This is a genomic window from Streptomyces sp. NPDC048255 (assembly GCF_040652415.1).
Taxonomy (GTDB): domain Bacteria; phylum Actinomycetota; class Actinomycetes; order Streptomycetales; family Streptomycetaceae; genus Streptomyces.
In genome coordinates this window covers 1-55,169 of record NZ_JBEZMA010000024.1, presented here as the reverse complement: position 1 = coordinate 55,169, position 55,169 = coordinate 1, and the positions used below count along the sequence as shown (strand labels likewise).

Here is a 55,169-nt window from a genome sequence, read left to right as displayed (position 1 = left end):
CAGTACGGCCATGACCAGCCCCAGCGAGCGGGAGTAGAGCCGCTGCCGCCAGTCCTTCGTGCCGGCCCACGTCGGGGAGTCCTCCCCCGCGTGATCGCCCATGCGCTGCTCGCGGTCGGACTCGGTGCCGACCTTGTGGAGTTGCTTGGACTCCGGCGAACCGCGCTGGACCAGCCACACCGTGCCGAAGACGAACAGGAAGAACTGCAGGAACTCCGACTGCCAGTTCTCGGTGACGTCCACGGCGAAGTCCGATGACATCGCGTACTCGCCGAAGCCGAGCTGCTGGAGACCCTCCGAGGCGAGCTCCTCGTTGAACGCGGCGTGCCCGGCCAGAGCCTGACCGAGAAGGGCCAACAGGAACGCCGTCCCGAAGACGAGGGTCAGGCTGTTGTCCCTCCAGAAGTTCGCGCGCCGCCGGTCCTGGCGCTCCCGGTTCACCGGTACATCGCCCCGATCGCAAGGAAGTACGCCAGCCCGCCCAGGATCACGACCAGGCAGACGACGAAGAGAACGCGCACCTTCAGCCGCCCTTCACGACACAGCGGTGGGGCCCGTCCGACCGCGGTGTGCAGCCGGCCGCGACGACGAGCCAACCTCCGGCGAACTGCGACAGGAACAAGGTCTGCCCCTCGGCGCGGACCAGGGCCTGCCGCCCGTACACCTCGACCGTGCGGACCTTCCCCGGCGGCGTCAGCTCCTGGGCCTCCAGGGCGGGCCGGCAGGCCCGCTTCTCGTCCGCTTCGACCTGGGCGCGGGTGTCGGGGGCCAGCAGCGCGCAGGCTGCCGCGTAGTCCCGTAGAGCGAGAGCCCGGCCGAATGCCCGGCCGGCGTCCCGCGCGCCGTCCACGCGGGCGGCGCCGGCCCCGCATCCCGACAGCAGCAGCCCGAGCAGGGCGGCCCCACCTGCCGCCGTGGCGGCCCTCGCATCCACGTACTTCCTCCAACCGGCGCTGACGGGCGCGAACAGACCTCTGGGCATTCTTTGACCGCCCGGAGGGCACTCAGGCACGGACACCGGTGATGCCGCCCGTCTGGAGCACGTGCCGTGCCCCCCCCCCGCACCGTCGTCCCGGCATGATGCGAGGTGATCCGGGTACGCGCCCCATGACCCTGACGTCCGCCTCGCAGCGCGGTCCCGTGCCGTCGGCCCTGGCCCCGGCCCCGTGCTCCCGGCCCCGTGCTCCCGGCCCCGGGAGGCGGCCTCGCCGTGAACCGTCAGCCCAGGCAGGAGGCATCCCCCATGGCCGTCCGTCATCAGCTGGTCAGACGCCCCCCGCACGCGGTCTGGACCGTACTCGCGGATCCGACCCGGTACGGGAGTGGGTGGTGGGGCCCTCCAGCTCCACGCCCCTCGACGGGGACTGGCCCGGGCTCGGCTCCCGGCTGCGCTACACCGTGAAGCTGGGCCCCTGGTCGGTCGAGGGGGTGACGACCGTGCGCCACCGGGAGCCCGGCAGGGAGCTGGAGCTGGAGGCGTCGTTCAAGGCCCTCGGCACCGCGAGGATCTTCCTCCAGCTCCGGCCGTGGGGCGAGGAGACCCTCGTCGTCTGCGACGAGCACCCCCTGCGCGGCCCCGCCGGAACCTTCCACAACCCCGTGAGCGAAGCGGCCCTCCAGCTCCGGCACCGGGGCATGCCGGCCCGTCTGGCCGGCCTCGTGGAGGAAGAGCATCGGGAGGTCCGCCATGCCTGACGCGGTGGTGATCGGCGCGGGCCCGAACGGACTGGTGGCCGCGAACCTGCTGGTGGACGCGGGGTGGAGCGTGGAGGTCCTGGAGGCGCAGACGGAGCCCGGAGGGGCGGTGCGCAGCGACCGCGGCGTCCACCCCGACTACGTGTCCGACCTGTTCAGCGCCTTCTACCCGCTGGCCGCTGCCTCCCCGGTCCTCGCCCGCCTCGACCTCGCCGCGGAAGGGCTGCGGTGGAGCCACGCCCCGCGCGTGCTGGCCCACCCTCTGGGTGACGGCCGCTGCGCGGTGCTGGAGCGCCGCGCGGAGGACACCGCGGCCGGGCTGGCCGAGTTGGCGGAGGCCGACGGGGACGCCTGGCGGGAGATGTACGCCACGTGGAGCCGCGTCGGCCCCGATCTGGTCCGGTCCCTGTTCACGCCCTTCCCGCCGGTCCGGGCCGGACTCCGCCTGGCGGCGAAGCTGCGGGGCGCCGGAGGGCTGCGGCTGGCCCGCAGCCTGGTCCTGCCGGTGCGCCGCCTGGGCGAGGAGGAGTTCCGCGGCGAGGGCGGACGGCTCCTGCTGGCCGGCAACGCCCTCCATGCCGACCTGGCCCCCGAGACGACCGGCGGCGGGGGCTTCGGCTGGCTGATGTCGATGCTCGGACAGAGTCACGGTTTTCCGGCTCCCGTCGGCGGCTCCGGCGCCCTGACCGCGGCGCTCGTGAGCCGCCTCCGGCGCCGCGGGGGCGGCCTGCGCTGCGGGGAGCGGGTCGTGTCCGTAGTCGTACGGGGCGGCAGGGCGGTGGGGGTCAGAACGGCCGGCGGGGAGACGGTCAGCGCCCGGCGGGCCGTGCTCGCCGACACGTCGGCGCCGATCCTGTACCGGGACCTCGTAGGCGAGGAACACCTTCCGGCCCGCCTCCTGCGGGACCTGGCGCGCTTCCAGTGGGACTTCTCGACCTTCAAGGTCGACCGGGCGCTGACGAGCCCCGTGCCCTGGACGGCGCCGCAAGCCGCCGGGGCGGGGACGGTCCACGTGGCCGACGGAATGGACGTCCTGACCCGGTTCGCCGCGCAGATCGCCAGGGGACAGGTCCCCGACGAACCGTTCGCCCTCTTCGGCCAGATGACCACCGCGGATCCCGGCCGCTCACCCGCGGGCACGGAATCGGCGTGGGCCTACACCCACCTCCCGCAGCAGATCACCTCCGACGCCGGCCCCGACGCCATCACCGGCCGCTGGGACACCCGGGAACAGGAGGCCATGGCCGACCGCGTCGAAGCGCAAGTGGAACGGTTCGCGCCCGGCTTCCGTTCACGCATCCTCGCCCGCCGCATCCTGGCCCCCACCACCCTCCAGGCCATGGACGAGAACCTCCACAACGGCGCCATCAACAACGGCACCGCCGCCCTGCACCAACAGGCCGTCTTCCGCCCCACCCCCGGCACCGGCCGGCCCGAGACCCCCGTGAAGGGCCTCTACCTCGCCTCCGCGGCCGCCCACCCCGGCGGAGGCGTCCACGGCGCACCCGGCGCGAACGCCGCCCGAGCCGCCCTGCGGCCCCACGGACTCCACACCGTCCTCCACCGCGCCCAACGCCTCTGAACCGCCGGCCGGGAGACGCGTGTGCGCTGCCCCGTTCGGTTCCGTACTCGCATGTCGGAAAACACCAACACGGAAACCCTGGGTTGGGTCATCGACCACACATGCGTCCCGGATGGAATCAACCACGCCGTGATCAGGAGAGAATCCCGGCCACCGGGCAACGGCGGGGCACCAGGGCACCCCCCGGCCCGGAGTGACATGGGCAGTAACCGGAACCGAAAGAGAACCAGGGGTATTCACCCGTGCGACGAAGGATGTTCGGTACGGCCGCCACCGCGGCCGTGCTCGGTCTGCTGACACCGCTGTCCGGATGCGGAGCTTTCGAAGACGGCGCGAGCGGCAGCGGTACGCTGCGCCTGGTGGCCGCCGAATACGGTGACAACCCGGCCAATAGTTCCAAGGTCTTCTGGGAAAAGGTGACCCGCGATTTCACCGCCGCCCACCCAGGAGTCGAGGTCGAGGTCCAGCTGCTCCCGTGGGCCGACATCGACCGCGAGGTGACCCGTATGGTCAAGGCCGGCAAGGCCCCGGACATGGCCCTCATGGGCTCCTACTCGGACTTCGCGGCCCAGGGCAAGCTCTATCCCGCGGAAGATCTCCTCCCCGTCACCGCGGAGGCGAACTTCCTCCAGCCGCTCGCCGAGGCAGGTACGGTCGGCACCACCCTGTACGGCCTGCCCTTCGTGGCGAGCAGCCGGCGACTCTTCTACAACGAGACCCTGATGAACCAGGCCGGCGTCAAAGCGCCGAAGACCTGGACGGAGTTGAGGAACGCCGCCAAGGCGCTCAAGGACAAGGGCGTGAAGTACCCCTACGCGCTGCCCCTGGGCCCGGAGGAGGCGCACGCCGAGGCGATGATCTGGGAGCTCAGCAACGGCGGTGGCTACGCGGACAGCGCCGGCAACTACAACCTGGCCTCCGACCAGAACATCCAGACGTTCCAGTGGCTCAAGGACAACCTGGTCACCCCCGGCCTGACCGGTCCGGTCCCGCCCGCGGAGCTCAACCGCGCCGACGCCTTCGCCGCCTTCACGCGCGGCGAGGTCGGCATGCTCAACGGCTACCCGTCGCTCGTCCACGAGGCGCGGGCCAAGGGCATCCGCGTCGGCACCGTGTCCATGCCCGTGTCGGACGACCTCGGCCCGGGGGAGAACCCGCCCACCGTGGGCGTGGCCGACTGGATGATGGCGTTCAGGCAGAACGGCAACGCCGAACAGATCGGCATGTTCCTGGACTTCGTCTACCAGGACAAGAACCTGTCGGACTTCGCGAACCGCTACCACCTGCTGCCCTCGACGGTCAGTGCCGCCCGTTCCCCGGCGGGCGGCGGCCTCGACGCGGTCGACGCGGACTTCCTGACCGCCCTGCGCACCGCCAGGCTCTACCCGGTGAACGAACCGTCCTGGATGGCGGTCAGCGACACCATCAAGCGCAACATCGGCCGCGCGGTGGAACCGACAGGCGACCCGAAGACCGTCCTGGACGACATCGCCGCCAAGGCCGCCGACGCCGGCGAGAAGGACTGAAGCCGACGCGGCGGGGGTGCGGCCCCCGTCGCAGCCATGGTGGCCAGGGCCGCACCCCTAGTGCGGAACCTACCCGCATTTTGCGGCGCCATGTGCGTTTCACGTGCGTTTGCCCAGCTCAACCTGTTCGCCGACTGCTCATGCGCGGCGGCGGGCGGGTGCGAGTAGTGTCGAAAGTGGCGGGCTGTGCGGCGCCCGGGCGTCACGTGTGCCGGCCGCCGCTGCCCTCGTTCTCCCGGCTGGCGCGCCTCATGTGCGCGGGCCGCCTCTCGGCGGGTTCACGGCTCATCCAGTCGTGCGGGGAGGTGTCGGCGGACTGCGGGACGGGTCCTTCGGCGAGGAGGGCGAGCAGCCCGGCGATGTCGTGCCCCGCCTCGGCGGGGTGGCGGAACTTCGCGCCGAGGGCGATCTCGTAGTGGTTGCGGCGACCGTCTCGGACACGCCTCAGGTACCCGGCGTCCTCCAGATCGGTCACGATCGACTGGACCGTGCGCTCGGTGAGGGTGCAGATGTCTGCGACCTCGCGCAGGCGCACGCCGGGATCCCTGGAGATCGCCAGGAGAACCCGTGCATGGCTGGTCAGGAAGGTCCAAGGTGATCGGTTACCGGCGATATCTCCCATGTATCCACTATGCCCAGATTTGGGATTGTTCCACAAAGTACGTTGTATTTTTCATGTAATTCTTGACGTACGTCCGCACGGTGCCGACCATGCTGCTAGAGGGAGACAGGACCGCAGGGAGGGTGAGATGACCCAGACCTTGGACCCAGGCCGCAGCGGCGCTCCCGCCTCGCCCGACGCGGCCCGCCTGCAGGTGAGCGTCACCCCCGGGACGCAGGGGAGCGCCCATGTCGTCGTCTGCGGAGAGATCGACTTCCACAACGCCTCCAGCCTCCGCGGAGCGCTCCTGGTCGCCCTCACCACCTATCGCGGCACCATCACCGTCGACCTGCAATCCGTCACGTTCTGTGACTGTGCGGGCCTCAACGCCCTCCTCCACGCACACGACGATGCCCAGCACGCCCGCCGCCACCTACGGATCACCGGCGCCAGCCGCCAGGTGAGACGGCTGCTCCGCCTCACCGGCACGGATGCGTTCCTGAGCGGCGACGCCGTCCAGGACGCCCCCGGCGACACCGCGTAGGGCCGCGCCCTACGGGCCGGGTCGCGCCTCCGGGCGCGGGGAGCCACCGCCCCCGGCCTCGCCGTCCGACGGCGCGACCCCGGGCGTCGCCTCCGACGGCCGCGACATCCCGACCGGCACCGGCTCACTGACCTCGCGCACCGGCAAGGCGGGGGCCGCTGAGTGCAGCGCTCAGGCGGCGGGCTTCCGCGACCAGCCGGGAGGACCCGGGACGGGCCGCGACCGTCGCCACCCCGGCCGGGAGCGGTCCCACCGCCCCGCAGCGCTCGGCGCACTCGGCGGCGACGGCCAGTACTTCGCCCGCACCCCGCACCGAGGGCAGGAGGACCGGCAGCACCTCGGCGAGGACGGCCCACAAGGTGGCGTACGCGCCCGCCGCCGCGGCCGAACGGGCCGCGTCCGCCAGCCGGTTGGGCTTGACCGTGCCCAGGGCCGCCATCGCGGCCAGCTCGCGGCCCAGCAGCGGGGCATCGAGCTCGCCCCGGGCCGCCAGCACCAGCAGGGCCTCCACCGCCGGGCGCCGGCTCCGCGGGTCCCGCCCACCCAGCCCTGCCGCCACGGCCGCGTGCAGCGCGGGTCCCGCGGGCCCGCCCAGCCGGGCGAGCTGCGGCAGCATCCAGGCGCCGCCGTGGTCGCCGGCCGTCGCGGCCAGCGTCACCTCCGGCAGCAGCCAAGCGGCCTGGGTGTCCCGGTCCTCGGGCAGCACCGCGGCCCGTACGGCATGCCCGCCGTGCCAGTGGTAGCACTGGGTGAATCCATCGTGCGGGCGGCCCAGCCAGTGGAAGGCATCCGGGAACTCCCCTCGCAGGACCGGTCGTTCACCGCTGAGGAAGGTGACCTGCGGTACGGCGGCGCCGGTCCGCGACCAGGCCCGGTGCGCCTGCGGATCGGGCTCGACGACCCGGCGCAGCGCCGTGCCCGGCTCACCGTCCGGGCGTAGGCCGTGTCCCAGCCAGGCAGCGAGCCGGTCGCCCTCGGCGGTGCCGAGCCGGGCGGCCGCCTCAGCGGCCCGATCGTCACGGCGTACGCGCAGCAACGCCTGGCCGAAATCGGCCGGCTGGGGCCGGACGCCCAACCGCCCGTACTCCGCGAGCCGTTCGACCAAATCGGCCGCCTCCAGCGCGCCCGTGTCCCAGGTCGGCGTGGCCAGCGGGAAGGGCAGGGGGTGGCCGGACAGCAGCGCGTAGCCGATCTCGCGCACCCGCGCGGTGACCACCAGCTCCAGCCCACCCTGCGCGCACTCCTCGTGCCCGCGGTGCCGGCGCACGTACGCGGGCTTGAGGCTGTACCCCGGCACCCGCCCCAGCAGCGTGGCCACCACGACGTCCACCCCGCCGAGCCGCTGCGCCTCGGTCTCCTCCTCGGTGTAGCGGTGCCCCAGCGCCGTGGACAGGGCCGTGACGAGTGCGCGGCGGTCGCGGTGCGCCTGCCGCACGAGCCCGTCGAGGGCGCGCTCGAACTCGGCCACGGTGTGCGTGCCGGAGTCGAGATGAGCCGCCGTCAGCTCGACCGTCTCGGCGATCCCGGCGGGCGCGGCGGCGAGCCGCCGTACGGGAGGCACGGGCGTTAGGGTGTCCTGAGCGGCGGCGGTCCAGATCATGCCGCAAGGCTAGAGCGCGCCACTGACAGCCCGAGCCGCCCGCCCCGTACCCCCTCGCCCGCGGTCCGAGGCACGTCGTCTCATCGAAGGAGAGCCTGGAGCTCTTTGATCATCTCGGTGACCGCCGCCTCCGCGGCCGGAGAGACGGCGAACATGTTGAGGAAGCCGTGGACCAGCCCGTCGTAGTCGCGGACGAAGACTTCGACTCCGGCGTCCTTCAGCGCGTCGGCGTAGGCCAGGCCCTTGTCGCGGAGCGGGTCGTACGCCGCGGTCCCGATGAGGGCGGGGGCGACGCCCGCGTGGCCGGCCGCGCGCAGCGGGCAGGCCCGGAAGTCCTCGCCGGCCGTCCGGTCGCCGCCGAGGAGCATCTCCGTGAGGTCGCGAAGGTCTTCGCGGGTGAGCAGGTAGCCTTCCGCGTTCTCGGCGTGGGAGGGGTAGCCGGCGCCGGTGCGGTCCGTCGCCGGGTAGGCGAGCAGCTGGGCGGCGAGCGGTTGCCCGGCGTCGCGGAAGGCGAGGGCGACGGAGGCGGCCAGGGCCGCGCCGGCGCTGTCGCCCGCGACGGCCAGCCGGTCGCGCCGGCCCCCGTACGCATCGATGCGGTCGGCCACCCGGCGGGCAGCGGCAAGGCAGTCGTCGAACGCCGCCGGGAACGGGTTCTCCGGGAGCCGCCGGTAGTGCACGGCGACCACGACGGCACGGAGACCGCCGCAGAGACGGCGGGCGACATGGTCGTGGGTGTCGAGGTCCCCGACGACCCAGCCGCCGCCGTGGAAGAAGACGACGGTCGGGGCGGGCCCCTCACCGGCAGGCCGGTAGACCCGCACCGGAACGGGACCGGCGGGCCCCGGGACCGTGCCGTCCTCCACGCCTCCGACTTCGAGCGGCGTCTTCGGCGCCACCAGGGCATTCGAGTGGCGTTCCCCCTCTCGGAGTACGGCGGGGTCGGCGTCGGCAATGCGCGTCCTCGGGGCCGCGTTGACGCCTTCGAGGAGCGCGGCGATGGACGGGTCCAGGGGCATGACGGAAGGCCTTCCGGGTGACTTCGGCACGTGCGGTGTCAAGGACACACCCGCCGACCGGGCTGTAGGAGGAGGCGCGCCCTCAGATGACGCCGTCGCGGCTCAGGAGCGGTGGATCCGGTCGATGCCGTACCACCTCGACACGCAGGCGGCGACCCAGTCCCGCTCGTAGTCCCCCGTGAAGAAGGGCTCGGCGAGCCCGCCGATGTACAGCGGCCGGTAGCCCACGTCCGTGGCCCCCCGCGCGGCCTCGGCCCGGATGCGGGAGTTCTGGGCGTCCCATGCCACGGAACGGGCGACCGTGGTGGTCGTGAGCTGCTGGACGCCGGGGACGAGGGCGGCCACCGAAGCCAGCGCCAGGCAGCCCGCCGCCACGGCGCCGGTCACGAGGACCGCGTCGGCGGTGCGGCGGCGCGAGAGCCACCGGCCACCCCACGCTCCCAGCAGCGCGCCGTAGCCGCAGAGCGCCAGTTCCATCGGTACGAGGTAGCTCGTCCAGGTCCGGGCGTACGTCCACCCGCTCGGGCCGTACCCGCTGCGCAGGCCCACCACCACCGCGAACGACCCCAGCACCACAACGGGCACCGGGAGCAGCAGCATGGCGACCAGCACCTTGCGGGGGACGGCCCGCCGCGGCTCCAGCTTCCCGGGCCCGGGCCCGGGCCCGCGGACCCCGATCGCCAGGCCCAGGAGGACGCCCACGGCGGCGGCTCCGAGGTAGGCCCACTGGCCGGTGACGGAGTCCCACATGTGCAGCCAGTCCGCGAAGGTGCCCCGGAGTTCGCCCGGGGACAGCATGGACTCCTCGTCCGGCTGCTGGGCCCGGCGCCACCGGGCGCCGGGGGAGGTGTAGAGCGCGACCAGACCGCAGACGAGGCCGGTGCACCAGAGCAGGCACCAGGTGAACGGACGCCAGTTCCGCGCCAGCCCGAGGCGGGGCAGGCACAGCAGCCCCACCCCGGCGGCGAGCAGTCCGCTGACGAGCGCGAACGGTTCGCTCAGCGTGCCCAGCGCGAAGCCGATGAGGAATGCCGAGGCGAAGCCCGCCCTGCGGACTCCGGCACGCGGATGGCGTACGGTCCGCACGGCCAGCAGGAGCGCCCAGACGCCGATGACGCTCGGAAGGGTGTGGGAGATCGTCGCCGGGGCCCACAGGAGCACCTGATAGCTGCGGGTGCCCCCGAAGTAGAGCAGCGCCTGGACGACCAGGGCGCAGGCGGTCAGGACCAGCAACCGGGGTCTGCCGCCGAGGAACCGGACGAACTCCCGCCCCAGCAGGACCAGTCCTGCGGTGAAGGAGACGGCGATGACCGTCGGCAGGATCTTGGTCCCGGCCAGCCCGTCGCCGTAGACGACACCGCTCAGGAAGGCGTTGGCGATCCTGCCGTTCTGGGTCAGGTAGAAGTCGGACGTGATGCCGAGGACGCCCAGATCGCGGGCCTTCCACGCGGCGCACCAGTCGTCGGACGTGGGCCGTACGTAGAGACCGAGGAAGCAGCCGACGGAGATCAGGGCTCCGGCCGCCGCGACGAGCGTCGCCCCGGCCGCCGGGAGGAGCCCGCGCAGGAGGGGACGGCGGCCGGTTGCGCGGCCCACCGCGGAGGAAGGGGTCCGGACGTCCTCGCCCTCGATCGCAGCCGTGCTCATCCACCACCCCTTCGCAGCGGGGCCCGGCCGGCGGGGCGGCCGATGCGCCGCCGACCGCGGTGACCGCACGGGCCCGCGAGCCCCATGATGTGCACGGCGCACCGCGACCGGCATCCGGGGTGCGCCAGGACGGTTACGCAGCACCGGGGTCGTGTCGTCGCACTCACCCGGGCGGCGGGCGTTCCGTGGCAGCCCTCGCACGGCTCTCCCAGGATGGGGAATGCCGTCCACGCGTACGCGGGTCCGGCGGAGGGAGTGACGATGCCCGGTGTCCTGCTCGGCCGTTGGGCGGTCGTCACGGCTGCCCTGGCGAGCGTCGCCGTCCCCCTGTGCGCCGCCGGCCACCATGCCGGGCGGCACACCGGCACCGCGCGGCCGGCGCTCGTCCGGCCCGTGGGCCACCAGAGCCGCGGTGAGGCGGAGGGCAGCTACGCGCCCCTGTCGATGCTCGCCGCCCCCACCGTCGGCCTCCTGTCCAACACGACCGCCGCCGAAGGCGTGCCGGCGGCCGTCGCCAAGGGCGCGCGGTACGTCGAGGGGAGCAACGTCCTGCGGCTGGCCTCCGGTCGGTGGATGTACCTGCCCGCCGCCGCGAAGGCGTCGGCCGTGGTCGCCCCCGGCCATCCGCCGGCCCGGCGGCAGATCGCGCAGAGCCGCGCCTGGCTGGCCTCCGGCCGGGTCCCGGGCAGGTCGCCCGCGCAGCGCGCGGCGGCCGAGCGGGCCCTGCTGTCCATGCGCGCCCTGCTCCAGCCGAACGGCGCCATGGCAGCGGGGTGGAGTCCCGGCTGGAAGTACTCCTGGCCGCGCGACTCCAGCTTCGCCTCCGCCGCGTTCGCGCACACCGGCCATGACGCCGAGGCCTACCGCATCCTGCGCCACAGCGCCGCGACCCAGCGCAAGGACGGCACCTGGGAGGCGCGGACGAAGCTCGACGGAACCGGCCCGCCCGACGGCAGGCGGTGGCAGCTCGACGCCGACGGCTGGGTCCCCTGGGCCACCTGGCAGTGGTACCGAACGGCCCCGCGGGCCACCCGCCACGCCCGGCTGATCACCCTCTACCCGATGATCCGCAAGGCGGCCGACCACGCCGCGGGCTCCCTGCGGAAGGACGGCCTGCCACCGGCCTCGCCCGACTACTGGGAGCTGATGACGACCACCGCGAACATCGGTACGGCCGCGCCGCTGCTCGCCGGACTCAACGCCTCCGCGGACCTCGCCCGGGAGGTGGACAGACCGGACGACGCGGCGCGCTGGGCACGGGCCGCGCGGCGGCTCTCCTCCGGGATCTCCGCGCGGTTCCTTCCGCTGGGCTACCAGCGCACCGTCGACGGACGGCACGGGCACGACAGCGCGGTGGCGTTCATGGCGCCCCCCTTCAACGAGGCCCCCGCCGGCCTGCCCGAGGCCCTGGACGCCACGTACCGGGCGCTGCTCCTGCCCAACGGCGGGCTGACCCCCGGGAACGACCCCACCGCGCCCTGGGGCGGGAACGCCTGGACGCCCAGTACGGCGTTCTTCGCGCTCGCGTGGGCCGCTACGGGGAGGCCGGCGAAGGCCGGGCAGGTCCTGGACTGGCTCCTGTCCAAGAGGAACGCGCTCGGCGAGCTGCCGGAGAAGGTGGACAGGGAGGGCAGGCCCTCCTCGGTCGCTCCCCTCGCGTGGACGGGCTCCATCACCGTCCTGTCCCTCGTGGCGCTCGACGGCACGGTGCTCCCCACCCCGCCCCTGCGGCGGTAGTGGCCGCGCTGGGGGGCGTACCGGCAGGGGCTCAGACGGGCTGGATGCCGTCACCCGGCGGCGGGGCGGTGCGGACCCTCGTCAGCGCGGCCAGGAGGTGTCGATAGGCGAGCCGCTCGGCGGCCACCGCCCGCCCGAGGGGGAGGTGGTGCGGATCACGGAGTGACCGGGCCTGTGCGGCGGCGGTGAGGCGGAGTTCCCTCGCCCGCCGCACCTCGTTCCTGGCCTCGACGTACGCGTCGTCGAGGAGCTCGTGGTCGAGGACCTCGGCGAAGGCGCGCTCCGCCAGGGCGTCGAGCCGGTCGAGGTCGCCGGCGCAGTCGTCGGGGGCCGTCCCGGTACAGCCTTCCTCCAGGGTTCGCGACAGCGATCCCAGGGTCGCCCCGAGCTCCGGGTAGCCCCAGGCCGGAGCGGCGTCGTTCCTGCACCCGGTGGCTACGGCCATCAGCACGGCGACGGAGGCCACGGCGCGGACCCCCGGTCCCGCGCGCCCGCGCACGGTGGAGCAAGCGGTCATGGGAGCCCCGATCGCCACTGGTCAGGGGGTCAGGCGGTCAGCAGCCGGCCTCGGCCGGGCCGTGACGTGGTCCGTCCGCCATCCTCGCCCGCACCGGTCAGCGCTGCCACCCGGCGCCCGCGCGCCCGGCCTGCGTGATCGTCGAGGGCAGGACCGCCGGGTGCCAGGGGGAGGAGGGCGGGAGACTGTCGAGCGGCTCGGACCCGGCCGGGGGAGCCGTCGTGACGTGCAGGCCGGCGTCCAGGCCGAGGGCTGCGGCGACCGCCGTGCCGTCCGGCTCGGCCACGGCAGCCGGTGCTCCCGTGTAGAGCACCTGGGACCCGTACCAGGACGGCTCACCGGCCGGGCCCGACACACCGACCGTGCCCGCGCCCGTGCGGCCCGCGAGCACGTGGCCCGCGACGCCGACGGCTCCGTAGCCGCCCTCGCCGCCCGCTTCGGTGACGGGAGAGAACGTCGGCGCGGGCCCGCCCGCGGTGGCCAGACTCGTACGGACGGTGCCCGTGCCGGGCCGGCGGAAGTACAGGCGGACGCCGTCTTCCTGCGGGCTCGCCGAGAGCGGACCGGTGGTGGCCGGCAGACCGGTCGGGAAGGGGCCGCTGAAGGGGGCGTCCGGGGCCGGCTGGATCCAGGCGAGCACGCCCTGGGCCGTGGCCGCGTACACGTGGCGCCGCCCCGCCCCGTCGGTCGCGGTGACCGGCTCGCCCTGCAGACCGGCGCCGCCCAGGGCCTGCCACGCGCCGAAGGCGCCGTCCGGCGCCGCCTGGGCGCGGGCGCGCAGGGTGCGCCCGGAGTCGCGTACGTACACGGTCATCCGGCCCGTGCGGTCCACGGCGACGGACGGTGCACTGATCGCCGAGGTGCCCGATATGTCGTCTGTGTCCGGGGTGCCCAGCGACTGCCAGGGGCCGAAGGCACCGCCGGGCGCGGCCTGGACGGCGTACACGAGGCCCCGCCCGTACTCCTGGGGCGTGGCGCCCAGCGTGGTGCGGGTGCCGAAGACCGCGATCCTGCCGTCGGGGAGCCGGGCCGCCGTCGCGCCCGCGTCGATCCCGGAGCCGGGGAGGAACTGGGGCCCCTGCCAGGGGGCCTTGGGGCCGCTGCGCGACCAGTACGCCATCCGGCCGTCCAGGACGGCGAAGGCCCACAGCCGGCCGGAGACGCCCTCGGTCATCCAGGAGGTGCCGTCGCCTCGGCTGTAGCGGATGGTCTGGTTCCAGCCGGCGCCGGTGGGCCGGGTCGCGGTCTTGCGGTCGCCGCAGCCGGCGGGGCTGCCGCACCAGTCCTGGTGGTCCGTCCAGGCATAGGTCTTGAGGTAGCCGAGCTTCTCCTCGGCCGCCTGCGGGTCGAGCGTCGGAGGCAGGGCGCTGTTGGGGTAGCTCACGTAGTTCTGGACCGAGAAGTGCGGCCGGTCCGGGGACTTCGCATAGCGGTCGGCCGCGGCCTGCACGAAGCGGGCGCCGTACATGTGGTCCTGGTGGTCGTGGAAGGCGCCGCCGCCCTGCGACCGGCCGGGCGTCGGGTCCTGCGTCCGTATCGTGGTCGGCCGGTACATCGCGAAGACGCCCGCTATGGCCTCCACGGCCTGCTCCTTGGTGTAGGAGAACCAGGGCCCGACCGGCGTCCCGGAGGTCAGCTGGGCGCCCAGGGCGGAGACCCGGCCGTCCCACAGGCCGCGCAGGCTGTCCGGATTGTCGCCCGAGATGCTGCGAGCCTCACGCAGCTGCATCCACACCAGGCTGACCTCGGGCCGGGCGACGAGGACGTCCACCTCGGCGCTGCCCCCGCCGGTGGTGGGTACGGACTTGCGCTCCCACGCGCCGGCGCGGTCACCGGTGGCCATCTGCGCGTAGGCGGCCCGGATGCCGTTCTGCCGGGCCTCCGCGTAGGCGGCGTGGTCGGCCGGCTGCTCGGGGTCCTCCAGGTGCGGGCTGTGGGCCTCGTTCCTGCCGTCGGACTCACCGGAGGTCAGGTAGACGGTGGCGACCTTGCCGCCGGCGGCTATGGAGCGGCTCACGTCGGGGTTCATGAAGAAGAGGTCGTCGTCGGGGTGCGCGACGACCTGAACGACCGTGCCCTGGGTCACACTCGGGCGGAAGCCCGCCTCGGGGGCCGTCTGCTCCGGGGCGCTCCCGTATCCGTAGGCCCAGGTCGTGACCCCGGCGGCGCCGACGGTGAACGCGGCGAGCAGGGCCGCGAGGCGGGTGCGGCTGGCCAGGGACATTTACAGCGCCTTGAAGATCGGACCGGGTGCGGAATTCCGCCGAGGGGATGAGTCGGTGCCCCGATGGCTCCACCACTTCCGGAGACGACCGGGCCCGATTATGCAACGCGCCTTTTCGGCTGACACACCATCAAGGGCCTTATGGAGGCAAAGGAAGTGAATGCGCTGTATTGGTGACTTGTCCTATTTCGGATTGTTTGAACAGTGGTTACGGCGGGGTGGAGAGGTGATTTCCATCTCCTCGCGCAGCTGCCCGACCTCATTTCTCGCGAGGGCCGTGCCCTCAAGCGGGAAGGTGTGATGAGTGACACTTGAATGCGAAAGTCGGGGGAGCGGTCGATCTCGGCGCCGCCTGCCACGACGAACTCGTCGACAGCCTGAAAGCCCCACGCAGGGGAACGGACCGAGCTCGCGCCGGGCGCGGCGGGGCACGTCCGCCTCGGGACCGGCCGTCGGCGTGCGGCGGGAGCCCCGCCGGGGCACGCTGGTCGTGGAGCTGCCTGTCTCCTGACCGGCAGTGCGGCCAGGAAAGGACGGTCGGCGATGTTCGCGAGGCTGAGCACCTACCAGGGATCACCCGTTCCCGCAGGGGGAGAACTGACCGCGAATTCGGAAGCGATCGTCAAGCAGGTCCAGGAGCTTCCGGGCTTCCGGGGCGTCTACTACCTCATCGACCGGGCCTCGGGGACGGCCAAGTCGTTGACCTTGTGGGAGGACGAGCAGACGATGGAGGCGAGCGAGAGCTACGCCACCCGTATCCGCGAGGAATCCGCCCAACGGGAGGGCCAGCGGATCGTCTCGGTCGAACGCTTCGAGGTGGGTTTCAGTCACCTGGAATCATGACGGTGTGCTGTTCGCCCTGAAGCCTGTCCTGCGTGGAGCCGGCCGTGGCCGGTACCGCATCGGTGCGCCGGTCGATCCGTACGCGCCGCCTCATGCCCGCGCCGCCGCCAAGGCGGACGCGGGCCTTCGTCCGTCCGGCGCCGTACGCGAGCGTTGACGCCCTCGACGCCGCGACTCCACGCCTCCACACCACCGATGACGAACTCTTCGCCGTCTACGGCGAGATGCTCGCCGCCCTCCACGACGCCCGCGTCTGCCGCGCGCCGGCGTCCGGTTGCCAACCCGCTTGACCCGTAGGCCCGGTCGGCCGCGCCAGCGGTCGTGACGCCGGTGGAGAACGGGCGCGGTAGTGCTTTCGGCGAAGCGTCACCAGGGGTGTTTTTTCCATATGTTCGCGGATTTTGTTGCAGAACCGATACAGCGCAACCCATGTCGGAAGTGGATTACCGACGGCATCGGAGAAAACTGGTCCGCCGCAACGCGTCAGGAATCACGTCACTGAAAGCAGGACCTTCACAGGTATCCGATCGACCGCTACTGCATTCGAACGCGGAGGTACCACGATGTCCGTCTCCAGGACCGACTCCCGTCAGGACCGACAGGCTCACCGAGTTGTTCGCCGTGCCGCCAGATTCCGGCCCCCTCGCGTCTTGTTGCTTCTCTGCCTCCTGACGGCCGGCACATTGGCCGGCCCCATCGAGCCCGCCGAAGCGGCCACTCCGTACGGCGCCAAAGCGGTGGCCGTGGCCGCTTCCAAGAACGGGGCTCCCTATGCCCGAGGAGCAACTGGACCGAAACGGTTCGACTGCTCGGGCCTGACGCTCTATTCCTTCCGGAGAGCCGGAAGACAGTTGCCCCGTACCGCCGAGCAGCAGTACGAGCACACCTCCCGCATTCCTCGGAACAAACGCGCATTGGGGGATCTGGTGTTCTTTCCCAAGGGCTCGACCATGGAGCACGTGGGCATCTACGCGGGCCACGACAAGATCTGGCACGCCCCCCGCCCGGGCACCCGGGTACGACTGGAACGGATCTGGAGCGCCAACGTCCGTTACGGGCGCGCCGGGTGACCTCTCGCGGGAACGCCGGGTGATCGGCCCTCGGGCACGCCGCGGACCGGCCGTCTACCTCGTCGCGGCGGTGGCGGGCTGCCTCGTCGGGCTGGTCGGCGGCGGGTTCCGCTGGTGTCTAGTGCGGGCCGAGGAGTTGCGCGGCTCACTGCTGGGCGCCTCGGAGCAGCTGGCCGGTCCCGGCTGGCTGCTCCCGGTCCTGTGCACGGCTACAGGCGCCGCCGTCGCCTGCGCCATCGCCCAGCGGGTCCCGCTGGCCGCCGGCAGCGGGATCCAGGACGTCGAAGCCGTGTGGCGCCATGAGCGGGAGCCGCAGCCGCTGCGGCTCCTGCCCGCCAAGTTCGCGGGCGGCCTCATCGCCCTGGGTTCGGGCCTCGTGCTCGGGCGGGAGGGGCCGACCGTGCACATGGGCGCGGCGATCGGGGCGGAGGCGGGGCGCCGCGCACGGATGGACCCGCGCGACATCACCCTGCTGCACACCTCGCTCGCCGGCGCCGGCCTCGCGGTGGCCTTCACCGCCCCCCTCGGCGGAGTGCTGTTCGTCTGCGAGGAAGTGACCGAGGTGGTCAGGGCGCGCCTCGTCCTCCTCACCCTCATCGGCACCGCCACGGCCGTCGGCTGCTCCCAACTCCTGCTGGGCGACGGGCCCGTGTTCCGGATCCCCGCCCTTCCCGATCCGCAGATCGCGCTCCTGCCCGTCTTCCTCCTGTTCGGCGCCGCCACGGGCGTCCTGGGGGCCGCGTACAACCGTCTCGTCGTCGGTGTGCTGGCCTTCTGCGATCGAGTGACCCGGGTCGGCCCGGTCGCCCGGGCGGCCGTCATCGGGGCCGTCGTCGGTCTCCTGCTCGGTATCGACCCGCTCCTGGCCGGCGGCGGGGACCAGGTGAGCGGGCGCCTGCTGAGCGGAGACATTCCTCTGGTCCCCGTACTCGCGGTGTACCTCGTGCTGCGGTTCGTGGCCGGTCCGCTCAGCTACGCCGCCGGCACGCCGGGAGGGCTGTTCGCCCCCCTGCTGGCACTGGGAGCCCTGTGGGGGGCCCTCGTACACGGGCTCGCGCTGCCATTCCTCCCGGGCGGGAGCTCAGGTGCCGTGCCCTTCGCGATCGCCGGCATGGCCGCGATGTTCGCCGCGTCCGTCAGGGCCCCCGTGACGGGGCTCGTGCTCACCGTGGAGATGACGGGGGCCACCTCGCTGCTCGTGCCCCTCCTCGCCGCCTGTTTCGCCGCGACACTGACCGCCGACCGGATGGGGAGTGTGCCGATCTACGACAGCCTGCGCCTGCGCTCGGCGAAGTGGAACAGGCCCCCGGAAACCTCGTAGTAGACCAGCGCGGGATCAGCGCGAGACCAGCGCGCAGACCGTGTTCTCGGCCTGTCGGGCACCTGCCCCGGCGCCGTGCTCTACTCGTATGGAGTATGAGGCGTCGAAGCGACGGGAAGAGGCTGGTCTCGCCGACTGCGGGACGATGTCGTGGAGGCGTCAGGTCGGTCACGGTCCTCGTAGGAAAGGACGATGCTGATGGCTTGGGCGTCATGGACGACGACCGGCGTCTTCTCGGGCGCCGGAGGAATCCTCACGGAGGAGCTGGGCGCCATCTCCGGAGATCTGACGGTGCACACGACCTGGACGGGCCTGCACGCGCAGCTGGCGGTGCAGTACACCGGGTCCTCGGAGTGGTTCACGTTGCGGGGGAGCCCGTTGCACTGCACCTCGGAGCACGAGAGCCGCGCAATGCACCAGCGGCTGGTGGAAGCGGTGCGCAAGGGCGGTGGGCAGGACGCCACCGCCGCCGACGGCGTCCCCGAGGACGGGCGAGCCGCCTGACGGGGCCCGATCGACGGGCCCCGTCAGGCGTGCTGATGAACGCGGACGGTCGTGGACTCGGGTGCTACCACCCAGTCCGGATCGCCTAGGCCACGACCTTGCCGACACCGCCCATGGCCTGGGCGGCACGGTGGTTGATCTGCCACAGCTGGCCTTCACGGTTGCTGACGTAGATCCAGCCGTTGACGGTGTCCAGTGCGAGGCCCTCGCACGTCCCCAGGCCGGTGGCCACCACGCGCTGCGCGCCGTCCGCGAGGGTGATCTCGTACAGGCGCCCGTTCACGTGGTCGATGGTGTACGCCCGGCCGGCGCCGTCGAGGGCCACGCGGATGGTGCTCGCTCCGGGAAGGCTGGTCACGACGCGGTGGGTGCGGTCGGCCAGGTCCACCTCGTACAGCTTGCCGCCGTTGTCCTTCTGGCCGATGTACGCCTTGCCCCGCCCGTCCAGCGCCACTCCGCCGATGCCCTGCCCCAGGCCGGTGGCGATCGTCTGCTTCTGCCCGCCCGGCAGGTCGACGGCGATCAGCTGCCCGTGGAGCCAGCTGGCGACGTAGGCCTTGCCCGCCGGGTCGAGCGCGACGCCGTACGCGCCCGATACGTCGGCGATCTTGCGGGAGGAGCCGCTGGACAGGTCCACCGCGAGCAGGCGCCCGCCGCCGTAGTCGGTCGAGTAGGCGGTGCCCTGGCCGTCCAGCCGCACATCGCCGATGTCGCCCAGGGTGCTCGCGGCCACCCGCTGGGCGCCGGTGTCGACCTTCACCGCGGAGAGCTTCTGGCCGCCCCGGTCGGCGACGTACACCGTGTTGAGCGACGGGTCGACCGCCAGGCCTTCGGATGTGCCCAGACCCGTCGTGAGGAGGGCGTAGCCCCTCCTGTCACCGATGAGCTTCGACAGGTCTTCGAGCCTCGGCATGTCTTCGTCGCTGATACTCACCTTCGGAGGTCCGAAGGCCTTCGTGGTCGACGAGGCCATGCCGGACGCCGAACCGGGGTCTTCCGAGACCTGGCGCTGCGCGGCCGCCGCGCCCTGGGCGTTCTGGAAGAGCGGGCCCAGGAAACCCATGACGTCGAACGCACCGTGCGCGGTCTGGCGCACGAGCCACGGGTCGCGCTCGCTCTCCAGCTTGCGCACGGCCTCCGAGACGTCACCGGCTCCCGGAGTGTCGTCGTTGAGGGCCTGAGCGGACTTGTCGGCGGAACCGGCTTCGTCGCCGCCGTTGTCGAAGATGTTCTTGAAGGACATGGGTTTCCCTCCCGACCCCTAGAGGGGCTGCTTCTGGTTCTGGTAGTCGAGTACTTCCGGCTGGAAAACCCGGTGTTCTCCGGTACGGACAGCGACGATTTCGGCCGTCCCCTTCTGCATGGACCGCTTTCCTTCGTCGGCCAGGTCGAAGCGGCTGGAATCGAAGGAGGCCTCGCCGAGTTTCCACGCGATGACCCGGGAGTACTTCGGTTCGGCGGCCTGCGGGGGAGTCTCCTTGACCGCCACGGGCTCGGGGTAGTACAAGGCGACCCAGCCGCCGAAGGTGACGGGGAATTCGTAGTCGAACTGGCGGATCTGACGCCGCGTCGTGGCCATGACGTCTGCCCGGCTGCTGATTTCGAAGCTGACCGAAGACTGGTGCTTCCATTCGGTGGTCAGTGAACCACTGACGGATCCGGTGATCCCGAGCAGGAGCTCTCCCCACAACTCCCCGGTGCCGGTGACGGAACTCGTGGATGTGGTGTTGCTCGTCGCTTCCGTCTGGGACTCCGTGTTGACGCCTTGATTGTCCTTGCTGTTGAGCAGAGTTGTCTTCTGGTACTGCTTCATCTCCATGCTCTTCTGGAGCTGTTGCTGGAGCGATGCGATGGACTTCGCCCCGAAGGTGAGCTTCACCTCCCCTTGGAGCGACCAGCTGATCGTGTTCGAGATCGCGAATTCGACCGTGTCCGTCACGGTGATTTTGATCGGGTCGGTGCCATTGACGTACGTCTGCTTGGAGATCATGTCGGGAGGGGGCTGCTGGATGTCGCTCCGTTCCTCGACGACCGGTACGCCGACATTCATGTAGGCGCGCCAGCCGCGCTCGTGCGCGGTCTGCTCTTCCGTGGGGAAGGCGCCGTACCGCACCTTGTTCAGGGAGAACCCGATCGGGTCGATCTGCTCACCCCCGCCCTGGGGGGTCCGCTTGAGCACCTTCCGCAGTTGGTTCCGCTGCAGGATGCCGGCGGCCCTGGCGGCGATTTCCAGTTCCTCTTGATTCCGCGTGGTCAGCGGGTGGCGCATGAATACGTCGTTGATGTAGGCCGTTCCCACATCGTTCCTCGCGCTGCTGTTGCCCATGCCCTTCAGCCCTCCCTGTGTAGCTGATCAGTGACGCTACGCATTCGGCGGCGGATGGACACCGAGCAGAACTCGCCATTGGGTGAGAACCGGACAGATGCCGCTGACCAGGCGTTTGTTCGCATGGGGGGCGGGCGATTTCCCGGGCCCGGGCGCTCCTCCCGCGGGCGCAGCGCCTTGATCTTCGGGGCCAAGATCAACAAGGGTGGGGCGCCGTGGCGGTCGGCATGACCGGGCGCGCGAGGTGTCCGGATCTACGGTCCCGTGGCCACGGGCGCTGCCCGGCCCGCCTCTTCCGGCTCGATCTTGCCTCTGCCACATGTCGACTCCGCCGCGTCGACTGCCGATGCCACCTGGCGAGACCCCCGTGCGCCCCCACGTGCCCCTACGGCGGGGCGGGCCGCTCACGTACGGTTCCGGGCCATGAGCGCACACGCGATGGAACCGGCCATGCCGACGGAAATCGGCCCCCGGACGCTGCCGTTCACCGACCAGTGGTCCCCGATGCTCGCGATACCCGCACCGGTCTGCCGCCTGGAGAACTTCCTGGGCGCGGAGCGCGCCGACGCCCTCCTGGAGTACGCCGTCTCGCGGCAGGCCGACTTCAGCGCGGGAACCGTCGTGGACCCGCTCAGCGGGCAGGTCTCCCACAAGGGACGGGACTCCCTGGTCCTCCCCGTCACCAGCGAGGTGTTCAGCCGTCACCTCGCCGACTGCCTGCCCCTGGTCCAGGAGGTCCTCGGTCACCAGGCCCCGCTCACACAATCCCTGACCGTCCTGACGGCCCATGGGGAAGGCGGGCACTACGGCATCCACACCGATGCGACACGGGTTCGGGACGTGAGCACGGCCCTGTCCGCGGTGTACTACCTCCACCGCAGGCCCCGGGGCTTCGGCGGCGGCCAGCTCCGCCTGTACGACACGACGGTCCACAACGGCACGGTGCGACCGGCGGACTCCTACCGCATCGTCGAACCGGAGCACGACACCATCGTCTTCTTCCCGGCCGGCGCCTTCCACGAAGTCATCCCGTCCACCTGCCCGAGCGGGCGGTTCGCCGACTACCGGTTCACCCTCACCACATGGATCTCCGGCCATGAAGCGACGCCGGCGCCGTCGGACCTGTCCCCGGTCTGGCACTGGCTGGCCCGCGCTGCCGACCACACCCGCCCGGTGGAAGGCATTGGACGCGACCACGACGGGGCCACCCCCGCCACCCTTCCGCCGGCCCATCCCGCCACCCGACTCACCGTCTCCCGCACGTGAGTTGACCCGGACGCACGCCCCGAAGCACGGCGAAATGCGGCGGCAGGCGTGCCCGTCAGGTCACGAGCCGGAATCGACCTCTCAGCCGTTGCAGCCCATCCGAGAACCGTCGGAGGCCGCCTCGGCGGACCAAATGGACCAGACCCGGGAGCCTGGCCCGGCGGGCTCCGGGCCCGGCTCCACCACCGGCCGGCCAACGGGCCTGGTGCGCAGCGGGGAGGCTGACCAGCAGGCCGGTGCAGCCACGGCCCGGCCCTGCGGGTGCGCGCGGCAGGGGGCTGCTCTAGCGTCGGAGGAGGGAGGGGAGGTTCTTCCGAGCCAGTCCGGTGCGGGGGCCGGGCCCCGTGGCTGCACGCGGGCCGCGTGCGCTCGGCGCCATTCCCATGCGGATCCGGTACGACCAGGTCCCGGGCCGCGCGGTGATCCCGGAGAGCAGGTACATCCCATGCGCACGTCAACCCGTATCGCAGGCGTCCTCACCGGCCTGACCCTCGCACTCGGTGGCGCGGCCTTCACGGCCCCCGCCGCCCACGCGGACGTCACGGCCTGCATCAACCAGGTCGAGCGGGAGCTACAGGGCGGCGAGGCCCCGGAGTCGGTCCGGGTGGCCTGTTCCGTCGGGTTGGGCGGCGACCACGAGCAGTGTGTGTCCGGTCTGACCGCGGGCGGCGTGACCAACGGAACCGCGGTGAGCGCCTGTCGGGTGGCCCCCGAGTAGGAGAGTTCCGCGCTTCTACTACGAGCGGCGCGGCGAAGACGGCAGGTGGGGACGCGTTCGGCTGCCAGGCTCCGCGTCCCCGCTGAAGATCACCAGCAGCGGCAGCCGGTAGGGTCGCCGGCATGGTCGTCGCTCGTTCCGTTGCCCTGTTCGTCGTCGCCGCGCTCTTCGAGATCGGCGGCGCCTGGCTGGTCTGGCAGGGCATCCGCGAACACAAGGGCTGGATCTGGATCGGCGCCGGCGTCATCGCCCTCGGCCTCTACGGAGTGGTCGCCACCTGGCAGCACGACGACAACTTCGGCCGCATCCTCGCCGCCTACGGCGGGATCTTCGTCGCCGGGTCCATCGCCTGGGGCATGGTCGCCGACGGCTACCGCCCCGACCGCTGGGACGTCATCGGCGCCCTGGTCTGCCTGGCAGGGATGGCCGTGATCATGTACGCCCCCCGAGGCAACTGACTGACTGACTGACTGACTGGCTGGCTACGCATGTCCGGGTGCGCCGTGCGAGGTGGTCATCCGGTGAGGGTGACGCAGGGCAGGCCCACGCTGGAGCCCCCGCGGAAGCCCTCCGCGCAGAGCCGGGTGCCCGCGGGGAAGTGCCGTTGGGGGTACGCCTGGTCCCGGTAGGTCCTGAACTTGGCGACGTCCTCGACCTTGGTGTCGGCGCTCCAGCCGTTGGTGGTCCACACGCGTGCGCGGATGCGGTTCGGCGATGCACCGCACCAGACGACGCGGGCTGATCCACGAAGATCGCCCGGACAGGACCTAGTAGGTTGTTTACCGCCTGCTCCGGGAAGCGCGGGCAACGATGCACCACGGGGGTACACACGATGAGTTCGACCAGCGCATGGAGGACTGTCGGGGACCATGAGCTGACACTCGATCCCTGGGCCGGGCCGAAGCCGGTGCTCCGCTGCCGCACCGCGGCGGGGCGCGAGCTGAAGAAGGTGCCGCCTGCCCTCAAGGACGAGCCGCTGGTGCGGGAGCTGACCGCGCTGGCGGAATGGATCGGGGACCATGCCGCCCAGGCGCTGACGAGTGTCGAGCGGTGGATGACGCAATCCCTGCCGGTGCCCGCCGCGTTGATACGGCAGGTGTGGCCGGACCCGTACTGGCAGCGCGCCCTGCGGTACGCGGTGATCGCGCCGTGCCTCGGGGCCGGGGACGGGGCGCAGGACGGGCTGGGGGACGCGGCGGGCGGGCCGGACGTGCGGCGCGCCGGGATGCTCACGGGCGTCGCGCCGCGCCCGGGCGGTGCGCTGATGGTGACGGGGCTCGACGGGGAACGCGAGCTGGACGACGCCGTCGTCGTGATCCCGCATCCGGTGCTCCTCGATCCGCGCGGCACCGGGCTGCTCGAGCGCTGGCGGAAGCTGCTGGATCCGCTGGGCGGGGAGCAGGGGATCGAGCAGCTGAACCGTGCGGTGTACGTACGGCCGGACTGCTCGCCTGCGCCGGGAGCACGGAGCACACGGGCGGGGATCACGGTCTTCGACGGGGCCGCGTACGAGTCCGGTGCACGCTTCGAGAACCTGGTGACGAGGTTCGGCGGACGGATCGGCGGGGAGCGTGCCGGTTTCACCTTCGGGCACCGGGGACGGGCGTACGGCATGGTGGCCGACCTGCGCTACCAGGGACCCGTGGCGCCGGTGAACCTGCATGACTTCTGGTTCACCGAAGGCCAGGGGCGGCAGGGATCAGGGGCGTACGACGCGGTGCCCCGGACCGTCTGGTCCGAGGGGATCCGAGCGATGGCAACCCTCTACGACGAGCGCGAGGCCCCAGCGGGGCGCTCGTCTGCGGCCGTGCCGGCCGACGCGGCCTCCGGGTACCAGTCCTTTCTCGTCGCGTGCGCGGAGTACGCCGCGGCGGGCGCACCGGAGGCGGGATCCCCGAAGCCGCGGCAGCCTGCGGCCGCAGGTCAGCTCCTCGCCGCGGGCGCGGTGCTGGCGGGCGAACCTGCCGGCCCGGACGAGGAGCTGCTGACCGCGCGCCGCTACCGATCGCCCTTGGCGGCGGACGGCGGGTGTTTCGTACGGCTGGTCGTGACGCGGGCGGTCGGTGCGCAGGACGCGGTGGCGCGGGCGCTGGGCCTGGAGCCGGAGGCGGGCGAGGCCGCGCCGGTGGGCAAGGCGCCGGTGCGGCCCCTGGACTTCCTGTCCCGGGTCTGCCGGGTGCACCCGGAACTGGCACGGCAGGCGATGGGGCTGCTCGCTCCGCTGCGCACCTGCGAGAAGACGGCCGGGACGAAGCCGGGCCGGGCGGCGACCCAGCTCCAGGCGAGTCTGAAGAAGCTGACCGCACCTCACCCCGAGCTCCTGCCGTACGCCCTGGACGAGGGCGCGCGGATCGTGGCCGCGGCGGGCAGTGTCGCGATGGCCAGGCCGCTCTACACCGAGGCCCGGGCCGCCGAGAAGCGGCTGGGCGGCATCGACGAGCGTGCGCTGCGGGAGCTCGTCTCGGAGTCCGGCGCGCTCGGCGTCGTCGACGAGAAGCTGCTCAGGCAGTACCGGGACGACATCGCCGCGCGCTCGTCGGCCGCCGAGGCGTACGAGGGCTACCGCGGGCTCGTCCTCGAGTGGTGCCGCAGGGAGAGCGGTATCCCCACGTCCTTCGACCGGGACGGGGTCACGCACCACCGGCAGCGGGACATCCCCGCGTCCTTCGCCGACGAGCTGGCGGAGGGATGCGACAGCCCGCTGGCTGCCGACGACGCCAACACCGAGATCTTCCACCTGCTGCTGCGCAACGGCGGACTGGAGAGGGCGGCGGCGCCCGTGTGGGAGGCATGGGCGGCTCCTCTGGAGCGGGACCTGGCCGAGCACCCCGACACGGCGGGACACCTGCGGACCCACCTGCCGGAGCCCCGAAGCTCCTCGGCCGCGGCGAAGACCGGGGCCGCGGAGGCATGGCTCGCCCTGATGGCACGCGTCGGCCTGCTGGAGCGGTTCACCGGGGGGACGGGGCCGGTCTCCGCCGAGTCGGCGCAGGACGCGAACGCCTGGCTGACGCTGTTCCTCCGGCGCTACGCCGGACTACGGGAGCCCGTCGCCGGCCTGGAGCCGGTGGTGGCATCGATCGCGGCACGGATGCGAGAGGCGGGCGAGACCCGTGAGCCCCTGCTGGGGCTGCGGAGCGAATCGCTGGGGGGCGATTTCTGGGGCGTCGGGGTCGATCTCGGGCTGCTCGCCCTCATGAAGCGGGTGGGAATGCCGCTCGGTGAGCCGGGGGACGAGCAGCGCGTCTTCGCCCTGCAGTGGATACAGCGGCGGGGGACCGCCGGTGTCGAATCCGTACTCGCCGACCCCTCCTTCCGGGAGCCGATCCGCGCCGAACTGACCGACGCCGTGCGGGGGAGCCTGGGATACACCGTCACACGTCACCGCCTGACGCCGTTCCCGAAGGTCACCAAGCGGGTGGCCGCGCTGGAACCCCTGCGGGAGCTGATGGCCGGGATCCTCGACGCGCGGGCGCGGCGCGTACGGGAGGGCGGCGCGGACGGTCTGTTCGCCCTCCAGGACCTACTGCTCCATGTGGAGCCCTTCGTCGTCGCCGGGGCTGCGAAGCCCTTCGACGAGTACGTACAGGAGGCACTGGCCGCCGAACCGGCCGCCCTGCTGGCGGAGACCCTGCGTGCCCGCTGCCTCGCCCGCGGGCACGACGGCGACCGGACGGCCGCATGCGGACTGCGGGAGGTGACGGTCGACCACGCGCGGGAACTGCTGGAGTCGACGGACGCGGCCGTACGGCACCGCCATGCGCAGATGTTCGCCGTGGAGCCGGCCACCCGCAGGAGCAGGTACCTGGAGTTCCGCCCGGGAGGCGGGTTCGCGCAAGACCTGCTGCCAGGGATCGAGGCGGCGCTGCCGGAGATCGTGGACGACGCCTGCCGATCGCGGGCCCTGGGGGTTGTGCAGGGCGTGCTGTGGTGCGAGATGTGGCAGGCGACGCTCCGGCGGTTCGCGCGCTGACACCGGGTCCGGAAAACCAGGTGCATCCGGCCGCGACCGTCTCCTAGCGTTCCGGGCATGCGCGTCATTTTCACCAAGGGCCCCGGTACGAGCTACGAGATTGCGGTGCACCGCGAAACCGGGGCCGAGCTCGCCCCGCGTAACGGACCCGGCGGGCACCCGTATCTCCCGCACGACCTGGTGCACTTCCTGGTCGAGGCGGAGGCAGGTATCAAGCTCGGGGTCTACGGGCGGCTGGCCGCGGGCGACAACGGGCTGTTCTGGCCCGTCGACCCCGCGGAGCGCGCCAAGGCCATGCGGCGCCGCAAGTCGAAGCCGGTGAAGCCGTCCCCCCAGGCGCAGGCGGACATGGCCCGCTCGGAGGAGCTGGCGGGCATGGCCGTACCGGTGTGGGAGGTGCGGCACGGCCATGCGCGGGAGCTGCCGGCGTACGTGGCGGTGGGCGAGATTCCCGCGGTGGTCGACCGGATCGTGACCCGGTTCGACGACTACGCCGACCGCTGGCACACGCTGCCCGTCGGGGGTTCGCTGACCCTGACGTGGTGAGGCCGCCTCAGTCCGCCCGGTCCGGCGCCCCTTCGGGAGCAGCACCGACCGTGCGCTAGCGAACCACCGTGGAAGTCGTCGGCGGCAGGGCTGGTTCGTCATGCCGGCCCCCGGCCCGGGCGACGCCCGGGGGCCCAGCTGACCGGGCCCCTGGGCGGGTCTCACACCCAGGGGTCGGTGAAGGACCGTCCGGGGACCGGCTTGGTGATGAGGGCGATGGCCGTGAAGAAATTGACCTGCCCGATGGCGATGGTCAAGGTGGCGAGCGCCTTTTCGTCGTAGTGCTCGGACACCTGGGCGTACAGCTCGTCGGACACCCGCTCGCCGTGTGCGGACGGCTGGAGGACCGCTTCCACCAGAGCGAGCGCGGCCCGCTCGGCACCCGTGAAGTACGGTGCGTCCTGCCAGGACGCCACCGCGGTGATGCGCTCCTCGGATTCCCCGGCCTTGCGCAGGAAACCCGTGTGAAGAACGGTCAAGTAGGTGTTGCCGGCGATCTGGCCGGCGCGCAGCTGGACCAGACTGATCGTGGTCCGCGGTATCGAGCGGTTGCCGGTGGCCTTGAACAGCGCCGCCGACACCTCCGCCAGCTCGGGTACGAGCTCCAGAGGATCTTGGGACATCCGCGGACGCATCGGTACTTCCGCGGTGATCGAACGCGCTTCCATCCTGGTCTTCCTTCCGAGCTTCATCTCTGTCACCGCTCTGACGGATCACGGCGAACGAATGTGACCGGCCAGGCGTGTCGGAAGGAGGGCGAAGGGTTCAGCCAGGTAGCGCACACCGCCGGGGCGCTCCGGTCTCTCAAAATGCCGGGCTCAGGCGCTTCCCGCATCATGAGTGCTGTGTCCGACACACGCAGGGTATCGATCGCTCTGTCGATCGTGGTTCCCATCTTCAACGAGGAGGAGGCCCTGCCTGTTCTGGCGGCTCGGCTCCGGCCGATCCTGGACGGATGCGGCGAACCGTACGAGGTCCTTGCCGTCGATGACGGCTCGACCGACCGGACGCCCCAGCTGCTGGAAGACCTGCGCGGTGGCTGGCCCCAGCTGCGCATCGTGAACCTCCGGCGGAACAGCGGTCACCAAGCCGCCCTTACCGCCGGATTGCACCGTGCTCGCGGCGCCTATGTGGTCAGCATCGACGCAGACCTCCAGGACCCGCCGGAATCCATCCCCCAGATGCTCGCCCTGGCCCGGGCAGACGGTCTGGACATCGTCTACGGCGTCCGTGTCGACCGCTCCACCGACACCGGATTCAAACGCCGGACCGCCGCCGCCTACTACTGGCTCATGCGCCGCCTCGCAGGCTCCTTCGTCCCCGCTCACGCCGGAGACTTCCGCCTGCTGTCCCGCCCTGTGGTGGACACCCTCAAAACCCTCCCCGAACAGCAGCGCATCTATCGACTGCTCATCCCTTCACTCGGCTTCCCCGGCGGCCAGGTCACCTACCAGCGCGGCGAGAGAGTGGCCGGCACCACCAAATACCCCTTGCACAAAATGATCCTCCTGGCCTTGGACAGCATCACCAGCTTCTCGGCGGTCCCGCTGCGCCTGGCCACGGCGATCGGTGCCTTCAGTCTTGTCGTCTGCCTCGCGTTTCTCGTCTGGACCCTCACCGTCTACGCCACGGGGAACACCCTGCCCGGTTGGACGTCCTTGATCATCACAGTCCTGTTCTTCGGTGCGGTTCAGCTCTTCTGCCTGGGAATGCTCGGGGAGTACGTGGCCCGCATTTACACCGCGGTCCAAGCCCGGCCCATCTATTGCGTCGCTCGCGACACGGACGAAGAACAGCAGTGACGACCGGTTCCTGAGTCCGAATGACCGGCTACACCAGCACCCCGGCGAAAAACATCGCCCCCAGAAGGGCGTACTGGATCGCGCAAAACACCAACAGTGGTACCTGAACCCACCGGGGCATGTGCCTGACCAGCAGGAGTCCGACAAACATTTGCGCATGATTGCGGTACCAGGACATTTCCGCGCCCGCGAAGAACGGTAGGAAGAAGATCGCCACCGTCAGGATCAGGGCAGCCCACTCCTCGACGTCGAGATGACGGCTCCTGATGAGCAGGGCGGCGGCCGTCGCCAGCACGAGCACCAGGAAGGCGATGTCCAGCCAGAGCTGCGTCCTGTGCGCGGCGAGACTGTGCTCCACCAGCCACGGGAGATTCCCCTCGGGCCTGTACCAGTCGCTGAACGGGAAATCGTAGGCGTTCCTCATCTCGTCGAAGGGCTGACGCAGCTCACCTTGCTGGTAGCTGGATTCCTGGATGATCTCGTACGCGTCCCAGCGGCCCGTCGCCTGCCACATCAGCCACTTGCCCCAGAGCACGCCGCAACCGGCGAGAGCTGCCGACAACCCGGCCTTCGCGCACCGCATCGGCCAGGAGTCCCGTTGCCACGCGAAGAACGCGCTCAACAGCAGCATGCCGACAGCTACGGCGCCGACAGGATGGCAGGAGGCCGCCACGAAGCCACCAGCAGCCGCGATTCCCCAGGATCCGCGCTTCACTCCGACGATGCAGACGAGCAGCGCCAGCGTCCCGGTGGCGATCGGGAACATTGCGTGGAGATAGATACCGCCTGGGAATACCGTACCGATGGCGAGGGTAAGGCCTGTGGCCCAGGTGAGCCGGGCGCCGAGCAGCCACCACAACACCGCGAACATGCCGAACAGGGACACTTCGGTGACGACGACAGCGGATATCTCATAGGAAAGCCCGGTGGCAGAAACCGCCCGGACCGACATGGGGTATCCGGGAAACCAGGCCACGTTTCCGCACATGACGTCGCGAAAGTTTTCGTAGCGATCCCGGCACCAGAACATTTCGTAGCCGGTCCGGGCAATGGAAAGGTAGTGTGCGGAATCCCAGCGATGGCGACCTTCTGTGGACCAATAAGCCACTTTGGTTCCATCGCCGGCCACAGATCCTTTCGCGACCAGCCAGGTGACGAGGTTCGCGATCAGCCATGCGACGACCGGCGGCAGCAGGCGATGACGCCAATCGCGGAGCGCCGGCCGGGGAGGTTCCACCAGCGCAGAGTCAGCCATCAGGCACCATGCCGATCACCAGCAGCGCTCGCCGACCCGGCTGCGCTGTACATATGGGAGCGCACCGGTACGGTGCCGTGCTTCACGATCAGTTTGGCGAACGCCCCGCGGAGCTGCATCTGGAAGTACCCGTCCGGCCGAGCGGGATCCGGCAGCGCACACGCCGCACCCGCCGCACCCGGCTGGTCAGGCGTCCAGGGGGCGCCAAGCCGGGCCGGCTCCGTCCTGCTGGACGTGTCCGAACACCACGTCGGCGAAGTGCACGCCGAAGCCGATCGTGCCGGGCTCCGCCAACTCGGCCACGAGGCGGCTGCGGTGGTCGGCGGTACGGGTGCGGTCGTGGTCGAAGGCCGAGGACCACGCGGGGTGGTCGACCTGGATCGGCGAGTGCATGGCGTCACCGAAGGCGATCAGTCGCCGTCCGCCCCCGGTGATGACGTACTCGGCGTGCCCGACGGTGTGGCCGGGGGCGATCCGCACGCGTACGCCGGGGAAGATCTCCTGCCCGTCCGTGATCGTCCGTACGCGCGGTGCGAGGGCCGCGACCTGCTCGGTCATGCCCTGGGCCTCCAGGAGGTCGCGCCGGTCCCACTCCGGTTCGGAGACCAGGTAGTCGGCGTGGGCGAACAGCGGCCGGTCGCCGCCGGGGGCGGGATGGCAGGCCCAGCCGAGGTGGTCGGAGTGGAGGTGGGTGAAGGCCACCGCTTCGATGTCCTCGGGTCGGCGGCCGAGTTCGGCCAGGCCGTGCGGGAGCGTGCCTCCGCGGATCGCACCGAGGGGGCCGTCCGGAACCTCGAGCGTCTGCGGGCCGAACCCCGCGTCGATCAGCAGCGCGCGGTCGCCGTGCTCCACCAGCAGACCGCCGACGCTCCCCACGAGGTGGCCCGTGGCGTCCAGGTACTCCGGGTGCGCGGCCCAGACCTCGTCGGTGGTGTCCTGGAGCAGCTGCAGCGGCCGGAGCCGCACATCGCCGTCCGGCACGTACGACACCCTCGTGTCGCCCAGCCGTATCGAGCGGATCTCTCCGCTGTCCGGCCTCACCGCGCAGGATCAGCGCGTCCTGCACGGCCTGCTGGAGCAGGCCATCACCTCTCCGTGAGTCGGCATTGCCGGCGGGGGCCTTGTTCCGCCACCTGCCGCAACGCCCGTTGCTCACGGGCAGGAACGCTCGCGGCCGGGCGTCCCTCTCCTCTCCTTCTCCTCGAACACCGCCCAGCGGTCACAGGCTGGTGAGCAGGCCGTCCAGGGGGGCGGGTACGCGGTCGGGAGCGAGGGCCTCGACGAGGGCGCGGCCGTATCGGATCTTGCGCCCCTTCTTCGTGCCGAGGAAGCGCCGCAACTGCTGCTGTGAGGTGCGGCCCTGCTGTGCGGGCTGGCGCAGGAAGGTCTGCAGGGCGCGGTGGTCGCCCTCCGCCCGGACGAGCTCCTCCACCCTGGTCACGCCCAGCGCGCGGATGAGCTCGTCCTCCAGATCCGCGGCGCAGACGAAGAACCCTTGCTGCGCCGCGTCGGCAGGCTCCAAGCCGCGCGCGTAGTAGGCACGCTCCGCCTCGTCGCACAGTCCCGTGAGGCGCAGGCCCAGGCCGGATGGCCCGAGGAGGCGGGCGAAGCGCCCGATGCTCATCGCACCGCCCATCGGCAGGACGCAGACCCCTTCGGCCGCCAGGTTCCGGCCACGTCGCTCGGCCAGCGCACTGACCGCCGCGGCGTCGCTCGGCCCTTCGAGCAGGACGACGGTCCGGACGGGCAGCCGCCCGGCCAGCTCGCGCGCGCGGTCGCCGGGGCCACCGGCCGCCCACGCGGTGACCGCTTCCCGGAACGCCCCCATGTCAGCCATGAGCCGAGTCTCCGCCCCTTCCGCCCGCCACGGTAGGGAATTTCCGCCAGGGCGTAGATCGGCGCCCCGGAGCGGCTGGTGGCGGGCGCGCGGTCACTGCGGTTTCCGCGGTTAGGCTGACCGCATGACTGTGCTCGTGTACGAAGACTTCGGTACCGGACGCCACCGCGAGGCCTCCCTGATCCGCCACGCCCTGGGCAGTGTCCATGACGAGGAGCTCGTCGCCGGCCTGGCCGGCGGGATCGGCTTCATGTACTTCGTCTTCGAGTACGCGGGCCGGCTGCCCATCGCCACGATCGTCGCCCAGGCCCACCCCGAGCCCTGGGTGCAGGTCGCGCTCGGCCGCCTGGGGATCCCGTACGACGCCACGCGCGCGATGAAGCCCCGCTGGGGCCGGGTCCGTGCCGCCCTCGACGAGGGGCAGCCTGCCTTCTGCGTGGTCGACCGCTCCTCCCTGCCGTGGCACAAGGCCGACCCCGACGCCGAGATGACGGGCGCCGACCCGTACACCGTCGTCATCGCCGGCTACGACGGTGACGACCTGCTGATCGAAGACGGTGCCGAGACCCCGTACCGGATCGACCGCGAGGAGTTCGGGGCTGCCTGGACCGCGCACCGCAAGGGCCGCCACCAGCTGATCGTGCCCACCGGGCCGGCCGAGGGGGAACCGGACGTGGCAGGGGCGATCGCCTCCACCGTCACGCACCTCACCGGGCCGGTCCTGGGCAACAAGTTCGACGTGAACTTCGGCTTCAGCGGGATGGAGAAGTTCGCCGCACAGCTGCGCGACAGCACCACGAAGGTGGGCTGGGAGCGCCGGTTCGGCAGTTCGCCCGAGGCCTTCCGCGCCGGCACCGGGCGGCTGTACGCGTGCCTGGAAGAGGAGTGGACCGCCCCGGGCGCGACCCGGCCCCTGTACGCCGATTTCCTCGACCTCGTGGGGCGCCCGGAGGCTGCCGGGCTCTTCAGGGAGTCCGCCCGACACTGGTCGGAGCTGGCCGCGCTCGCCCGCGACGCCGACCCGGATGCGGGTACCGAAGAGCGGCGGGATCTCTTCGACGCGTGCGCGGAACGCGTGGACCGCTGCCTGGACCTGGAGCGACAGGCGGTCCGGGCGCTCCAGGGTTAGTACCCGTCACAGGCGTCTGGTCGGGCCCGGTCGTCAGGATGCGCCCGGGCCCTCGAAGAGGTTTCGATAAAGGTCCTGCCTGCGGCGCTGCTCCAACAGCTCCTCCACGGTGCTGCGCACCCGGCTTTCCCGCCTCGTGCGGTCCTCCTCCCGCCGAGCCTCCTCGCGGCGCATGTTCTCCTTGTCGCGTCGAGCTACGGCCGCAGCTGCCTTGCGCCACTTGCCCACCGACCACCACAGCTTCGGGCAGTCCGCGGCGCCGTCCGCAGGGATTCCCAGGGCCGCCCATCTCTCTGGCGCGTACCCTTTGACCTGCGCGGATTCCTCCAGCTCCCGCAGCAGGCCTATCACCGTCCCTACCGCGGCGCACGGCGCGCGATCAGCCCGGCCGCCGCTCCGATCCTGCGCCCGCGGCAGCGCATCGACCGCCGCGGCGACCGCGTCCAGGGGCGAAGGATGCGCCAACGACTCCACGGCCGCCAGCACTTCCTCCTTGCTCGGAGCGTACGTGCGCCGCTCCTCCCCGCTCGTACCCACCACCCGGATCCCCCCGCTCCCCGGCATCCCCGCGCTCGCACATCCAACGCAACGGTACGAACTGCCCGTGCCTTGAGGAAGGCCGCAAGAGGGCTACCGTCCGCGGCGCCGGGAGATGCGGGAGCGGTGGCCGGACGGGGCCGGCGGGGCCAGGGCGAAGGTCACCGTGATGTGCGCCCCTCCGAGCGGCCCGCGGGCGATGCGCATCGTGCCGCCCGTCGCGCTCGCGGCCCGCTGCGCGATGTCGAGACCCAGCCCCGTGGAACCGGTGCTGCTCCCGCGGGAGAGGGCCCGGTCCGGTTCCGGGATGCCCGGTCCGCCGTCCTCCACGACCAGTTCCACGGCCTGGGCCGTGCGGACGACGCGGACGCCGAACGGGGTCCCGGCGGCGGTGTGGCGGAAGACGTTGCCGATCAGCGCGTCCACCACGGCGGCGACGTCGTCGTCGGAGAGGCCGACGGCCGTCGGCTCCTGTGTGAGGTCGAGGGAGCAGGACCGGTTCTGCTGCCCCGCCAGGACCGTCCAGAAGGCGGTCCGGCGGCGGACGACGTCGGCCGCCTCGCAGCGGGGACCGGACGAACCCGCCCCGCCCGCCGGCCGCCCCGCGGGCGGTTCCGTACCGAGCATGCCCTGGCCCATGGGGCCCACCGCGAGCGGCGTGCGCGCCGCGGCGATGATGGCCTGGAGCTCCGTCTCCAGCTCGCCGACCGCCGCCTCGACCCTGGCCGACTCCGGTGTGCCGGCCATGCGTTCCGACGCCAGGTGCAGGGCGGTCAGCGGCGTGCGCAGCCGGTGGGAGAGGTCGGCGACGAGTTCGCGTTCGACGGCGAGCAGCTCGTTCATCCGGTGGGCCATCGCGTTGAAGGCGACGCCCGCGTCCCGCAGCTCCCTGGGGCCCATGGGGTCCACCCGGGCGTCCAGGTCGCCCTGGCCGAGCGCGTGCGATGCCTGCGCCAGCCTCTTCGAGGAGCGGACGACCTTCGCGCCGAGCCGGTCGGCGACCAGGACGGAGCCGGCGATCAGCCCCACGGCGAGGAAGACCATCACCGCCCACGACTCCTTCACCCCGCGGGTGAGTTCCGCCTGCGGCACGAAGTTCTCGATGACGGCGACCTCGTCGCCCGGCAGCACCACCGGCTGCAGGCAGATCCAGCCGTCCGGGATCTCCTGCGAGATCGACTCGCGCCCCCGCTGCGCCCGTTCGAGCAGGGCCGCGGGGGCCTTGGACGTGCCCAGGGCTCCAGACCCAGGCAGGTGCACGACCAGGTGCTCGGACGCGTCCAGGCTCGCCGCGGACTCCCGCAGGGCGTCCGGGTCCGTGGTCAGGGTGAGGACCGGCGCCAGGGCGGCGGCACGCTGTTCGGCGGCCGTGACGCCCTGCTCCTTGACCAGCGACATCACCAGGGCGGCCAGCGGTATGAGGAAGGAGAGGGCGACCATGGAGGTGACGGCGAGCGCCACTCCGGCCAGTGAGCGTCTCAACGCGGTGCCACCAGCTTGATGCCGACACCGCGGACGGTCAGCAGGTAGCGCGGTGCCGCCGCGCGTTCGCCGAGTTTGCGGCGCAGCGACGACAGGTGCACGTCGACCGTCTGGTCGTCCACGTACGGCTCGCGCCAGACCTCGGTCAGCAGACGCCGTTTGGAAACGACCTGCCCGGTGTGGTGGGCGAGGAAGGCCAGCAGGTCGAACTCCCGGCGGGTGAGGCGCAGTTCGCGTCCGGCCAGATACGCGGTGCGCGCGCCCGGGTCCACCGCAAGCTCGCCCACGGTGGTGGGGCGCAGCGGTTCGGTGGCCGGAGCCACCGCTGCCCCGGCCGCGACGCCGCCCACGGGGGGCACGCTGCTGGTGCGCCGCAGGACGGCGGAGAGACGGGCGAGGAGCTGTCCCCCGGAGAAGGGCTTGACCAAGTAGTCGTCGGCTCCCGCGTTGAGGAGGTTGATGATCTCCGACTCGTCGTCGCGGGCGGTGGCCACCAGCACGGGTACGGAGGAGATCCCGCGGATCATGCGCAGGGCGTCCCCTCCGTCCAGGTCGGGCAGGCCCAGGTCGAGGACCACCGCGTCGACAGGCGACTGCGTGACCTCGCGCAGCGCGCCGAACCCGTCGGCTGCGCTGCGTACGGCATACCCGTGCTCCGTCAGGACCTCGATCAGTGACTGGCGGATGCTGGGGTCGTCTTCCACGACCAGGACGCTCGGCATGCGGACACCTTAGGGGCTGGGCCGGGCGGGGACGCGGACAGGTCACCACCTCAGGGGGCGACGAACGTCGGACCGTCGTCCGTGACGCGCAGGTGTACGGGGCGGTCGGACACCGGGATGGTGCAGCCGTCCTGGGTGCTGCAGCTCGCGTAACCGATCAGGACCGTCGCCTCCCCGCTCCCCGAGGCGCGGACGGCCAGCGTCGTGGTGACCGGGCCGTCCGGGTAGACGGGGACCGGGGCATCGACCCCGGGCACCTCGATCGACCGGACCTCCGCGGCGGCCTGCAAGGTGCCCTGCGCCCCGAGGGCGCCGGTCACGGCCACCGTGGTCGGCCGGCCCACGCCCTCGATGCCGGTGGGCGGCAGATCGGTGCTGTAGAGGTGGAATCCCGCGGCCTCGGGCGTGAAGACCGCGGTGAGGGTCCCCTTCGAGGCGTGCCACTCGGACACCGAGAGCGTGACGGTGACCCCGTTCTCGGAGAAGCGCGTCGTCGGCGCGGGGCCGCCGGACGCCGCGGCGGGTTCCCCGCCGCCGCATGCCACGAGCGCGGCCAAGGGGACGAGGGCGGCCGCCATGCGGGCCCTGCGGCAGCGTCTCACCTGTGTGGAAACATTCATCTGTGTGCCTCTGCGTCGTGAGTTGCGTGTCGGTGAGTGTCGGACCGGTCGTCGGGCCCGGGATGGACGGACGGATGGACGGACGGCGCCCAGGCCCTACAGGGCCGTGGTGAAGTTCGCGCTCCACACCTGCATGCGGTAGACGAGGTCGTTCCACGCGCCGGTGGCCAGCAGCACGCCGACGAGCACGAGCATGCCCCCGCCGATGCGCAGGACCCACGGGTAATGGCGTCTGACCACGCCGAACGCCCCCAGAGCGCGGCGGAAGGCCAGCGCGGCCAGGACGAACGGCAGCCCCAGCCCGAGGCAGTAGGCGGCCATCAGCAGGGCTCCGCGGGCCGCGCTCGCCTCGGTCCAGGCGAGCGCCTGGACGGCGGCCAGCGTCGGGCCGATGCAGGGGGTCCAGCCGACCGCGAACACCGCCCCCAGCACGGGTGCTCCGGCGAGGCCCAGCGCGGGGCGCCGGTGGCTGCGGAACTCCCGCTGCGTGAAGCCCGGCAGGAAGCCCATGAAGGAGAGTCCCATGAGCACGGTGAGGACGCCGAGCACCTGGGTGACCGCCTCCTGGTGGGCGAGCAGGGTGCGGCCGAAGTACCCGAACAGGGCGCCTCCGGAGACGAGTACCGCCGTGAACCCCAGGACGAACAGGAGCGCGCCGGCCGCCATGCGGCTGCGACGCCCGCCGCGCGCGTCCGCCAGATCGGCGACCGACAGGCTGGTCACGTAGCTGAGGTAGCCCGGTACGAGCGGCAGCACGCACGGGGAGAGGAAGGAGACGAGCCCCGCGACGAAGGCCACGGGGCCGCTATCACGAGCGTTCCGTTGACGAGGGAGGAAGCGTCCGAGGCCGCGGCGAGCGGCCAGTGCACGAATGTCGTCATCCTTCCTCCACCACGCGGTCGAGCAGGGGCCGCAGTTGCTCGGCGGTGACGGCGCCGCCGATGGCGACGGCGATGCGTCCGCGGCGGTCGACCACGAGGGTCGAAGGGATCGCCTGCGGGTTGAGCACCGCGGGCGGGAAACGGAGCAGGAGCTCGCCGGCGGGGTCGTGGAGGCTGGGGAAGCCCAGGTCGTGCGCGCGTACGAAGGACTGCGCCGCGGCCCGGTCCCGGTCCCGGGTGTTGATCCCGAGGAACCGGACCCCCTCGCCCCGGGTCTGCCGGCTGAGCCGCCCCAGGTCGTCGGCCTCCGCACGGCAGGGAGCGCACCAGGAACCCCAGACGTTGAGGACGACGACCTGGCCGCGGAACCCGGCGAGGGAGACCGGCTTCCCGTCCAGGTCGTCGCCTTCCAGCGCGGGCGCCTCCTCGCGGGCGCCGGGGTCCGTGACCGTGGCCCCGGCCGCGGCACTGATACCGCCCGGCCGGTCGGCCGGCGCCCCGCCGTTGCCGCCGTCGTCGGAGTCCGTGAGGACGCCGGTCAGGAACAGGCCCGCCGCCACCGCGAGGCCGGCCCCGGCCGGGACGGCGGCCGCCCGTACCCGTCGTCTCACGAGGCCCACTTGCGCAGGAAGGAGTTGATGCCCTCCGAGGTCAGGGACGGGTTGCCCGTGACGTGGGTGTCGGTGCGCGGCGAGCCGGAGGGGGAGACGACCACCAGGACGGGCATCGTGTACGTCCCGCCCGAAGGGCTGTACTTGCGCAGGAGCGCGGAGTTGGCGGAGCTGTTGCCGCCGATGTCGACCTTGACGAGGTGGTACGAGGCCCCGAGGATCGCCGAGGTCTGCGGCTGGGCGAACACCTTGTCGGCAGCCTTGCAGTTGCCGCACCAGTTCGCGCCGAAGTCGAGCAGCACCATCCGCCCGTCGGACTTGGCCGCGCGCAGGGCCTCGTCGATCTGCTTCTGCGCGTCGGCCGAACTGTCGTAGCCGGGGCCGGGTATGCGGGCCGGCGCGGGCGCGGCCGACGTCCGGGGCGGCTTGGAGGGCGTACCGGCCGAGCCACCGGACGCGGACCCGGACCCCGACCCGGTGCCGGTGCCTGTACGGGAGGGGCTCGGTGAGGAGCCGGCCGGGGTGGCGGTGGCGGACGCGGACGGCGAGGCCGACGCGGTCGGAGACGCCTCGGGGGAGACGCTCGCCGACGCCGTCCCGGTGGGGAGCGCCGCCGAGGACTGCCCGGCGCCGGCCGGCGCGGAGGACCCGACGGGCCCGGAGGAGGGCCCGCACGCGGCGGTCAGCCCGGCGGCGACCACGGCCGCGGCGGCCAGCGGCAGGCGCCTCCTGAGGGGTGCGGCGGAGCGGGGAGGCGTCGTACGGCGTTCGGCGCGGACGGATCGGAGCATGCGAGAACTCATGGCGGAGACACCCCAAGGCAAGTAAGGCAAGTGCGGGACTGCGGGATGGGCGAAGCGCACCCCGGCTCGGTGAAACCGGGGGCCCGACGGTTCACCGGGGTCTCGTGCCCCGGTGCCGAAGGCCGCTCGGCTGACGCGAGCATAGGACCGCTCGGGGCCTGCGGAACCGCGTCGTCGCGATCTTGAGGTTGCCCTAAGGAACAGCTCACCTTCCGCTTCGGCGGAACCCGGTCCATGAGCGCATACAGGACCCCGAAACCCTGCAAAAGGGGCGGGAGTTGCCGAGCGGCCCTGATCGGCCGCCGCGGCCGGGCTTCAGAACGAGGTCTCGCGGACGCTGGCCTTGGCCCCCGGGACGATCGTCGCCGTGATCACCGACCGGTGGTCGCCGCTGGTGAACGTGACCGTGAGGGTGTCGTCGGCGGTCTGGGAGGTGGTCGCCTTGAAACCGCGGCTGGGGATCGCCGAGATCAGGCACACGCCCCGGCTCCCGTACCGGACCGTGACCTTGCCGCCCTGCGAGGGGACGGTGTGCAGGCCCGCCCCGCCCTGCTCGCAGTCGACGGTCGGCGGCGCGCTGGTCCGGGGGGCGCCCGAGGAGGCCTTGGCGGGGGAGGGGGCGGCGGGCGAGGAGGAGGGCCGCTGCGTCACGGTGGGCGAGGGACTCGCGGAGGCGGTCGCGGTCGGGGAGGCCTGATCCGGGGCCGGGCTGCCCGCCTGCCAGGCAGGGGGCGTGTCGATGACCACCGGGGCGGAGCGCGCGACCGGGGGCGTATGCCTGGTCGACCCGACCACGAACTGGACCGTGGCGAGCACGGCGGTCACGCTGGCGGCCGTGCACGACAGCCATATGAGCAGGTAGCGCGGAGTTCGGGGCACGGCCCCATAGTGGCCGACGCGGGCGGCGGCCCGTCACCGGCTCCCCTGGAAGGCCCGCAGCCGCCCGGTGGGGGCGCCGGTGGGGCGCCGGCGGGCGTACGTACGGGCGGACGGACGGGCGGGCGGCCCGGGGAACGCCGACGTCCTCCGAACCCCGGTCGGGGTCGGAGGACGTCGCGGAGCCGCTCGGCGGGCCGGTGGGGGGTTGCTTCGGCCGGTCAGCAGGCCGGTGCGGGCCGCGTCGGCCGGTCGGCACGCCGGGGCTCGGCTACTTTCCGGTGCCGAAGTTCTGCGTCCACCACGGGCCGCCGTCGCCCTTGTGCACGCCGATACCGATCTCCCGGAAGTCACAGTTGAGGATGTTGGCCCTGTGCCCGGAGCTGTTCATCCAGGCCTTCATGACCGCATCGGCGTCGGCCTGCCCGCGGGCTATGTTCTCGCCCAGGCGGGACCACTGGTACCCGGCCGCTTCCACCCGGCTGGTCATGGTGGACCCGTCGGGCCCGGTGTGGGACATGACGCCGCTGCGGGCCATGGTGTCGCTGTACGCCCGTGCGGCGGCGCTCAGCTTCGCGTTGGCCGCCAGGGGGCCGCACCCGGCCGCCGACCGCTCCTTGTTGACCAGGGCGAGGACCGCGGACTCGGCGTCGGCGTTGACCGTGCCCGAACCACCGGAGCCACCGGAGCCGCCCGAACCACTGCCCTTCGTCGGGGAGGGCTTGAGCGTCGGCTTGGCCGGCTGGGCCGCCGCCGACTTGGCCGGAGCGCTGCTCGCCGGCGGCGTGGGATCGGCAGGAGGGGTCGATTCCGTGGCGCCGGCGTCGGGCGTCGCGGACGGGCTCGCGCTCGCCGAGGCCGAGGCGTCGGGGGTGCCCGTGGGGGTCGCCTCGGTGGGGGCCGCCGTCGGGGTCGCCGGTCCCGTGGCGGACGCCGTACCGGCCGCGCCGTCGGCCCGCTGGTCCGTGCGGTCGTCACCGTTGGAGTCGGCCACCGCGACCCCGACCGCCACGACCGCGACAGTCGCGGTGACGGACAGCAGGATGCGCGTGCGCGCCGTCTTTTTCCGGCGCGCCTCGACGCGGGACGGGGTTCCGGGAGTTCGACTGCGGCTCATGCAGGTAACACCTCGCTGGAGAGGGGGAGGAGGGGGGTCCCTGGGAGTGTTTGGGGGCCCGCCCGAGCCTAGGTCCGTGACCAGGGAAAAGAGCGCCCTGGAGGGGTTCTTCAGAGTCCCCTAAGGAAGCCCGCAGAATCGGAACAGGGACGATGCGGGGCAATGACCCCAACTCGCCCCGTCCACGCGGGGGGCGACGCGGGGCAACGCGCGGACGCGCAGCGTGCGACGGGCGATCTACGCGTGGGCGCCGGTGTTGATGGTGCCGATGGTGAGGGTGGGGCGGGCCTGGAGGATGCTGCCGATCCTCTCGGCTTGTCGGCCCAGTTGCCGGTTCTGACGTGAGTTCAGGGTGCGGAGCGGTTCGACGGTGATCGCGACCTGGCTGCCCGTCTTCCTCTGCTGCCAAACGCCTGCGACCACGCCGTCGATCAGGAGGACCGGGAAGTTGCCTGCCTGGCTGGTTCTGGAGAGCGCCCGCTGCCATGCGGTGCCCGGGAACAGCAGCTCCCGCGGCTGGGAGCCGACGGTGAAGGCGTCGAAGTGCGGCAGCAGCAGCACGCCTTGTGCGGCGTCGCCGGGTTCGGTGTCACCGTAGGCGGTCCAGGCGCTGGTGCCTTCCACCCTGACCTCGGTGAGGTCGCTCGCTTCGAACAGGCGGCGTGCCCAGCCGGGGGTGGTGGCCAGCCACCGGGCGAAGTGCTGCGGAGTCGCCGGCCCGTAGGAGTGCAGGTAGCGGCCCAGCAGCCAGTCGATCGCCCCGGTGTGCGGGGCGGGGGAGAAACCGGGCAGCCAGCGGCCGGGGTTGGTGTAGGTGGCGTTGCGGCCCTTGTCCGGGCCGAAGCACAGCACACCTCTGTGGGCGGCGGTGCCGACCATCTGGCGCCAGCGCGGCCACATCGTCTGGAACGCGGGCATCACCGGGTCGACGGCCCAGGTTCCGACCCGGTCGGCCAGTGCTTCGCTCAGCTCATCGACGGTCAGCTCCGCGTCGGCCAGGATCACGCCGATCGCGGCGACGAGCTCGTCGGTCTGCTCCGCGGTCAGCCGCGCCTCGGGCGCGAGCCGCCCAGCGGCGGGTACGGCTCCCAGTGCCCCGCACCACAGGGCCAGCTCGGACGCCGGAAGCAGATGGATCGTGCCGCGTGGCCCGAACGTCTTGATCAGGCTGTGGTCCGACCACAGCGCCTCCCGCACACCTACGCGCGTGACGCCGTCCAGCCGTAGGCCGATCGATACCTCGGCGGCCGACAACACCTGGGCATGCGCGCCACACATCGCTGCCGCCGCCTCGGCCGGGCTGCCCAGTGGCGACACCAGGCCATGCCGCCGCAACCGCCGCCCGCAGACATCCACCCATGTGAGATCCACGCCCGCACCTAAGCACGCACGGCATCGGCCGGCAGAGCCGACGCCCCCGGCCCGTGACGGAAACGGGCCGGATCCGCGTACGGCCTCAGCGCGGCCCGCGAACCGCCGGAGGCGTTTCGAGCTCGGCAGTGTGCCCGCCCGGCGGTGTGGCCCGGGCGATGAGCAGGGCCACGTCGTCGTGGTCTCCCGGGTGACGCAGCGTGTGCAGCAGCAGGTCGCAGGTGGTTTCCAGCGATCGGTGGGGGTCGTCGAGGACGTCCAGCAGAGCCTCCAGGCGTTCGTCGATCGCCTGGTCGCGGGTCTCCACCAGGCCGTCGGTGTACAGGACGAGCTGATCGCCCGGCTCGAAGCGGAGGCGCGTCGTGTGGAAGGCGACACCGCAGCCGCCCAGGGGTGCGCCGGACGGTACGTCGAGCAGCTCTCGTGTCCCGTCCCGGTGAAGGAGGGCGGGCGGCAGGTGGCCGGCGAGGGAGAGGCGGCACTGCGCCTCGTGGGGGTCGTATACGACATAGACGCAGGTGGCGATGGTGTCGAGACCATCGGTGACGTGGTCGAGATGATAAAGAACATCGGCGGGGTCGAGGTCGAGGTCGGCCAGCGTGCGGGTGGCGGTGCGCAGCTGGCCCATGGTGGCTGCGGCGACGACCCCGCTGCCCATGACGTCGCCGACGACCAGGGCGGTCTTCTCACCGCTCAGGGGGATGACGTCGAACCAGTCGCCGCCGATCTCGATGGCGGCCTGGGCAGGGCGGTAGCGGGTGGCGACTTCCAGACCCGGCCGCCGCGGTGGTGTGGGGGGCAGCAGGCTGCGCTGGAGGGTCAGGGCGGTGTGGCGTTGCTCCTCCACGGCGCGGTGGCGCTCGGTGACATCCACGCTGGAGGTGGCCACTCCCAGCACTTTCCCGTTGGGGGCTTCGAGCCGGTAGAACGAGATCGACCAGGCGTGGTCGTGGTCCGGGTCGGCCGGAGTCCGGCCGACGGTGTACTGGTCCACGATCGGGATGCCGGTGTCCAGGACCTCCCGCATCGCCGCCTCGAAGGACTCGTCCAGGAAGGGCAGCACCTCATGGACGTGGCGCCCGATGTGCTCGGCGGCGGGAACGCCGTTCATCTGCTCCTCCGCCGGGTTGACCGAGACGTACCGAAGGTCGGTGTCCAGTACACCCAGTCCGGTCGGTGACTGGGCGACCAGCTGGGCGGACAGTGCCAGCTCGCGTTCGACCTGCCGTACGGTCGACTGGTCGGTGGCCAGACCCAGGGCCCAGTAGTCCCGCGCGCCGTCCTGCAGCCGCATGTTGCGGAATTCCACCATCCGTGTGCTGCCGTCCTTGTGCCGGACGGGGAACACGCCCGCCCAGCTGCCGCCACCCCCCATGACCTGGGCAAACATGTCCAGCACGAGGTCCCGGTAGTCCTCGTGGACCAGCAGATGGCCGGCGAACGCACCGAGGGCCTCCTGTGCGCTGTAGCCGAACAGGTCCTCGGCCTGCGGGCTCCACAGATCGATCTTGCCCTCGGCATCGAGGAGCACAGCCGCGACGTTCAGCACATCCAGCAGGCCGCCCGGCCCGGACGGAACGGCCCGCGCCGCGCCGGGACCGCTCCGCAGGGGCTCGGTTGCGTTCATCGTCCGGGCTCTCCTTCCGGCCGGCTCAGACTCCTGCCGCATTGCCGCGCCGAGGCCATGTACCGGCACCGGTGGTCCCGCCCGACTCCATCGTCCCCCTCCGTCGGCCGCTCGTGCACGCCGCGCCGTCCGGTGACGAGCGGACGCACGGGCCCCGCCGCTCCGGGCGGAGCGGTACGGGGACCGGGCGCCGTGCCCGCATCGACGCAGGCCAGGCACCCCGGTCACGCCGCCGACCGGGCGAAATCATCGATCCCAGGCGGTGCCACGGCCTAGTCAGGGGGGCCCTCGTGGGCGAGGGTGGCGGAGAAGCGCATCCGCCGCCTGGCGCCGCTCGATCCTCCGCGACGAGCAGCGCGGTGACCTGGAACGTTCACCGCCGGAGCCGGGCTGTCGAAGGGACCGTGAGTTGATCCATGACGGGTGACGAGGAGCAGATTCGTCTCTTGATCGAACGGTGGGCCGCAGCGGTACACGCAGCCGACCTGGACGGCGTCCTGGCGGACCATGCCGACGACATCGTGATGTTCGACGTGCCGCCGCCGCGGGAGGGCGTTCGCGGGATCGATGCCTATCGCGAGACGTGGCCGCCCTTCTTCGAGTGGCAGGCACAAGGCGCCTCGTTCGAGATCACATCACTGGAGATCACAGCCGGCGAGGACGTGGCCTACGCTCACGCCCTGCTGCGCTGCGGAACGCCGCAGGAGCTTGCCGAGGATCCGTCGAACCGCCTGCGACTCACGGTGGGCCTGCGCAAGGAGCAGGGCCGGTGGGTTGTCGCGCACGAACACCACTCCTTCCCCGACACCTCCAGCGGGGATCAACCGCCGGCCTGACGACCCGCCCACCCGCCGCCGTATCCGGGCAGGGAGGGTTGATCAGGTCGGCGGCCTGGCAGCAGGTGAAGCCGGGGTTGCGGCGGGGGCTGCGGTCGCGGCCGGCGGTCCAGGCGTGGTTGCGGGTCATGACCCGCAGAGGGACCGCCGGGCTCGCGGCGGCAAGCTGCCCTGCGGTGTGCCGGCGCCGCCCCGGCCGTCAGCCGGAGCCGGGAGGCAAGGAGCGGACGCCCGGCGGGGGCGACACCAAGGGTTGCGCCACCGGCTTCAACTCGCGGGCTGCGGACTGTGGCTGACGGGGGCGGGGGTTTGCACTGAAGGGTTGCGAAGATCTAGATTTTCGCCGCATGACCATGTCACGCAGGACGATCATCAAGGGAATTGCCGCCGCGCCGTTCATCACCGCCGCCGGCGCTGCCATCGCCCCCGCCACAGCCCAGGCGGGCACCCTCACGCCCGGACAGTTCACGCTGGCCGAGCGGACCTCGAACGCCTCGGGGCAGTTCGCGGACCACATAGCGGGCCTGGCGCGGGTCCTGCCCACCGCGGGGGTCTCCGAGGTGCTGGCCACAGCCAACCGCCCCGCCGCCAAGCTCTCCTCGGCGCCGGCCGGCGTCGGCGGCTTCTCGCACGGCTTCACCTGGAACCCCGGCGACCAGGACGCGGTCGAATGGATCCCGCAGGGGATCACCACCAGCGCCGATGCGCTCGGCGCCGGCCTGTGGCCCGCGGGCGGCAAGCGGGTGGTCCTGGTTTCCTGGTACTTCGAGACCGACCCGGACCAGGACGAGGTGGACGAGTTCGCGATCGACAAGGGAATCCGCCTCAGCTTCGTCGACTACAGCTCGGCCTCAGCACCCGTGTACCGGCACGTCCTCCTCGTCGAGCCCGTCCGCGCGAGCGACGGCACGTACACCTACCAGCCGGTCCGCAAGCACGCGGGCGGGATCATGTGGTACGGAAACCGGCTGTACGTCGTCGACACGTACAAGGGCCTGCGGGTCTTCGACCTGGACCGAATGTTCGAGGTCAGCACCGGTCTCCCGGACGTCTGCGGGAGGCACACGGACGGCCGCTACCACGCGTACGACTACCGGTTCGTCGTGCCGCAGATCGCAGCCTACGACAACACCGGCACCCTGCTGCGCTTCTCGGCGATCGGCCTCGACCGCGCGTCGAGCCCGGACAGCCTCACCGTCACCGAGTACGCCACCAGCCTGGACACCCCCGTCGTGGACTACTCCGGCAATGGGTGGAACGGCAACGGCACCAAGGTCGACACCCCCAAGATCGTGCGGTGGCCGCTGGACTACACGACGCGCAAGCTCGCCTCCACCACCGCGACCGAGGCCGTCACGGTGAAGCAGGGCAAGATCCAGGGCGTCGTCTCCCGCCAGAGCAAGCACTACCTCTCGCGCAGCGACGGCCCGTCCTCCAACGGCTACCTGCGGACGGTCGCCTCGGGCGCCGACACGCCCTCCACCGTCGTCCGCCTCGGCGTGGGCTCCGAGGACCTGAGCTTCCACAGCGGCACCACCGCCGACTGGGCATACGGCGAGTCCGTGATCTGGAACCTGAGCGAGTACGCGGGCCGGCGCGCCGTGTACGCCGTCTTCGCAGACGGCTCCTGACGAACGGCTGGCTGCCCCTGACGGCAGCCGCTCCCGAACGACCACGCCCCCTGACCCGTGAGCCACACCCGTCACTCCGGTCCGGGCGGCGCGGTCGCCATACGCCTGGGCCGCGCCCGCAGCCGCGGAGTTGCTGGTGGGGTGCCGGGCTGGAGAATCCGCCGGGGACCCCACCAGGGCATCCAAGGTGTCAGGACATCAGCAGGAGCCGCGTGTTCGGTACGAGCTTGCGGTTCACGCTGGTGCTCTGTACGAAGATCGTGAAGTCGTCGTTGTGGTCCGGCTTGACGCGTGCTTCCACATCCGGCAGGCCGAGCAGAGCACGGGCCTCGGGCCCCGTGTACACCCGGTCCGTCTTCTTCTCCAGCACCGCGATCTGCTTCTGCGCCTGGATCTTCTCCGACTTGCTGAGCTGGTAGAACGCGCAACCCGTACGGTAGGTGTGCCCGGATTCGGTCACCCATTCCCGGATCGCCGCGTCACGAGCCACCGGAATCAGCTGGTACTCCGACGGATTCACCGGCGTGAGACCGGCCGCCTTGATGGTGTCCTTGTTGACCACCTCCGCACCCGTGGAGAACACCGCCCGCGATCCCCGGATGCCCTGGGCGCGGCCCACCATGAACTTCTCGGTGGCCTGCTGGATGACCTGCCCTGCTTCTTCCAGACCCTGCGTGCTCGTTGCGTCCCAGATGGCGATGTTTTCCTTCGGGAAACCGCACTGCATGGCCTCGCGCTTGCCCATCTGGTCGGGCACGAGCACGGCCAGCGTCCAGTTGTCCCCCTGCGTCTCGATCATCTCGGCGACGGCCTTCACCAGTTCACGCGAATCCCTGACAGGGGCATCCGGGCAGCGATGACTTGCGTTCTCCTGCCCGTCGGTGAGTACGAACGTCAGGAAGCTGTGGTCGCCGTACAGCTGAGCCGTCTGCGCCAGCTCCCGCTGCGACTTCAGTGCGGCCGCCAGCAGAGCCGTCATTCCGCCGACCTGGTACAGCTGCTTCAGCGAGGGCATCCGCAGCACGTCCTTGTCGTAGATGACGCACTCCACCTTGTCGGCGAAGACGTACACCGTGACGCGGGTCTCCTGGTCCAGTTCCTCCGACCGGCGGGCAAGATAGGCAATCTGCTGGTCGGCGACTTCGACGACCTTGCGGCTCAGGTGCGACATGGACGAACTGGCATCCAACACAAGAGCAACGTGATTGATGTAGTTCTGGCTTCCGGACATGGCAGCTCCCCCTCGTTCCGACTCGATGCTTCCACTGTCGCACCCGCCACTGACAATCGATCTTGGCTCCCGGACGGGACGAAGGGCCGGCCGGGCCGGTGATGCCTGCCGTGCTCACCGTGGACGGTGATGGCGTCCTGAGTCCGGGACCGCCGCGGCACCCGCCGCGCCCCGGGAGTGAGCTCAGTAGACGTGTCCCGCATGCGCGAGCGCCTGCTTCAGCAGCACCCCGTGCCCGCCCGGCATCTCGCTCTGCACGGACGGGGAGACCGCCTCCTGCGGGCTGAACCAGACCAGGTCCAGAGCGTCCTGCCGGGGGCGGCAGTCGCCGGTCACCGGCACGATGTACGCAAGCGACACCGCGTGCTGGCGCGCGTCGTGGTACGACGTGATGCCCGCTGTGGGGAAGTACTCGGCGACGGTGAAGGGCTGGAGGGAAGGGGGAACGTGGGGCAGGGCCACAGGGCCGAGGTCCTTTTCCAAGTGGCGCAGCAGCGCGTCGCGTACCCGCTCGTGATGCAGGACGCGGCCGGACACCAGGGTTCGGCTGACCGTTCCGTCCGGACCGATGCGCAGCAGCAGCCCGATGCTGGTTACTTCGCCGCTGTCGTCCACGCGTACGGGGACGGCCGTCACGTACAGGATCGGCATCCGGGCCCTGGCCATTTCCAGCTCGTCGGAGGACAGCCAGCCGGGCGTGGTTTCAGTCATGTCAGACATTACTTGATCATACTTTCGAGGGTGTGCTGGCGGCAGGATTCATTAGGCAGTCCGTGTAAGGGCGGTTCGTACGGACCAGGCTGCTCCACGCAGTGGCCCAGGCATGTCTTGGCAGGCACACTACGTCCCTCACCGGCGCCCCGCCGGTGACAGGGTGAGATGATGTTGCCGTGTCAGACACGCCCAAGCGCCCCCTCAGCGAGCTTCACCCGGGCGATCCCGTCCGAGCGACCATCACGAGCCACCAGCCATGGGGCATCACGGCCGAGCTCGACGCGTACGAGCCGGTCGGAGCATCACTCGACATCATCCGCCGCGGCAGCGAGCCAGGCGTGACGCCGCAGCTCCACGCTGTGAGCCGCGGGCACTTGGGTGGATGCCGGGCGCCGGGGGCGCTGCACCGGGCTCTCGCCGCCGCGGTGGGTGAGATCCTGAGCGGATGAACGACATATCCGCCGCTCTGGCGGTCGCGCGGTGGCCGCTGGCCGCGGCTGGAGAGACGGATTGGCTGAGGGAGTTGGCCTGCGACGACGGGCTCACCGGGTTCATGCCGCCGGCGCTGCCCGACGCGGCCTGGGTGCTTCACTCCATGTACGAGCACGAACTCGGGCCGACCGACATGTCGTACGCCGCATACGAACGGGCCGTGCTGATGGGCGGCGGGCCCGAGATCATCCCGGGCCTCGACCCCGCGGACGTGTTCACCGGCACGGTGGGCGAGCACCGCGGACCTCGTTGGCGCCGACTGCGCTGGGCGGAGCTCTCGCGGCGGACCGGTGATCCCGTCGTGCCCGAGGAGCGGCTGCCCTGCTGTACCTCCTTCCCTTCGTTCGAGCCGGGCGGCTGGCCGGTCGGCATCCAGGCACCGTCCGAGGGCAGCTTGAACCGGACCGACTGGAACCGCCTGGCCGACATCCTCATCGAGCACAGCCCGGGCGGCGCGGAGACCCATTGCCTGGCCTACTACAGCCCGTTGCTGCTCGGTGCCGAGGACTTCGACAACCTCCACGTCCGGACCGGCGCGCTCGCAGACGCCAAGGCGCTGTACGACCACCCCGAAGAGGACTGCTGGACTCCCTCCAACCTCTGGGCCGAGGACCGGTCCTGGGTCCTCTGCACGGATTACGACCTCTGGGCCACCAAGGTGGTGGGCCCCGCTCCGCTCATCGAGGCACTCCTCGCCGACACGGAAATCGAGGCCCTACGACTGCCCTGGGCCCCCTGATCCCGGCCCGGCCGCCCGGCCGGACCTGATGGCCTGGATCAGCGCAGGCCGGGCCGCCGATCGCGGCGCACACCGACAGGCAGGAGGACCAGGAACCGGCATTCAGGCAAACTGGGGCATATATCCTCATTCTCCGTAGCGAGTGCGACGTACTCCTGGAGGCATCATGAGTGAGCGGCCGGTCCTTCTGCCCTACGCCGACCCGGCCTTCGTCGCGAACCCCTTCCCGCTGTACCAGCGCCTGCGCGAGGACGGCCCCGTGCGCCGCGTCGTCATTGCGGGCGGCCTGGACGCCTGGCTCGTCACCCGCTACGAGGACGGGCTCGCGGCCCTGTCCGACCCCCGGCTCAGCAGCGACGTGCGCGACGCCTCGGACGCCCGTCTCCTGATCCAGCTGCCCGCGACGGAGCGCGAATCGATGCTGAGCAGCATGCTCCGCAGCGACCCGCCCGACCACACCCGCCTGCGCCGCCTGGTCTCCAAGGCGTTCACAGCCCGCAGAGTGGCCGAGATGCGGCCCCGGATCCAGTCCATCACCGACCGGCTGCTGGACGGGGTCCTCCCGGCCGGCCACGCCGACCTCGTCGCGGACTTCGCGCTCCCGCTCCCGGTCACGGTCATCAGCGAACTGCTCGGTGTGCCGGTGGACGACCGTCACGACTTCCAGCGCTGGACCGACCGCATGACCATGCGGGGCACCGAACCGCCGGACCCTGCCGTGATCAACGAGGCATGGCAGCACATGCGCGCCTACGTGACCGGGCTCATCCAGGCCAAACGGGCGGACCCCGGCGACGACCTGCTCAGCGGCCTCATCACCGCCCGGGACGAGGACCAGCAGCTGACCGAGGACGAGCTGATCGCCATGGTGTTCCTGCTGCTGGCCGCCGGCTACATCACCACGGTCAACCTGATCGGCGGCGGCATCGCCATGCTGCTCGCCCACCCCGGCCAGCTCGACCTGCTGCGCTCCGACCCCGAGCTGCTGCCGGGCGCGATCGAGGAGTTCCTCCGCTACGACGGCCCGGTCAGCCCCGGCATCGCCCGGTTCGCGCGTGAAGACGTCGAGATCGCGGGCGTGACCATCCCGCGCGGCGCGACCGTGCTGATCGCCTCCGCCATCGCCGACCGTGACCCTGCGCAGTTCCCCGACCCCGACCGCCTGGACATCACCCGGCCGGACAACGCCCACCTCGCATTCGGGCACGGCGTCCACTACTGCCTCGGTGCGCCGCTGGCCCGGCTGGAGGGGCAGATCGCCATCGGCACAGCCCTGCGCCGGCTCCCCGGCCTCGCTCTTGCCGTAGCGCCGGACGAGATCCCCTGGCGTCCCGGCGGACTGCGCGGCCCCCAGAGCCTGCCGGTGACCTTCACCCCCGGCGGCTGATGCTGCGAGGAGCGGGATCAGCAGCCCGAGCGAGATCACCGCCGACAGCCTCGAGTTCGGACAGATCCGGGCAGGCGGACCTCCGTGCTCTCAGCTGGTGTGCAGGATCCGGAAGCGGTCGGGTTCCGCCGGATCTTGATCAACGACTTGGACTGGCGTCCACGCCCATTGCCACACGCTGATGCCCGGTGTGCGGGAGAACTCGATCTGCCCGCGGGTGCCTTCGACCGAAACGTGCGGCCAGGATGCGGCAGTGCGCGCCCGGTCCGCGCCCTGGGAACGCAGCACATCGGCGAGGACGGCGACCGTGTCGTACCCCTCGAAGGCGACGAAGGAGGGCGCTGCCGCCAGCCGCTCACGGAGGGCCGTCTCGACTCGTGCACCGAGCGGGCTGAAGCGCTCGGGCAGGTAGCGCAAGAACGGAATCGCGGTGCTGTCGTCGCCCAGCGACGTCGCCCATTCGGCGAACTCCGGTTGTCCGGCCGGTGCGCCCATCATGAGACCGGCGAGGCGCTGGTCGCGGCGTACAGACTTGACGATCGACACTGCCGGCTCCGGGTGGCCGACCAGAAGAAGGAGGGCGGTCGCGCGGTTGTCGACGAGTTCGTCGCACACGGCAGCGGGGGATAGCGCGCGCATGTCGAGTTCGATGACGGTGCCGCCGCGCGGAGCGAGGCGGTCCCGCAGAATGCGGGCCCCCGATTCCCAGTAGACACTCGGCTCGGCCGCTACGGCGATTCGACTGTGGCCCGCGCTGAGGAGGAAGTCCGCGTAGATCTGCCAGCCGTGGGACTGCGCCGGGGCGAGGCGCGCGACCCATTCCGTCGGCTGTTCGGTGAGAGCGTCGAGAACCGCTGACGAGCAGAGGAACGGCAGGCCGAGGGCGTCGGCCCTGGCGGCAGCGGCGCGAGCGACGACGCTGTGGTATTCCCCCGCCAAGGCAGCCACGCCCAGGCGCGCCAGTTCATCTACGGCCGCCGCGGCCCGTTGTGGATCGGCCGCGGTGTCTCGGACCACGAGCTCGAGTGGTCTTCCGGCGATCCCGCCGGCGTCATTGACCTCGCGAACGCCCAGCTCGAGTCCAGCGAGCAAGTGTCGGCCCGCCTCGACCCAGCCGGGCCGAGTGAGCGGAACCAGAGCGCCGATCTGGACGGATGATCCGTCAGTCCGCTGCGTTCCAGGTGACGATGGCGGCGTATTCATGCGTTGGCGTCTTCCGTCTGACGATTCGGTTGTCGTTTGCCCGGAGCGCAGAGTGGCAACGTCGGCCGTCGCTCACTTGGTCCGGCTGAGCAGATGTCCTCGAAGGATCCGCAAGCCGCCCCGGCTCAGCGGAACTCGTGGACCACCTCGATCGGCCCGACCATGTGTGCGTTGAAGTCGTCCAACTCCTCAGCCGGAACCCACAACTCGAGGATCGTCCGACCCCCGGCCTGCTGGACGGGGTACCGGCTCAAGAACTCCGACTCGACCTCAAATCGGGTGACGAAGCCTACGCCGCTGTGCTTCACGTTCCAGTCCCTCGCGATCTTGATCGCGTACTCCTCGTTGAGGACCGGGTAGAAGATCGGCTGCTCGGGCAGCCGAGGAGGCCAAGCACGCCAGTTCAGCTCGCGGACCAGGTCCAGCTCGACGGGGCCGGTCGGGCGCCACAGGGTCGTCGTCGGTCGTCGGCTGGTCATGTGAAATCGCTCTCCGAATGCGGGAGGCCGCTGGTACGGCCGGCCTGGAACCGGACGATACCGGCGCCGGGAACTCAACAGCCACGCAGTTTCCGCCGCTCGTGATCCGCCGGTCGGCTACTCGTCCGAGCCCGCAGCCGACGGCGGTACCTCGAGGACGAAGAAGAGGAAGCAGGTCTTGGTCGAAAGGGCATGGAAGGCGTCGGGGAACAGCTCACGGGCGGCTGGGTCGGGCTGCGGCTCGCTGATGGCGGAAAGACGGAAGCCGGCGGTGGTGAAGGCGTCGGTCATCACGTGCAACGGCCTGCGCCAGAACCTCATGGGGACGGACTGCCCGTTGAAGGTCCAGTCGAAGGTGTAGCTGGTGGTCGCGAAGTAGTCAGGCCGAGGATCCTGGATCGTGTAGGCCACGAAAGGGTGGTCCACCGACGCGATCAGCCGGCCGCCGGGCCTGAGCACTCGCCGCAACTCGGCCAGCACCGGCCCCCAGTCCTCCAGGTAGTGCAGCACCAGCGACGCGACCACGTCGTCGAACGCACCGTCGGCGAACGGCAAGGGGTCGCTCAGGTCGACTAGGTGCAGGGTCGCTTCGTCACCGAGCCGCCGTTTTGCCAACGCCAGCATCCCGGCGCTGGCGTCGATGCCGGTGACGACCGCACCGCGGTCGCGCAGTGCAGCGGACAAGGCGCCTGAGCCACAGCCGGCGTCCAGGATCCGACGGCCGGCCACGTCACCGGCGAGGGCCAACATCCCGGGCCGCTCGTAGTACGCGTTCACGAGGTTTTCCTCGTTCTCCGCCGCGTAAGCCTCGGCGAAACGGTCGTAGTCATTCACCCGGGCCTGCTCTGCAGACCGGGCGCGACCCTCGGGCGCATCCGTCACGCGTTCCATTGCCGCAGCCTAGTAGTCACATGATCCGCAGGACAGACCCAGGTCGGCCGCGTCGACACCCGTGGCCGGCCAGTCGCCGGGTCCGGTACGGCCGACCGGCCGGGGGTGGGCTTCGGCGCGTGCCAGTCGGGGGCGGGTCCCCGGCAGGTCCGGCTTTCTATCTCCAACCTGTGTTGTTCCTAGAATGGCTGTGTGGAGGACATCGATGCGATCGCGGTGCTGCAGGATCCCGTGCGACGCCGCCTGTACGAGTACGTGGCGGCACAGGGCCGTGAGGTCGGCCGCAACGAGGCCGCCGAGGCGGCCGGGGTGGCGCGCACGCTCGCTGCGCACCATCTGGACAGGCTCACCGAGGCCGGGCTCCTGGAGAGCGGCAGCCGCCGCCTGACGGGCCGCTCGGGGCCGGGGGCGGGCCGTCCCGCCAAGGTCTACACGCGGGCGCGGGCCGAGTGGTCGGTGTCGCTGCCCGCCCGCGACTACCGCACCGCCGCCGAGCTGCTCGCCGAGGCCGCCGAGCAGGCCGGACTTGACGTCGAGCTCTGCGCGGCAGCTCGCCGCCGGGGTGAGGCCCTGCGCGGCTCGGCGGCGCCCTGCGGCGGCCTCGAAGAGGTCATGGAGGTGCTGGCCGCCCGCGGTTACGAACCGCACCTGGAAGACGTGGAGGGCGCCGAGGGCGTGCAGGACGCCGAGGGCACCGATGGCGCCGAGGGGACGACCGGGGCAGCCGCACGCGTCGTCCGTATGCGCAACTGCCCCTTCCATGCGGTCGCCGAACGCTTCCCGCCGCTCGTCTGCGGCATGAATCTCGCGCTGTTGGAGGGCTTGCTCGGTGCGGACGGCCCCGTCCGCGCTCGCATGGACGCCCGACCGGGGGAGTGTTGCGTAGTGGTCGAGAGTTCTAAAAACAATAATCATTGACATAGAAAAGCGAGGCGTGCTGGGATGAGGCCATGACCGCATCCACACATGCCGTGCACCTCGCCCAACTCAACGTCGCCACGCTCCGGCACCCCCTCGACGACCCGCGCATGGCGCCGTTCGTCGAGATGCTCGATCCGGTCAACGCCGCCGCCGACGCCGCGCCCGGCTTCGTGTGGCGGCTCGTGGAGGAGGGGGCGGCCGACGCCACCAGCCTGCGCCCGGCGGGCGAGGACGTCATCGTCAACCTGTCGGTGTGGGAGACCCAGGAGGCTCTCTGGGACTTCGCCTACCGCAGCGGGCACCTGGAGGGGATGCGGCGGCGCCGCGAATGGTTCGAACGGCACGTCGAGGCACACCTGGTGCTCTGGTGGGTCCCCGCCGGTCACCTGCCGACCGTGGACGAGGCCCTGGAGCGGCTGGCGGACCTACGGGCGCACGGGCCGTCTCCGCGCGCGTTCACCTTCGCCTCCTCCCACACCGCCGCCGAGGCCCCCCAGCACCTTCAGGCCGTGCTGCCGGCGCAGCCCGAGCAGGCTGCCCGTAGCACGCGGCCGACACCGGCCGCGGACTCGGCGGCGGTCTGAAGCAGGGGCGCTCGACCCAGCGGGGCGGCGGCACCTACTAGGTCCTGTCCGGGCGATCTTCGTGGATCAGCCCGCGTCGTCTGGTGCGGTGCATCGCAAGGCGGAGGAGCGCAGCTCGTACTCGGCCGTACT

General features: G+C 71.6%; 53 protein-coding genes and 1 pseudogene (1 of these 54 running past the window's edge). 23 read left to right on the top strand and 31 right to left on the bottom strand.

The window, feature by feature from the left end; all coding sequences use genetic code 11:
• Together AB0D94_RS20275 and AB0D94_RS20270 are read right to left on the bottom strand one after the other, a co-directional pair.
• Positions 1-441: the 5' portion of a DUF6766 family protein gene (locus AB0D94_RS20275; RefSeq protein WP_362053530.1), read on the bottom strand. The gene continues 261 nt to the left of window position 1, outside the view; the window shows 441 of its 702 coding nt (coding positions 1-441); it begins with the start codon at positions 439-441; its stop codon lies beyond the left edge, outside the window.
• An 82-nt stretch (positions 442-523) separates the two neighbouring features.
• Positions 524-934 carry a hypothetical protein gene (locus AB0D94_RS20270; protein ID WP_362053527.1) on the bottom strand — a complete coding sequence of 137 codons (411 nt, stop codon included), beginning with the start codon at positions 932-934 and terminating at the stop codon, positions 524-526.
• 395 nt (positions 935-1,329) lie between these two features.
• Between AB0D94_RS20270 and AB0D94_RS20265 the strand changes: the two genes are divergently transcribed.
• The 3 genes from AB0D94_RS20265 to AB0D94_RS20255 all read left to right on the top strand — a co-directional run bounded on the left by AB0D94_RS20265 (position 1,330) and on the right by AB0D94_RS20255 (position 4,803).
• Positions 1,330-1,695: an SRPBCC family protein gene (locus AB0D94_RS20265; RefSeq protein WP_362053525.1), complete on the top strand. Its 366-nt coding sequence runs from the start codon at positions 1,330-1,332 to the stop codon at positions 1,693-1,695.
• Positions 1,688-3,277 (top strand): NAD(P)/FAD-dependent oxidoreductase, encoded by a 1,590-nt coding sequence (locus tag AB0D94_RS20260; RefSeq protein WP_362053521.1) that lies wholly within the window; start codon positions 1,688-1,690, stop codon positions 3,275-3,277. Before AB0D94_RS20265 ends, AB0D94_RS20260 begins: the two co-directional genes overlap by 8 nt.
• 254 nt (positions 3,278-3,531) lie before the next feature.
• Positions 3,532-4,803 carry an extracellular solute-binding protein gene (locus tag AB0D94_RS20255; RefSeq protein WP_362053647.1) on the top strand — a complete coding sequence of 424 codons (1,272 nt, stop codon included), beginning with the start codon at positions 3,532-3,534 and terminating at the stop codon, positions 4,801-4,803.
• A gap of 202 nt (positions 4,804-5,005) precedes the next feature.
• Here AB0D94_RS20255 and AB0D94_RS20250 read toward each other — a convergent pair whose 3' ends face one another.
• Positions 5,006-5,425: a helix-turn-helix domain-containing protein gene (locus AB0D94_RS20250; RefSeq protein ID WP_362053518.1), complete on the bottom strand. Its 420-nt coding sequence runs from the start codon at positions 5,423-5,425 to the stop codon at positions 5,006-5,008.
• A gap of 127 nt (positions 5,426-5,552) precedes the next feature.
• Between AB0D94_RS20250 and AB0D94_RS20245 the strand changes: the two genes are divergently transcribed.
• Positions 5,553-5,948 (top strand): STAS domain-containing protein, encoded by a 396-nt coding sequence (locus AB0D94_RS20245; RefSeq protein ID WP_362053515.1) that lies wholly within the window; start codon positions 5,553-5,555, stop codon positions 5,946-5,948.
• Positions 5,949-6,072: 124 nt separating this feature from the next.
• Here the strand turns inward: AB0D94_RS20245 and AB0D94_RS20240 are convergent, their stop codons facing one another.
• The 3 genes from AB0D94_RS20240 to AB0D94_RS20230 all read right to left on the bottom strand — a co-directional run bounded on the left by AB0D94_RS20240 (position 6,073) and on the right by AB0D94_RS20230 (position 10,214).
• Positions 6,073-7,548: a DUF6493 family protein gene (locus tag AB0D94_RS20240; protein ID WP_362053512.1), complete on the bottom strand. Its 1,476-nt coding sequence runs from the start codon at positions 7,546-7,548 to the stop codon at positions 6,073-6,075.
• 80 nt (positions 7,549-7,628) lie between these two features.
• A complete protein-coding gene (locus AB0D94_RS20235) occupies positions 7,629-8,567 on the bottom strand; it encodes an alpha/beta hydrolase (RefSeq protein WP_362053509.1) in 939 nt (312 codons plus the stop codon).
• A 102-nt stretch (positions 8,568-8,669) separates the two neighbouring features.
• The gene (locus tag AB0D94_RS20230; protein ID WP_362053506.1) at positions 8,670-10,214 is read right to left on the bottom strand and encodes a DUF6056 family protein; all 1,545 of its coding nucleotides are present in this window, start codon (positions 10,212-10,214) and stop codon (positions 8,670-8,672) included.
• 261 nt (positions 10,215-10,475) lie between these two features.
• Between AB0D94_RS20230 and AB0D94_RS20225 the strand changes: the two genes are divergently transcribed.
• Positions 10,476-11,951 carry a hypothetical protein gene (locus AB0D94_RS20225; protein WP_362053503.1) on the top strand — a complete coding sequence of 492 codons (1,476 nt, stop codon included), beginning with the start codon at positions 10,476-10,478 and terminating at the stop codon, positions 11,949-11,951.
• Positions 11,952-11,982: 31 nt separating this feature from the next.
• Here the strand turns inward: AB0D94_RS20225 and AB0D94_RS20220 are convergent, their stop codons facing one another.
• On the bottom strand, positions 11,983-12,468 hold the full coding sequence (locus AB0D94_RS20220) for a hypothetical protein (RefSeq protein ID WP_362053500.1): 486 nt from the start codon (positions 12,466-12,468) through the stop codon (positions 11,983-11,985).
• A 97-nt stretch (positions 12,469-12,565) separates the two neighbouring features.
• A complete protein-coding gene (locus AB0D94_RS20215; protein ID WP_362053497.1) occupies positions 12,566-14,692 on the bottom strand; it encodes a PIG-L family deacetylase in 2,127 nt (708 codons plus the stop codon).
• A gap of 543 nt (positions 14,693-15,235) precedes the next feature.
• On the opposite strand from AB0D94_RS20215, the gene AB0D94_RS20210 reads away from it, so the two are divergent.
• From AB0D94_RS20210 to AB0D94_RS20190, 5 genes are all read left to right on the top strand, one after another.
• Positions 15,236-15,535, top strand: coding sequence for a hypothetical protein (locus AB0D94_RS20210; RefSeq protein ID WP_362053494.1), 300 nt, complete (start codon positions 15,236-15,238; stop codon positions 15,533-15,535).
• 44 nt (positions 15,536-15,579) lie between these two features.
• Positions 15,580-15,825 (top strand): hypothetical protein, encoded by a 246-nt coding sequence (locus tag AB0D94_RS20205; RefSeq protein ID WP_362053491.1) that lies wholly within the window; start codon positions 15,580-15,582, stop codon positions 15,823-15,825.
• Between the two features lie 273 nt (positions 15,826-16,098).
• Entirely contained in the window at positions 16,099-16,605 is a 507-nt protein-coding gene (locus tag AB0D94_RS20200; RefSeq protein WP_362053488.1) for a C40 family peptidase, read from the top strand.
• Between the two features lie 19 nt (positions 16,606-16,624).
• The gene (locus AB0D94_RS20195; RefSeq protein ID WP_362053485.1) at positions 16,625-17,926 is read left to right on the top strand and encodes a ClC family H(+)/Cl(-) exchange transporter; all 1,302 of its coding nucleotides are present in this window, start codon (positions 16,625-16,627) and stop codon (positions 17,924-17,926) included.
• A gap of 198 nt (positions 17,927-18,124) precedes the next feature.
• Positions 18,125-18,430, top strand: coding sequence for a hypothetical protein (locus tag AB0D94_RS20190; protein WP_362053482.1), 306 nt, complete (start codon positions 18,125-18,127; stop codon positions 18,428-18,430).
• 85 nt (positions 18,431-18,515) lie between these two features.
• Here the strand turns inward: AB0D94_RS20190 and AB0D94_RS20185 are convergent, their stop codons facing one another.
• A complete protein-coding gene (locus tag AB0D94_RS20185; protein WP_362053479.1) occupies positions 18,516-19,673 on the bottom strand; it encodes a hypothetical protein in 1,158 nt (385 codons plus the stop codon).
• A gap of 18 nt (positions 19,674-19,691) precedes the next feature.
• A complete protein-coding gene (locus AB0D94_RS20180) occupies positions 19,692-20,756 on the bottom strand; it encodes a gluconolaconase (protein WP_362053476.1) in 1,065 nt (354 codons plus the stop codon).
• Between the two features lie 423 nt (positions 20,757-21,179).
• On the opposite strand from AB0D94_RS20180, the gene AB0D94_RS20175 reads away from it, so the two are divergent.
• The 3 genes from AB0D94_RS20175 (at position 21,180) to AB0D94_RS20165 (ending at position 23,198) form a co-directional block, all read left to right on the top strand.
• The gene (locus tag AB0D94_RS20175; RefSeq protein ID WP_362053473.1) at positions 21,180-22,022 is read left to right on the top strand and encodes a 2OG-Fe(II) oxygenase; all 843 of its coding nucleotides are present in this window, start codon (positions 21,180-21,182) and stop codon (positions 22,020-22,022) included.
• A 445-nt stretch (positions 22,023-22,467) separates the two neighbouring features.
• Positions 22,468-22,740, top strand: a complete 273-nt coding sequence (locus AB0D94_RS20170; protein WP_362053470.1) for a hypothetical protein — start codon at positions 22,468-22,470, stop codon at positions 22,738-22,740.
• A gap of 122 nt (positions 22,741-22,862) precedes the next feature.
• Positions 22,863-23,198: a YnfA family protein gene (locus AB0D94_RS20165; RefSeq protein ID WP_362053467.1), complete on the top strand. Its 336-nt coding sequence runs from the start codon at positions 22,863-22,865 to the stop codon at positions 23,196-23,198.
• A 56-nt stretch (positions 23,199-23,254) separates the two neighbouring features.
• Here AB0D94_RS20165 and AB0D94_RS20160 read toward each other — a convergent pair whose 3' ends face one another.
• A complete protein-coding gene (locus tag AB0D94_RS20160; protein WP_362053464.1) occupies positions 23,255-23,431 on the bottom strand; it encodes a hypothetical protein in 177 nt (58 codons plus the stop codon).
• Between the two features lie 141 nt (positions 23,432-23,572).
• Between AB0D94_RS20160 and AB0D94_RS20155 the strand changes: the two genes are divergently transcribed.
• A complete protein-coding gene (locus AB0D94_RS20155; RefSeq protein WP_362053461.1) occupies positions 23,573-26,713 on the top strand; it encodes a DUF4132 domain-containing protein in 3,141 nt (1,046 codons plus the stop codon).
• Positions 26,714-26,770: 57 nt separating this feature from the next.
• Positions 26,771-27,259 (top strand): hypothetical protein, encoded by a 489-nt coding sequence (locus AB0D94_RS20150; protein ID WP_362053458.1) that lies wholly within the window; start codon positions 26,771-26,773, stop codon positions 27,257-27,259.
• Between the two features lie 161 nt (positions 27,260-27,420).
• Here the strand turns inward: AB0D94_RS20150 and AB0D94_RS20145 are convergent, their stop codons facing one another.
• On the bottom strand, positions 27,421-27,927 hold the full coding sequence (locus AB0D94_RS20145; protein WP_362053455.1) for a carboxymuconolactone decarboxylase family protein: 507 nt from the start codon (positions 27,925-27,927) through the stop codon (positions 27,421-27,423).
• A gap of 168 nt (positions 27,928-28,095) precedes the next feature.
• Here AB0D94_RS20145 and AB0D94_RS20140 point away from each other — a divergent pair, with 168 nt between their 5' ends.
• On the top strand, positions 28,096-29,061 hold the full coding sequence (locus tag AB0D94_RS20140; protein WP_362053452.1) for a glycosyltransferase family 2 protein: 966 nt from the start codon (positions 28,096-28,098) through the stop codon (positions 29,059-29,061).
• A 28-nt stretch (positions 29,062-29,089) separates the two neighbouring features.
• On the opposite strand, the gene AB0D94_RS20135 is transcribed toward AB0D94_RS20140, so the two are convergent.
• From AB0D94_RS20135 to AB0D94_RS20125, 3 genes are all read right to left on the bottom strand, one after another.
• Entirely contained in the window at positions 29,090-30,316 is a 1,227-nt protein-coding gene (locus AB0D94_RS20135) for a hypothetical protein (RefSeq protein WP_362053449.1), read from the bottom strand.
• A 186-nt stretch (positions 30,317-30,502) separates the two neighbouring features.
• Positions 30,503-31,297, bottom strand: a complete 795-nt coding sequence (locus tag AB0D94_RS20130; RefSeq protein ID WP_362053446.1) for an MBL fold metallo-hydrolase — start codon at positions 31,295-31,297, stop codon at positions 30,503-30,505.
• A 238-nt stretch (positions 31,298-31,535) separates the two neighbouring features.
• Positions 31,536-32,153 (bottom strand): ATP-dependent endonuclease, encoded by a 618-nt coding sequence (locus AB0D94_RS20125; protein ID WP_362053443.1) that lies wholly within the window; start codon positions 32,151-32,153, stop codon positions 31,536-31,538.
• A gap of 124 nt (positions 32,154-32,277) precedes the next feature.
• Between AB0D94_RS20125 and AB0D94_RS20120 the strand changes: the two genes are divergently transcribed.
• Complete coding sequence (locus AB0D94_RS20120) at positions 32,278-33,282, top strand: BtrH N-terminal domain-containing protein (RefSeq protein WP_362053440.1); 1,005 nt, start codon at positions 32,278-32,280, stop codon at positions 33,280-33,282.
• A 33-nt stretch (positions 33,283-33,315) separates the two neighbouring features.
• Here the strand turns inward: AB0D94_RS20120 and AB0D94_RS20115 are convergent, their stop codons facing one another.
• From AB0D94_RS20115 to AB0D94_RS20065, 11 genes and pseudogenes are all read right to left on the bottom strand, one after another.
• Positions 33,316-33,822 carry a hypothetical protein gene (locus AB0D94_RS20115; protein WP_362053437.1) on the bottom strand — a complete coding sequence of 169 codons (507 nt, stop codon included), beginning with the start codon at positions 33,820-33,822 and terminating at the stop codon, positions 33,316-33,318.
• A gap of 90 nt (positions 33,823-33,912) precedes the next feature.
• Entirely contained in the window at positions 33,913-35,301 is a 1,389-nt protein-coding gene (locus AB0D94_RS20110; RefSeq protein ID WP_362053434.1) for a HAMP domain-containing sensor histidine kinase, read from the bottom strand.
• Complete coding sequence (locus AB0D94_RS20105; RefSeq protein WP_362053431.1) at positions 35,298-36,023, bottom strand: response regulator transcription factor; 726 nt, start codon at positions 36,021-36,023, stop codon at positions 35,298-35,300. Before AB0D94_RS20105 ends, AB0D94_RS20110 begins: the two co-directional genes overlap by 4 nt.
• A 50-nt stretch (positions 36,024-36,073) precedes the next feature.
• On the bottom strand, positions 36,074-36,643 hold the full coding sequence (locus AB0D94_RS20100; RefSeq protein ID WP_362053428.1) for a hypothetical protein: 570 nt from the start codon (positions 36,641-36,643) through the stop codon (positions 36,074-36,076).
• A gap of 96 nt (positions 36,644-36,739) precedes the next feature.
• Positions 36,740-37,524: pseudogene (locus AB0D94_RS20095) on the bottom strand (cytochrome c biogenesis protein CcdA).
• Positions 37,521-38,135, bottom strand: a complete 615-nt coding sequence (locus AB0D94_RS20090; RefSeq protein ID WP_362053425.1) for a TlpA disulfide reductase family protein — start codon at positions 38,133-38,135, stop codon at positions 37,521-37,523. Before AB0D94_RS20090 ends, AB0D94_RS20095 begins: the two are co-directional and overlap by 4 nt.
• Entirely contained in the window at positions 38,132-38,926 is a 795-nt protein-coding gene (locus AB0D94_RS20085) for a thioredoxin family protein (RefSeq protein WP_362053422.1), read from the bottom strand. The genes AB0D94_RS20090 and AB0D94_RS20085 overlap by 4 nt, the downstream gene beginning before the upstream one ends.
• A gap of 327 nt (positions 38,927-39,253) precedes the next feature.
• Positions 39,254-39,817, bottom strand: coding sequence for a hypothetical protein (locus AB0D94_RS20080; RefSeq protein WP_362053419.1), 564 nt, complete (start codon positions 39,815-39,817; stop codon positions 39,254-39,256).
• A 268-nt stretch (positions 39,818-40,085) separates the two neighbouring features.
• Positions 40,086-40,931: a CAP domain-containing protein gene (locus AB0D94_RS20075; protein WP_362053416.1), complete on the bottom strand. Its 846-nt coding sequence runs from the start codon at positions 40,929-40,931 to the stop codon at positions 40,086-40,088.
• Between the two features lie 237 nt (positions 40,932-41,168).
• Positions 41,169-42,209 (bottom strand): winged helix DNA-binding domain-containing protein, encoded by a 1,041-nt coding sequence (locus AB0D94_RS20070; protein WP_362053413.1) that lies wholly within the window; start codon positions 42,207-42,209, stop codon positions 41,169-41,171.
• A gap of 178 nt (positions 42,210-42,387) precedes the next feature.
• Positions 42,388-43,929, bottom strand: coding sequence for a SpoIIE family protein phosphatase (locus AB0D94_RS20065; RefSeq protein WP_362053410.1), 1,542 nt, complete (start codon positions 43,927-43,929; stop codon positions 42,388-42,390).
• A 416-nt stretch (positions 43,930-44,345) separates the two neighbouring features.
• On the opposite strand from AB0D94_RS20065, the gene AB0D94_RS20060 reads away from it, so the two are divergent.
• Positions 44,346-44,765: an SgcJ/EcaC family oxidoreductase gene (locus AB0D94_RS20060; protein ID WP_362053406.1), complete on the top strand. Its 420-nt coding sequence runs from the start codon at positions 44,346-44,348 to the stop codon at positions 44,763-44,765.
• A 347-nt stretch (positions 44,766-45,112) separates the two neighbouring features.
• Positions 45,113-46,396, top strand: a complete 1,284-nt coding sequence (locus tag AB0D94_RS20055) for a hypothetical protein (RefSeq protein WP_362053403.1) — start codon at positions 45,113-45,115, stop codon at positions 46,394-46,396.
• Between the two features lie 190 nt (positions 46,397-46,586).
• Here the strand turns inward: AB0D94_RS20055 and AB0D94_RS20050 are convergent, their stop codons facing one another.
• Both AB0D94_RS20050 and AB0D94_RS20045 read right to left on the bottom strand, forming a co-directional pair.
• Positions 46,587-47,627 (bottom strand): vWA domain-containing protein, encoded by a 1,041-nt coding sequence (locus AB0D94_RS20050; protein ID WP_362053400.1) that lies wholly within the window; start codon positions 47,625-47,627, stop codon positions 46,587-46,589.
• Between the two features lie 183 nt (positions 47,628-47,810).
• On the bottom strand, positions 47,811-48,347 hold the full coding sequence (locus AB0D94_RS20045) for an NUDIX hydrolase family protein (protein WP_362053397.1): 537 nt from the start codon (positions 48,345-48,347) through the stop codon (positions 47,811-47,813).
• Positions 48,348-48,786: 439 nt separating this feature from the next.
• On the opposite strand from AB0D94_RS20045, the gene AB0D94_RS20040 reads away from it, so the two are divergent.
• Both AB0D94_RS20040 and AB0D94_RS20035 read left to right on the top strand, forming a co-directional pair.
• Positions 48,787-49,572 carry a hypothetical protein gene (locus tag AB0D94_RS20040; RefSeq protein WP_362053394.1) on the top strand — a complete coding sequence of 262 codons (786 nt, stop codon included), beginning with the start codon at positions 48,787-48,789 and terminating at the stop codon, positions 49,570-49,572.
• Between the two features lie 166 nt (positions 49,573-49,738).
• Positions 49,739-50,959, top strand: coding sequence for a cytochrome P450 (locus tag AB0D94_RS20035; RefSeq protein ID WP_362053391.1), 1,221 nt, complete (start codon positions 49,739-49,741; stop codon positions 50,957-50,959).
• A 90-nt stretch (positions 50,960-51,049) separates the two neighbouring features.
• Here AB0D94_RS20035 and AB0D94_RS20030 read toward each other — a convergent pair whose 3' ends face one another.
• From AB0D94_RS20030 to AB0D94_RS20020, 3 genes are all read right to left on the bottom strand, one after another.
• Entirely contained in the window at positions 51,050-52,162 is a 1,113-nt protein-coding gene (locus AB0D94_RS20030) for an ABC transporter substrate-binding protein (protein ID WP_362053388.1), read from the bottom strand.
• 125 nt (positions 52,163-52,287) lie between these two features.
• On the bottom strand, positions 52,288-52,641 hold the full coding sequence (locus AB0D94_RS20025; RefSeq protein ID WP_362053385.1) for a hypothetical protein: 354 nt from the start codon (positions 52,639-52,641) through the stop codon (positions 52,288-52,290).
• A gap of 117 nt (positions 52,642-52,758) precedes the next feature.
• On the bottom strand, positions 52,759-53,532 hold the full coding sequence (locus AB0D94_RS20020; RefSeq protein ID WP_362053382.1) for a class I SAM-dependent methyltransferase: 774 nt from the start codon (positions 53,530-53,532) through the stop codon (positions 52,759-52,761).
• A gap of 192 nt (positions 53,533-53,724) precedes the next feature.
• On the opposite strand from AB0D94_RS20020, the gene AB0D94_RS20015 reads away from it, so the two are divergent.
• Positions 53,725-54,450 (top strand): helix-turn-helix domain-containing protein, encoded by a 726-nt coding sequence (locus tag AB0D94_RS20015; RefSeq protein ID WP_362053379.1) that lies wholly within the window; start codon positions 53,725-53,727, stop codon positions 54,448-54,450.
• A 32-nt stretch (positions 54,451-54,482) separates the two neighbouring features.
• Positions 54,483-55,037 carry a DUF3291 domain-containing protein gene (locus AB0D94_RS20010; protein ID WP_362053376.1) on the top strand — a complete coding sequence of 185 codons (555 nt, stop codon included), beginning with the start codon at positions 54,483-54,485 and terminating at the stop codon, positions 55,035-55,037.
• Positions 55,038-55,169 lie beyond the last annotated feature (132 nt).

Bases quoted from the DNA above. Each gene is read 5' to 3' on its own strand.
- AB0D94_RS20260 (WP_362053521.1), top strand. From the start codon at position 1,688: ATGCCTGACGCGGTGGTGATCGGCGCGGGCCCGAACGGACTGGTGGCC.
- AB0D94_RS20255 (WP_362053647.1), top strand. From the start codon at position 3,532: ATGTTCGGTACGGCCGCCACCGCGGCCGTGCTCGGTCTGCTGACACCG.
- AB0D94_RS20250 (WP_362053518.1), bottom strand. From the start codon at position 5,425: ATGGGAGATATCGCCGGTAACCGATCACCTTGGACCTTCCTGACCAGC.
- AB0D94_RS20245 (WP_362053515.1), top strand. From the start codon at position 5,553: ATGACCCAGACCTTGGACCCAGGCCGCAGCGGCGCTCCCGCCTCGCCC.
- AB0D94_RS20240 (WP_362053512.1), bottom strand. From the start codon at position 7,548: ATGATCTGGACCGCCGCCGCTCAGGACACCCTAACGCCCGTGCCTCCC.
- AB0D94_RS20235 (WP_362053509.1), bottom strand. From the start codon at position 8,567: ATGCCCCTGGACCCGTCCATCGCCGCGCTCCTCGAAGGCGTCAACGCG.
- AB0D94_RS20230 (WP_362053506.1), bottom strand. From the start codon at position 10,214: ATGAGCACGGCTGCGATCGAGGGCGAGGACGTCCGGACCCCTTCCTCC.
- AB0D94_RS20225 (WP_362053503.1), top strand. From the start codon at position 10,476: ATGCCCGGTGTCCTGCTCGGCCGTTGGGCGGTCGTCACGGCTGCCCTG.
- AB0D94_RS20220 (WP_362053500.1), bottom strand. From the start codon at position 12,468: ATGACCGCTTGCTCCACCGTGCGCGGGCGCGCGGGACCGGGGGTCCGC.
- AB0D94_RS20215 (WP_362053497.1), bottom strand. From the start codon at position 14,692: ATGTCCCTGGCCAGCCGCACCCGCCTCGCGGCCCTGCTCGCCGCGTTC.
- AB0D94_RS20210 (WP_362053494.1), top strand. From the start codon at position 15,236: ATGTTCGCGAGGCTGAGCACCTACCAGGGATCACCCGTTCCCGCAGGG.
- AB0D94_RS20200 (WP_362053488.1), top strand. From the start codon at position 16,099: ATGTCCGTCTCCAGGACCGACTCCCGTCAGGACCGACAGGCTCACCGA.
- AB0D94_RS20190 (WP_362053482.1), top strand. From the start codon at position 18,125: ATGGCTTGGGCGTCATGGACGACGACCGGCGTCTTCTCGGGCGCCGGA.
- AB0D94_RS20185 (WP_362053479.1), bottom strand. From the start codon at position 19,673: ATGTCCTTCAAGAACATCTTCGACAACGGCGGCGACGAAGCCGGTTCC.
- AB0D94_RS20180 (WP_362053476.1), bottom strand. From the start codon at position 20,756: ATGGGCAACAGCAGCGCGAGGAACGATGTGGGAACGGCCTACATCAAC.
- AB0D94_RS20175 (WP_362053473.1), top strand. From the start codon at position 21,180: ATGAGCGCACACGCGATGGAACCGGCCATGCCGACGGAAATCGGCCCC.
- AB0D94_RS20170 (WP_362053470.1), top strand. From the start codon at position 22,468: ATGCGCACGTCAACCCGTATCGCAGGCGTCCTCACCGGCCTGACCCTC.
- AB0D94_RS20165 (WP_362053467.1), top strand. From the start codon at position 22,863: ATGGTCGTCGCTCGTTCCGTTGCCCTGTTCGTCGTCGCCGCGCTCTTC.
- AB0D94_RS20155 (WP_362053461.1), top strand. From the start codon at position 23,573: ATGAGTTCGACCAGCGCATGGAGGACTGTCGGGGACCATGAGCTGACA.
- AB0D94_RS20150 (WP_362053458.1), top strand. From the start codon at position 26,771: ATGCGCGTCATTTTCACCAAGGGCCCCGGTACGAGCTACGAGATTGCG.
- AB0D94_RS20145 (WP_362053455.1), bottom strand. From the start codon at position 27,927: ATGGAAGCGCGTTCGATCACCGCGGAAGTACCGATGCGTCCGCGGATG.
- AB0D94_RS20140 (WP_362053452.1), top strand. From the start codon at position 28,096: ATGAGTGCTGTGTCCGACACACGCAGGGTATCGATCGCTCTGTCGATC.
- AB0D94_RS20135 (WP_362053449.1), bottom strand. From the start codon at position 30,316: ATGGCTGACTCTGCGCTGGTGGAACCTCCCCGGCCGGCGCTCCGCGAT.
- AB0D94_RS20125 (WP_362053443.1), bottom strand. From the start codon at position 32,153: ATGGCTGACATGGGGGCGTTCCGGGAAGCGGTCACCGCGTGGGCGGCC.
- AB0D94_RS20120 (WP_362053440.1), top strand. From the start codon at position 32,278: ATGACTGTGCTCGTGTACGAAGACTTCGGTACCGGACGCCACCGCGAG.
- AB0D94_RS20105 (WP_362053431.1), bottom strand. From the start codon at position 36,023: ATGCCGAGCGTCCTGGTCGTGGAAGACGACCCCAGCATCCGCCAGTCA.
- AB0D94_RS20100 (WP_362053428.1), bottom strand. From the start codon at position 36,643: ATGAATGTTTCCACACAGGTGAGACGCTGCCGCAGGGCCCGCATGGCG.
- AB0D94_RS20085 (WP_362053422.1), bottom strand. From the start codon at position 38,926: ATGCTCCGATCCGTCCGCGCCGAACGCCGTACGACGCCTCCCCGCTCC.
- AB0D94_RS20075 (WP_362053416.1), bottom strand. From the start codon at position 40,931: ATGAGCCGCAGTCGAACTCCCGGAACCCCGTCCCGCGTCGAGGCGCGC.
- AB0D94_RS20070 (WP_362053413.1), bottom strand. From the start codon at position 42,209: ATGTGTGGCGCGCATGCCCAGGTGTTGTCGGCCGCCGAGGTATCGATC.
- AB0D94_RS20065 (WP_362053410.1), bottom strand. From the start codon at position 43,929: ATGAACGCAACCGAGCCCCTGCGGAGCGGTCCCGGCGCGGCGCGGGCC.
- AB0D94_RS20060 (WP_362053406.1), top strand. From the start codon at position 44,346: ATGACGGGTGACGAGGAGCAGATTCGTCTCTTGATCGAACGGTGGGCC.
- AB0D94_RS20055 (WP_362053403.1), top strand. From the start codon at position 45,113: ATGACCATGTCACGCAGGACGATCATCAAGGGAATTGCCGCCGCGCCG.
- AB0D94_RS20050 (WP_362053400.1), bottom strand. From the start codon at position 47,627: ATGTCCGGAAGCCAGAACTACATCAATCACGTTGCTCTTGTGTTGGAT.
- AB0D94_RS20045 (WP_362053397.1), bottom strand. From the start codon at position 48,347: ATGTCTGACATGACTGAAACCACGCCCGGCTGGCTGTCCTCCGACGAG.
- AB0D94_RS20040 (WP_362053394.1), top strand. From the start codon at position 48,787: ATGAACGACATATCCGCCGCTCTGGCGGTCGCGCGGTGGCCGCTGGCC.
- AB0D94_RS20035 (WP_362053391.1), top strand. From the start codon at position 49,739: ATGAGTGAGCGGCCGGTCCTTCTGCCCTACGCCGACCCGGCCTTCGTC.
- AB0D94_RS20030 (WP_362053388.1), bottom strand. From the start codon at position 52,162: ATGAATACGCCGCCATCGTCACCTGGAACGCAGCGGACTGACGGATCA.
- AB0D94_RS20025 (WP_362053385.1), bottom strand. From the start codon at position 52,641: ATGACCAGCCGACGACCGACGACGACCCTGTGGCGCCCGACCGGCCCC.
- AB0D94_RS20020 (WP_362053382.1), bottom strand. From the start codon at position 53,532: ATGGAACGCGTGACGGATGCGCCCGAGGGTCGCGCCCGGTCTGCAGAG.
- AB0D94_RS20010 (WP_362053376.1), top strand. From the start codon at position 54,483: ATGACCGCATCCACACATGCCGTGCACCTCGCCCAACTCAACGTCGCC.